This window comes from Paenibacillus sp. JSM ZJ436 (assembly GCF_044383795.1).
Lineage (GTDB): Bacteria > Bacillota > Bacilli > Paenibacillales > Paenibacillaceae > Paenibacillus_AQ > Paenibacillus_AQ algicola.
In genome coordinates this window covers 57,672-113,524 of sequence record NZ_JBISEO010000010.1, presented here as the reverse complement: position 1 = coordinate 113,524, position 55,853 = coordinate 57,672, and the positions used below count along the sequence as shown (strand labels likewise).

The following is a 55,853-nucleotide window of genomic DNA, read 5'->3' as shown; positions in this document are numbered from 1 at the left end:
ATGATGCTGATATGGAGATTGCTGCGGAATGTCTGCTGGGGACGATCGAATGCCTCACCCGGGAACAGCTGCTCACGGGCAAACGTCCGCCGGAGGAGCTGGCACAGGAGGTGGTGCGGCTTTATTTACTCGGCTTGATGGCATAATGTTCTAACATTTTATACATATGGGTAATGTAAAGCCGCCTCTTCAAGCGCTGAAGAGGCGGCTTTTGATACTTTTTACACATAAAGATCGTCTACCCGTTACGGCTTGACCATCTCCGGGGTGTAATCACTGGATATATAGGTGAAGCTTGCAGCTTCCTTCATATCGGCAGGGTAAATGGCGGCCGGATCCGGCAAGGTCAGGGAATAGTGGATCTTTGCTTTGCCATCCTCGGTGAATTCAATCCGGTCAATGCGAACACCATAGCCGGGGGCTGGCAGCTCGCTGCGTGTAATGGTGACCTTGTTGACGTCGTCATTTACTTGTTCGACAGACAAATCAAGGACAGCTTCACTCTGATCCTCTTTCACTGCGGTCTGATTGGCTACAAACTCTGCAGCCTTGGATACCATAACCGCTGCCTCCAGGCGGGTAACAGGGGCATCAGGATGGAAATACCCTTTCTCATCAAGCTCGGCAATTTGGGTCAGGAGCAGAAACTGGAGCGCCAGGCGGTGCTCGGGGTCGATATTTCCTTCGTCTTTAACGTTAATATACATTTTGACGGTTGGGAAATCTCCTAAGGCTTCAATACCGCTGTGAAGCAGCTCTGCGAATTGAATACGGCTCATCGCCTTTCCCGCTTTAAAGCTGGCATCCACGGCTAGACCGTTCTCTGCTGCAATCCGGACCGAAGAGCTGTACCAAGCTTGCTCCGGGAGCGCTTTCGCCCATGCTGGCACTTCGGCGGCAGACGCCTTCAAGTTCAGTGCCTTCACGACGAGCTGTACCGCCTGCCCAGATGTCAGCTGCGCGTTTGGTGCAAATGTGTCCGATGTCATTCCTGAAATCACACCCTGCTGCTGCAGGCGTTCAACCCGGTCGGCCTCCTCACCCTTAGGCAGATCGGAAAAAGCAAAAGCGGACGTTCCGGTCACAAGCAGTGATGCGGCAGCTATGCTGATCATGGATTTTTTGAATTTCATCATTTCTAACACCTCCTGTATACATTGACGAACGCTTCATCGTGAGAGTTGCAGGATACGAGACAAAAATGATAAAAATTTCTTATTTGAGAGCCTCCAGCGATGGGGCGGATTCAATGGGCGGCTGTTTCCCGCGCTGCAGCTCGCGGAGCGACAGGCCGAAATCCATCTGCAGATGCGGATAATCGGGAAAGCTGGCCCAGTCGCCTCCCCACTGAAATCCAAGGTCCTTGGCGATCGCAACGACCTCCATCCAGTCGGACTTCCCGTTTCGGTTCCCGTCATACTCCAGATCCCAAATGACCTGTCCCTCATTATTCCAAAGGGCAAAGTCAATAGCCAGACCGTAATTGTGCATGGATTGGCCTCCCCGGGCTTGGGTAACGATATCTCCGGGAGCTGATCTTCCCTGCTCGTAGAGCCGATCCTGCTCCTCATGAGAGCGGTAGCCGTCGGTCACAATAATCTTGATGCCAAGCTCGCGGGTCTTGGCGACAAGCCGGTTTTTTTGAGCCAATACGACGGGGTGCAGCTCTGTGATCGGGGCGGCGGGCGTTGTATTCTCCTCGGGGAGGAGATGAAAGGGCTGATCCTGTACCTGTATATATATAATAACCAGCAGGATGGCGGCGATGATCCATCGGGTGGGACTTTTACGTTTGGGTTTTACTTGTGCGGTAGCCATAGCTTGGGTGGTTAACCTGCCTTCCCTGAAACAAAATCAACAGTTTATGAGCTTGTCCTTCTATTATAGCGGGTCACGGGGATGGGCATCTACTCGGCTAAAGGCTGGTTTTAACGAAGGAAGGCAAGGGGGAGAGCAGGTATAATAATGGACCGAGCTTCGCAAGCTATATGAAAAACAGGAGGCAGAGCATGGACAGAGCGCCTGCATTATGTCATCAGATTGGTATGCTGACAGGGGCCTTAAGCGGCCTGCAGCATTCAGGTTTAGGAGATTCCGGAGAACTGAAAGGGCTCATGCAGCAGATAGAGCAGCTTCATGGACGACTGCAGGAGCTGCAGCTGGAGGAGAGGGCAGCAGGCTCCAGTGAAAGCATGGGGACGCGGCAGGAGCTGGTCCAGTGCCGGGTGGAGCTTTCCCGGTGCATGGAGCTGTTGACACAGCAGCAGGACCAGGCAGCCGAGCAGTATCGCCGGGTGCTGGGAGACGGCAAACCGGCCTTTGAGCAGCTAAGTCATGAAGAGCAGATGCGGGAGGCGCCGGAAGCGGCCGCGCTGCGTCAGCAGTATCAGGAATTAAAACAGGTGGGCAGGCAGGTTCAGCGGCTGAACGAAGGCTTGATGGATGCCGGTTACAGACTGGATCGAGCGTATGAGGCGACAAGCAGCAGCGGAGCAGCAGAGGTGGTGGATGCTGGCGGTGATGTTGAGATACCGCCGTTTAGCTGACAGCTGGTGCGGCGTAGGGGTAGAGCAAAGAGCAGGTGATCCAGAGGATCACCTGCTCTTTGCTTGCGCCCGGTGCGCGGGCGTGCCACGAACACGAAATTTCGCGTTGGATGGGCGCGCCAGGCGCAAACATGCGCCACGAACACGAAATTTCGCGTTGGATGGGCGCGCTTGGCGCAAACATGCGCCACGAACACGAAATTTCGGCGTTGGATGGGCGCGCTTGGCGCAAACGAGCGCCACGAACACGAAATTTCGCGTTGGATCGGCGCGCTTGGCGCAAACGCGCCACGAACGTGAAATTTCGCGTTGGATGGGCGCGCCAGGCGCGAACATGCGCCACGAACGTGAAATTTCACGTTGGATGTGCGCGCCAGGCGCAAACATGCGCCACGAACACGAAATTTCGCGTTGGATGGGCGCGCCTAGCGCAAACATGCGCCACGAACACGAAATTTCGGCGTTGGATCGGCGCGCTTGGCGCAAACGAGCGCCACGAACACGAAATTTCGCGTTGGATCGGCGCGCTTGGCGCAAACGCGCCACGAACACGAAATTTCGCGTTGGATCGGTGCGCCAGGCGCGAACGAGCGCCACGAACACGAAATTTCGCGTTGGATGGGCGCGCTTGGCGCAAACATGCGCCACGAACACGAAATTTCGCGTTCGTTAGCCTCGCGCTCCCTACCGTGGCCCTAGCTTCCGGCTGCTTCCGTGCGGCGGCGCGACAAAGCCTCTTCCAGCCGGCGCATGGCTTCCTGTAATGTAGCAGAAGTGCAAGCGACGTTCATTCGCATGAAACCGTCGCCTACTGTTCCGAAGGAAGCGCCGTTATTCAGGCCCAGCTTCGCGTCCTCTACGAGGAACTTGGACAGCTCCTTATCGGGAAGTCCCAATGCTCTGAAGTCGAGCCACAGCAGGTAGGTAGCTTCCGGCAGCCATACTTTGACCTCTGGTGTATGCTCAGCGATATAGTCGCGTACATATTCCATGTTACCCCGAACGTAAGTTAGTAGCGCGTCAAGCCACTCCCCGCCTTCACGATAGGCAGCTTCTGTAGCGGCGGCACCCAGAGGAGTGATTGCGCCCATAGCGAAGGTTTCGAGCGTCTTGGCAAATTTGCGCTTCAGAGAATCGTTAGGGATGATCAAATTAGCTGTATTAAGTCCTGCGATATTAAAGGTTTTGCTCGGTGCTGTGCAGATGATTGAGCGCTGGGCTGCATCCTCAGACAACGCAGCAAACGGCGTATGCGCTCCGGGCTCAAACACAAGGTCCGCATGGATTTCATCGGAAACAACGAGCACATCATGCTGCTGACACAGCTCAGCGATTCGGCTCAGCTCTTCACGTTTCCATACCCGACCTACCGGGTTATGAGGACTGCACAGAATAATCATCTTTGTTCGTTCTGCGGCAAGACAGCGCTCCAAATCCTCGAAATCAATATCGTAGCGTCCATCCTCATCCTGTACCAGCACGTTCTCGATAAGCTCCCGGCCCTGGTCCTTCACCACGCGATAAAAAGGAGGGTATACCGGGGTCTGGATGACGACGCCATCGCCTGGCTCCGTCAGGCTGCTGACAAGCATGCTCAGTGCTGGGACGACGCCGGGGCAGAATTGGATCCATTCCGGCTTAATCGACCATTGGTGACGGGATTTCATCCAGCCGCAGACGGCCTCCAGATAGTTCTGACTTGGTAGTGTGTAACCGAACACACCATGGTCCACACGGTCGTGCATCGCCTGGATGACGGCCGGAGGTGCTGCAAAGTCCATGTCGGCTACCCATAGCGGCAAGGCATCGGTAACACCAAAAATCGTATGGACGTGATCCCACTTCAGGGACGAAGTTTCTGTGCGGTCAATATTCAAATCAAAGTTCATAACTATCTCCTCCAAGATCGTCTTTATCTAATGTCTGTCAGTTTGAGAGAGACTTCTCATAGTTCGAAATCAGAAACCTAAGCAGCAACCCAAGTCGCAACCCAACAACCCACAAAAAATAAACTAATCTACAGCAGCACGCCCATGCTCATGCCCTATGCTGCTAAGATCCGGGATAAAGGAATCAGGGCGGTCAGGGTCAAGACGCTCAGCAGCGTCGAGAACAGAACCGTCTGAGCCGTAAAATCCGGCTCGTTCTGGTATTCTTCGGCCAAAATGGACGCATTTACGCCGACCGGCATTCCGGAGGCGAGAATAAGCGCTTGGGCCGGAATACCTTTCAGCCCAAGAGACAGTACGATGAGGATGCCAATGACAGGAGCGGCGAGCAGCCGGATGGCTACACTGAAATAAATTTCCTTGCGGTGCAGCCGCAGCGGATATTTAATCATCTGCGCTCCCAGCGTTAAGAGCGCAATTGCGACCAGAGACTGATCGGCATAGATCAGGGGCCGGGCCAGAAACTCCGGCAGCGGAATAGAACCGATCTGGAACACCAGACCGGCAACGAGCGCATAGGGTACAGGCAGCTTCAAGAATCCGATCAGAGCCTGCCGGTATAGCCCTTGAGTCTTCGCTCCCTGAATCGAGAATACACCGTATGTAAAGGTCAGCAGCGCTTGCATCGTCATAATAAGAGCCTGCAGTGACCCCGCCAGCGCATCTCCTTTAAAGGCAAGCTCGTTCACCGGAAGTCCGTAATTGCCTGAATTGTCCAAGATCAGTGCATTCGTAAATGCAGCCCGCATGCCGCGCGTAAATTTCAGCCGGGCAGAGCAGAGTCTTCCGATGAGATAAAGCGCGGTAACATATATGGAATAGTATAGCACGATGGTGCCAAACAGCTCGGCGGACATTTCTGATTCATACATACTCATGAACACCACGGCCGGAGTAATATAATAGAAATTGATCTTGGCCAAGGTGTACAGGTCAAGCTGGAAAGCCCGCTGCATCAATACCCCCGCGCCGATGAGGATAAAGATAGGCAGCACTACTTCTAGCAGGATGCCGATAATCATGACGGTATATTCATCTTCTTTCCGAAAAATGCATTTGACAGTCATTATACCACGGCATCGACTTCTGTCACGCAAAAAAGCCGAGGTCCCTGGCGCATCACAGAATGGACCGGAACGTTCAGATCACGGTACATCCTGCTGCCCAAAAGAGCTCCTCGGCCTTCATTGCTAAATCGTTCACGCTGGGGTTATTGAGGGTTCGTCGTCCAGATTCCGGCCGTTTTGACAAACACGCGGGCAGGCAGCTTCAGGGCTGCCAAAGCCAGGGCCGCAACATCCTCCGGCTGCATCATCCGGTCCTCATCACCGATTTTCAGCCCGGCATGAACAGCAAGCTCGGTATTTACCGTGCTTGGCGTCAGCGCCGTCACCCGGATGTTATGCTTGCGAACCTCCTGCAGCACAGCCTCGGTCAGGCCCATTACGGCAAATTTAGAGGCATTATAAGCCGACCCGGTGGCGAATCCGCGTTCACCTGCAGTGGAAGAAATATTAATGACATCGCCAGAGCCGCGTTCCATCATGCTAGGCAGCACCGTGCGGAGCATATGGTAGGTTCCCATCAGATTGACATCAATGATTTTTTTCCATTCCTCGGTTTGCATCTCCAGCAGATTGCCAAATTGGGCAATCCCGGCGTTATTAATCAGGATGTCAATGGCACCCAGCTCCTGACTAATGACAGCAAATGCCGCCTCCACTTCACTCTGCAGCGAGATGTCTGCGGCAGCGCCGATCGCTTTAACCCCGTATTGCTCTGTAATCAATTTGCTGAGCGACTGCAAATCCTCGGCGGTTCGGGCAATCAGCCCCACATGTACCCCTTCACTGGCCAGAGCGATCGCCATAGCGCGCCCGATGCCCTTGCCGGCGCCAGTAATAATAGCGGTCTTATTCTTCAAGCTCATCTGATCCACTCCCGATTGTTTATAGTATTAGCTGTCTATATAAGTATACCCCGTGGAAGGGGTGCTGATTGGAGATTAGTATCTGCAGCGCAATTACTGCTTGTCCGGCTCCGGGTACTCCTCACCCAACGTATCTACAGTAACATTTTTCATCACCGGCGGGTCAACTACCGTTTCTCCCTTGGTTTGCAGATTGGCAATCTCATCAACGACGTCCAGCCCTTCAATAACCTTCCCAAAAGCGGCATAACTGCCGTCCAAAAAATCAGAATCCGCGTGCATGATGAAAAACTGCGATCCCGCAGAGTTCGGATCTTGTGCCCGGGCCATAGATAATACACCCTCCGTATGCAGCAGATCGTTCTGGAAGCCGTTGGCCGTAAACTCTCCTTTGATGCCGTAGCCCGGTCCGCCGGTTCCGTTCCCGCTTGGGTCACCGCCTTGAATCATGAAGCCGGGAACGGCGCGGTGAAAGCCAAGACCATTGTAAAAGCCGCTATCAACAAGTGAAATAAAGTTATTCACTGTGTTCGGGGCGACTTCAGGGTACAGCTCGGCCTTGATGATGCCTCCGTTCTCCATCTCGATCGTGACGACCGGGTGGCTGGCGTCCGGATTCGGAACATTAAGCTCGGTTTCCGGCTCCGCTGGAGCTTCCTGAGTCGAGCTTCCATTGCTGGTGTTATTACTGGTCGTTCCACTGTCTGCATTCTCCCGGGACTGATCATTTCCGCAAGCGCCCAGCAGCAGCATGACGGTGAGCAGCAGAGCCCAGAGCGTCATCGTTTTAGTTCGGTTTTTCATGACAATCAATATCCTCCTTGACAATAGTCTAGCCTGAGTTTATCACAAGCGGAAGATGCCCCGCATCTGTTGGCCAGATTCGGGGCATCCTTGATCGTCATGCGAACGGATTTATTCCGCTCCATCCTCACCGTCGTCATGCTGCGGGGTTTCTTTATGGTTTCGGGTGCCGTCAGGAAATTCGTGTTCCAGGCCTTCGGGCAGTGTGCTGCCATCCGGGTAGGAGTCTTTCGCAAACAGGCCGGATTCCTTATTAATGTCCCGCTCGTTCACTAATGAATGCTCTAATCTGTCCTTACCCTTATCGCTGGAATTGCTGGAATTCATATCAAGCCCTCCTTATCATCCAAGTCATATACGGTTAAAAATCCTCCGGCAGCTTGCGCACCTCATCGCCGTCCACGCCGCCTGCACCGTTCAGCAGATCGATTCCGTGCTGATCCTGATCCGCAGGAAAGGCAGGGTCAACCGGGCTGTCCGCCTGCAGGGTGTCGGCATCCGGCACGTCCTCCAGCGGCCCGTCTTCAGCGTCGCTGCCTGCAGCGTCTTCGGTCATGTCAGCCTCCATAAAAGCATTTTCCTCTGGCGCTTCCTGGCTATAAGCCGGATTGTACTGTGGAACACTATGCAGATACGTACTATTGGCGTCCTCACCTAGAGGCTCGTCATATTGCCGCGGGGTCTCTCCCGCATATCGCGATTCCTCCGAAGGGGAATCGTTCTCCGGCTCTGCCCCGGACACTCTCCAGGCTTCCATCGCGCTTGCATCCGGGTTCAGCTGGCGTCCATGATTCCCGTCTGCCGGGCCGGCCTCATCCTGGCTGAAGCCGCTGTGATCGGCCTCCTCACTGCTCAGGCTCTGGCTCGTGGTAGTCTGCATATTGCGCGTTTCATCCTCCGGGATATCGGTCATCGGGTCCAGCGGATCCATGCTCTCGTATTGTAAACGGACTACATCTGAAAATGAGTTGCGGTTCAATTCATTACGCATAATATTCATCTCCTTATCAGGATACATAGTCAGTGCTTCGTTTCTGTATACGGAAATTACCCGCTGATGGAAGATTGAATCCTGCAGGGCAGGCTTTCCCCGCTTTCGCTCCTAGTGTGCCCTTATGAGGGTGCAGCAATTACTCCGCCACCTTTTTTCTCACAAAGCGGCTGCAGTCACCATCGGCCTTTTGGTGCATCAGCGCAAAACAAAAGCGGTGATTCAACAGGACATGATCCCCTGAATCTACCGCTTAAATGATGAGCTTAACGCGTCAGCGTCTTGCCAGACAAAATAATGGAACGCTCCACCAGCACATCCATGGCATCTATGGCACATTCCCGGTAAAAATCCGTGAGCGTAATACAGGACAGCTCTGTACATGCAAGAATTACGGCGCGGCACTGCTGCTCGTAAACAAGGGTATGGATGAGTGCTTCCAGCTTGGCTGGGCTTACATCTTTGTTTCCCTTAACGTCATCATAAATAATTTCCATGGCCAGCTGCTGCAGCTCTTCCTTCGGCTCATGAAGCTCCAGACTGTATTTCTCCGCGCTAAGGCGGTATATTCCACTGGATATCGTGCCATTGGTCGCCAGAATGCCGACTTTGCTGCCTGCCCCGAACCGCTGCTGCACCTGCTTCATCGTCTCGTCAACCATATGAATGAGCGGGATCGAGGTCATCCTCTGCATATCCTCAAAGAAATAATGGGAGGTGTTGCATGGAATCGCAATATGATGGACTCCTGCCATTTCCAGCAGCCTGAGATCACCGGAAATCGCCTCCAGGAAATCCTCCTTGTTGCCTTTCTGAATGACCTGGGTTCGGTCCGGAAGTCCGGTATGGTTTAGAATGACCATATCGATATGCTCTTGATCGTTGCTCGCTGCGGTATGCTCAATCACCTTTTCGAAAAAAACCGAGGTCGCTTGAGGACCCATGCCGCCGATCACGCCCAGTTTTTTATTGTCCATGGTTCAACAGCTGCCTCTTTTTAAAATCATTCACAATCTGTGCCTCGTGAAAAGGAATTTCAGTCGTACCAATAATCTGGGAGGTTTCGTGGCCTTTTCCGGTAATCAGCACAATATCGTCTTTTTCAGCTAAGGCAAGCGCATATTCAATCGCTTCTTTGCGGTCCACAATCCCTTTAAAAGAGCCGTGATGCTCCTGCATCGCAGCAGCTATGTCTGCAATAATGGCATCCGGATCCTGATCCTTCGGATTATCGGAGGTAATGACCGAGAAATCCGCATGCTGTGCAGCGACTCGTCCCATTGCGCGGCGTTTGTCCAGCCCCAGCTTTCCGGGTGCGGCATAAACACCAAAGACGAGGATAATGCGGCTCTTGGCATAGGGGCGAAGCGTGGAGAGCACCTTTTCCAGGCTATCTTCAGTATGAGCGAAATCCACAATCACGGTGTTATGGTCATCCCGGTAGACGACCTCCATGCGGCCCTTAATGCCTTCTACGGCCTGAATTCCCGCCTTGGCCGTTTCCAGTGGGATTCCGCTGGCATACGCCCACGCCAGGGCCGCAAGGCTGTTCAGCACATAAATGCTGCCCGGCAGGCGGACCTCCAGCTCAATGGAGCCGGCAGGGGTGTGCGCAGTAAAGCGCGTGGCGTCAATCGCATAGGAAATATTGCTGGCGTAAATATCAGCGTCCTGCTCCAGGCCATAGGTCAGCAGGGCTGCAGGCCGAGAGCGCAGTCTCTGGATCAAAAGGGCGCCGTATGGATCATCCGCATTAATAATATTGCAGCGGGAGGTCATGTCGAACAGCATGGCCTTCGCTTCGAAATATTCCTCCATACTGCGGTGAAGCTCCAGATGATCCGGCGTCAAATTGGTAAATATGCCGGTGTGAAACGAGCTGTAAGCTACCCGTTTCAGGCTCAGGGCGTGGGAGGATACCTCCATGACACAGGTATCAATGCCGCGCTGGGCCATCTCCGCAAAGGATTGCTGCAAATAAAGTGCCTCAGGGGTCGTATTCTTGTTCTTTCGCAGCTCCTCACCGATCAGCGTTCCGATCGTCCCGATGATGCCGGAGGATTGACCGGCTTGATCCAGAATGGATTTGATAAAATAGCTGATCGAGGTTTTGCCATTTGTGCCGGTAATTCCTACCATATTGAGCTTCTCGGTCGGCCGGCCGTAGAAGTTGGCGGAGATTCGCGCCAGCGCATCCCGCGTATCCTGTACCTGCAGCAGCGTGAGGGTGGACGGCGCGGAGAGCGGGAGCTCCACAGGCTGCTCGGCCACAATGACGGCAGCGCCTTGAGCGATCGCTGCTGGAATATATCGGTGTCCATCGACAGTAAATCCGGATATAGCCACAAAGATGGCGCCCGGCATCACTTCACGTGAGTCAAAGGCGACGCTGCTGACTTCCTGGTTCAAGTCGCCCTGGATCCGCTCAAAAGCCAAGTCCTGAAGGACGGAGGATAGTATCAAGGCATACAGCCCCTTTCTATATATGTAGTTCCACACAGCCAGTCTGTGCATATGGATTTCATATCTCATTTGGGTATATAGACCCTTTCCGGCTGGAGGAATCAAGTAGTACTCTCAAATCTCATTCATCTATTCATCAGAGGTTCATATAATAGCGGCAATCAGGTCATCAAATAATAATAATACTTCTTGTCCCTGCGGAATACAAATCTATTTGCGGCAGCGTCAGGGCGTGGGAGGAGCCTGTGCGTTTTTGTGCTTCTAACAGAAAAAATGCGAGCTTTCATTTCATTTCATGATATATTGATAGAGACGTTGCGAATCATGTCGATTGCTGTATTTTATCGCTGCTACATATATATAGAGAAGGACTGAGGTGTCGCAAAAAGATGGCCGTGCCCCTGAAAGACCTGAGCGACTTCGTAATGGGGAGCTCGTTTGCTTTTATTGCACTTGTGATGCTGTTTTGCCTGCTGTTTCTGCCAAGGCATACCCGGACGAGCTGGCTTGCATTGACCCTGGTGGTCGGCTCCTGCGGTGTGCTGCTCATGACGTATTCACCATTCTTATACACCTATTATGAATCGTATTCCTGGTTGTGGGTGACGGCTTTCGATGCGGCACTGTTTACGCTGCTGCCTTCCATGACCTTTTATTTCGTAAAAATATACGGTCCCGGTCCATACCGGCTTACCAGCCGCCTGCTCATGTTCCAGACACTATATTCCTTGCTGTGCGCGGTTTTTTTGATGATCATGACGCTTTCCGGTACTGATTATGATGGAATCTACTACTTTTTTACCGTCTATCTGCTGGGCATGATGATGATCCTCCAGGTGCTGTACCTGGTGGGACTAAGCATTTTATCTGCCATCCGCAAGAATAAGGACGCCTACATTTTCTCCGCGGGCTTTATGCTGCTCGCCGGAGGAGCGCTTACGGATCTGCTGCTGTTTTATGCTTTTGGCCGCGGTCATCAATTTGTGTACTGGAAGTGGGGCATTCTTGCGTTTATCCTGTCGCTGATGATTATGCTTGGCCGTAAATTTATTCGTGGACATGATCAGGTGGTGCAGTATTCCAAGGAGCTGGAAATGTTCAACAATGAGCTGCAGCGATCGGAGAAGATGGAGATTATAAGCGAGCTCGCGGCTTCCGTCGCGCATGAGGTCAGAAATCCGTTGCAGGTGACACGAGGCTTTATGCAGCTTCTCGCCGAGAAATCGGAAGAAGGGCAAAAAGAGTATCTGAACCTGGCTCTGAAGGAGCTGGACCGGGCTTCAGGAATTATTACCGATTTCCTTACCTTTGCCAAGCCTGAGCTGGAGCAGGTGACCGTGCTGAATCTGGCAGAGGAGCTGCGCCATGTTACGGGAATCCTGAATCCGCTCGCTAATTTGAGCGGGGGCGTCATTCAACTGGAGGTCTCCAAGGGAGTATACATTGCCGGTAATGCCTCCAAGCTGAAGCAGGCGGTCATCAATCTCGTGAAGAACAGTATTGAGGCTCTGGAGGGAGAAGGCGTGATCAAGATCCGGGTGTTTAAGGATAAGGAGCATGCGGTCATCTCCATCCGGGACAATGGGGTCGGCATGGATATGCAGGAGTTATCCCGCCTTGGCGAGCCGTATTTCTCTAACAAGACCAAAGGGACCGGGCTGGGACTTATGGTGACCTTCCGCATTATTGAAGCGATGCAAGGGAAAATCCATTTTACCAGCCATAAAGGCATCGGGACGGAAGCGGTTATTCAAATTCCTCTGGCTTCTCCATAAATGATTGGAATAATAAACATTTATTATCAGATTTGGCTTAAGAAGCAGGGATAGAGAGCAAGTCCATCGAATGTATAACCATCGGAATGGATAGACATACACCCCAGATTATTCCTTTGGTTGAGGTGGGTTAATGAAATCGATTAGAGCTGTAATTGTTCTCCTGTTTCTTCTCATAATGGGAACGGTGGCTGGCGCAGGGATTGCCCAGAGTCATGCTTCGACACAAGTAAACGTGTCTTCCTGGAGCATCTCGTGGACCACTTCTGACGGCACTCCTCCGTCCAGACCGCCGGCAGACCTCCCTGAGGAGGCATGGAGACCTTACGGCTTGACTTCGCCTGAATCCTCACAGCTGAACGCTGTCTGGATCCGGCTTCAGGTTCCAGAGCTGAAAGGGAGCTCCCAGGGCATTCTGCTGGAGAATCTTCAGGGCAAGCGAATGACCATTTTTGCAGCTAATCATATCATTTACAAAGCGAACTATAACTATCAGCTCAATCAAATCCTCTTTCCGCTGCAATCTGCATTGTCCGGTCAATATATGTATATGTGGCTGGAAACCGACAACCCCAACCTCCGCCTGGAGGAGCGTGTGCAGTTCGGAGATTTTCAGCATTTGTTCAACGAGTTTCTGAGGAGTAGTCTGGACGACATTATTCTTGGCAGCACGCTGCTCTTTATGTCCGCCATTATGCTCGTCTGGAGCTTTTTTACGAATCGGCGTTACAGGCTTCACGTGCTGTCCCTCGCTCTAGTCATTCTTTCCGCCGGGGTGCTGGTTTTTACGTACTCTCCCTTCCTTTACACCGTGTTTGAGCATAAAGAAGAGCTCTTTACCCGCCTTTATGATCTGGCTTTGCTAGTTCTGCTGCCTTCCTTCAGCTTGTTTTTCGAGACGGTGTTCGGCTCGGGCTACCGTGGATGGCTGCGGACCATGCGCCGGCTGCAAACAGGCTATTCCTTGTTCTGTCTGCTGTTTATGTCCCTCAATATGCTCTCTCAAGGCCGGTACGATGAGTGGTATTATGTCCTGACTGCCAAAGCGCTCGGCATGATGATGATGGTTCAGCTCGCCGTGCTGGTGTTCAGCTCTATTATGTTTGCGGTGCGGGGAAGCCGGGAAGCGGTCATTTTCAGTGTGGGGCTGTGTCTGTTTGCCGGCATCAGCCTGGGAGAGCTGTTTCGCTTTTATATGAGTGGCGGCGAATATACACTGATGTATTGGAAGTGGGGGGCCGCGGGATTTGTGGTCGTGCTGATCATGATCCTGGGCAGGATTTTTACGCAGAACCATGAGCAGGTTATTCAGTATTCCAGAGAGCTCAAGATGTTCAATCAGGAGCTGCAGCGTTCGGAGAAAATGGAGATTATTAGTGAGCTGGCCGCATCGGTAGCCCATGAGGTCCGGAACCCGCTTCAAGTAACAAGAGGCTTTCTGCAGCTAATCAGCGGTAAATCACGGCCGGAGGAGCGGGAGTATTTGAATCTGGCTCTGGTGGAGCTGGACCGGGCTTCCGGAATTATTACGGACTTTCTGACCTTTGCCAAGCCCGAAAGCGGCCGGACCTCGGTTCTCCGTGTACTGGATGAGTTCACCCATATTGAGGGCATTCTGACCCCGCTGGCCCATCTGCATGGCAGCAAAATTACCGTGGACATTCCAACCGATCTGTGGATTCGGGGGAATTCCTCTAAATTCAAGCAGGCACTGATCAACATTGTAAAGAATAGCATTGAGGCGATCCAGGAGGAAGGAATGATTCATATTCAGGCCTATCGCCGGAATCAGGTCATATATATTCTCATTCGTGATAATGGGGAGGGGATGAAGGAGGAGGAGCTGGTCCGGCTGGGCGAGCCGTATTTCTCTAATAAGAGCAAGGGTACCGGGCTTGGGCTCATGGTCACCTTCCGGATTATTGAAGCGATGGAAGGACAAATTCAATATAGCAGCAAAAAAGGAGTGGGAACCGAAGCCTTGATTACTCTTCCTGCCGCGGTTAGCTAGTTCGCGGCAGGAAGAGGGCTTGTCCCACTCCTTCTTATGTTGTATGTAATTCACACTGGATGTCATGGTGTTGCTTCAGACTCATGTGCGGGAAGTAAATGTTACCACATTGCCTTTTCTTTGGCTTCCGACTTGATCACTCCGGAAGGATTCGGCGGGATCACCAGGTAGAACTCGTTACAGTTCTCTTCCACGGTTTTTACCTGAATGTGGTCGGGAATCCAGACACCAAGCGCTTCCTTGATCGCGGATCTCGGATCTGCCAGCAGCTTCGCCTTAAAGCTTGGATCCTCCCATGCTTTCTGGATCAATTGTGTTTGAAAGATGGCTTCTGTCGTCATTACGAATCACCCTTTCAAAATGGTTATTTATTACTTCAATAGAATAACATGGTATTAATATAAAATCTATTACTTTTTGGATAAAGTAGATAAAATAAAATTCAGACCTCCATGCTGCAGCAGCTGCCGACCGGATTCGATGTTTTCCGACTCCTCATGAAGCTGCTGGACCAGCGTGCTGTGGAAATCAATCAGATGTGGAAGGGTGGAAGGGATATCCTGCAGGCGCTGATGATTGGCGATCGCAATGTCCGTATAGAGGGTTAGAGCCTGCTGATGATAGACAGCCTGCTGCACTTCGGTGTGTCCTAGAGCGGATTCTGGCGGCAGCTGCCGCTCGGAGCGGATCAGGGAGAGCAGGCAATTATAGCTGCCATCGGCCAGATCCTGTTCCCAGTCAGCCCAGTCATCCATCATCTGCAGTGTGACCAGAACGACATCCAGAATGTCAGAGGTTTCCGGGATCTGTTCCTCCTGACCGGCCAGCAGCAGTACAGCTGTACTGCCCAGCTTAACAGGAGACGCTTTCTTGGCAATATGCAGCGGATTGATGTGAAATTCCCGGCCCTCCTGTTCAAATCCAACCCCTTCACACCATTCTCGAAGGTAGAGATCAAAGTAGCTCCAGAAGGGGCTCTCTGCCGGAAACAGGCCGCGGTACAATCTCATGAACTCATTGTAGAACAGATTGGCGAGCAGCAGCTGGGTACGAAAGCTTACAGGAGGAGCGGACTCGGCAGAGCTGTCCATAATATCATCCTGAATGAAGAAATAAAGCATGCCGAAAATGTTGGCTGAGGATAAAGTGCGGTACAGGGATGGGGTAAGCCTGGTAGAGTCTTGAAGCCAGAAGGGGAGCAGATAACAAATGTAATTCTTGGCGCTTTCCTGTTCAAACACGTTGAATTTGCTCAAATAATGGAGGCCTGTCTCATGGAGTGGAAAAGGAAACTGGGATATAGTCTTCTCACATGCTGCAAACACTTCCGTCAGGCCCTTTTCATAGGTTTCCAGCCATTTCATAGCGTCACCAACTTTACCTGAAATAAGAAGCTCAGCGATTGTCTACGAAGTGTTTTTACATACTTTTGATCATATCATATATCCCTTTAAAGTTAAATATTTACATTGAAGGTCTTTGTTTGATCTTCTTGTCCCGCGTTTATAAAAGAGATATGCAGCACTAAAATAATGCACCACAAATCAGGAGGTAATCCGATATGTCTAAAAAAATTGTTGGAGCATTTCATACAGAACAGGAAGCGACAAAAGCAATTGAGGATTTAAAGCAGCAGGGTTACAGCGCCGACGAAATTTCAGTCATTGCGAAGGATCGCGATGAGGCTCAGCATATCTCCGATGAGACGGAGACGAAGGCACCGGAAGGACTTGCATCCGGCGCAGCAACGGGCGGTGTCGTCGGAGGTGTAACGGGATTGCTGGCAGGGCTGGGTGCGTTAGCCATTCCCGGTATCGGGCCCATCGTAGCGGCAGGGCCGATTGCAGCGACACTGACGGGCGCTGCCGTGGGCGCGGGCGCCGGCGGACTTGTAGGCGGCTTGATCGGCCTGGGTATTCCGGAAGAAGAAGCGAAGGAGTACGATGAGTTTGTAGAAGAAGGGCGAATTCTCGTCCTTGTGGATACTGACGATCATCGCTCGGATGGCGTGTATGACACCTTCCGCCGCAATAATACACTGAATGCCCATCATTATGCGGGTGTAGGCGGGCTGAATACGGGCATGGATGATCCCGAGCCTTCCCGCGATGCAAGTCTTGGACATACCGGCAGCGGTATTGTACCAGGCCGCGCAGACGCTGAAGCCTCCGCCTCTTCCGCAGCTGGGGATGGAGGAGACAGCTCACTGGGAGACTCCTCATATGGCGGTGCCGGCTCGACCCTTGATCATGACCCTGAGGTTGCTGCTGCAGCCGAGGATACGGTTCAGGATCCGAACCTGTATCAGGGACAAGGTGCAGGATATGGCGGTGCTTCGAATCCGGATCCGAATTCTGCAGAGAATATCAAGCTGGCAGAAGAAGAACAAAGAGGAGCTGCGGCGGCAGCAGATGATCTGAATAATCGCAGAGACCGCCGCTAAATATCTCCAGTTCTATGCTGAAGGCCACCCGGAGTTATACTTCCGGGTGGCCTTTTTAGGGTGTCGAAGACAAGATACGGAGCTCACCCGATCGAAAGGAGTGTCAGGTGCTAAACTTTGTGGATTCCGTCATTATTTCAGCGGCACTGCTGCTGCTGACCGGTGTGCTGACGACTAAATTTTCTTCACGCTTCGGCATGCCGGCGCTGGTCATTTTTATTGTCATCGGCATGGTCTTAAGCCGCTACATCTACTATGATGATGCGGAGATTACCCAACTGGTAGGGGTGTTTGCGTTGATCGTTATTCTGTTTCAGGGCGGGATGCAGACGGATTTCAGAGAGATTAAGCCGGTCATTGGACCGGCATTGTCTTTGGCTACACTAGGGGTGCTTCTGACTACGGTCGTCATCGGAATCAGCGCGTCCTTCATTCTGGGGCTGCCCCTTGCTGAGGGACTGCTGATCGGCGCGATTGTAGGGTCTACAGATGCGGCAGCTGTATTCTCCGTACTGGGCGGACTGAACTTGAAGCAGAGAATCAAGGCGACGCTAGAAGCCGAGTCGGGCAGCAATGACCCGATGGCGGTATTTTTGACGGTATCTCTGATTGAATGGATTCAAGGCTCAGAGGCCGGCATTCTCGGTATGGTCCTGTCCTTTATCCGGGAAATGGGTCTCGGGATGATCGTTGGAGTGCTGCTTGGCATGCTGGCTGTCTACGTGATTAACCGGATTAATTTTGACTCCTCTGGCTTATATCCTGTCATGGCGATGGGCTTTGCTGTCCTGACCTACGGGCTGGCCGAGACGGTGATGAGCAGCGGACTTCTGGCAGTATATGTGATGGCCCTCGTTGTCGGTAATACCGAGCTGACCTACCGCCGCACGATTCTTGCCTTTAATCAAGGCTTCGCCTGGATGATGCAGATTGTCATGTTCGTGCTGCTGGGCCTCCTCGTATTTCCCTATCAGCTATCGGACATTGCCTGGGAAGGGCTGCTGTTGTCCCTGCTTCTTATTGGTGTCGCCCGGCCGGTCGGAGTTATGGCCAGTCTGCTGTTTACCTCTTTTCCTTTCAGCGAGAAGCTGCTGGTAGCCTGGGCGGGACTGCGGGGTGCAGTTCCGATTGTGCTTGCTACCTATCCGATTCTGGCGGGATTTACGAATGGACAAATGTTCTTTAATGTTGTCTTCTTTGTTGTGCTCACCTCAGCCATCATTCAGGGCACAACCATTGCTCCATTAGCGAAGATGCTGCGGCTCGTCAATCCGGATCCTCTGCTGCAGTCCTCGCAGCTGGAGCTGTACGCCCTGGGCAAGGGGAAGGCTGAAATCAATCATATTCAGGTGCAGAAGCATATGAGTGTGATTGGCAAAGAGATTCAGGAGCTGGCATTGCCGGACGATATCCTGTTTACCGCGATCATTCGAGGGGATCAGATTCTGACTCCCAGGGGCAGCACCGTGATTCAGGAGGGTGACACGCTATATGTCATGTGCTCCAAAGCGAAGCGTCAGCAGATGAGAAATCTGCTCGGAGTAGGGACGTCTGCGTATAACAAACATTCATAAAAAAGTCTCCTTCATCACATCCTCATATCTAGTGCGCCGTAAAGGCTTGCGATATAGAAAAAAATCTGTTAAGATGAATATACAGATTTAGAATAAGTCTAAATTTAAATAAAGGACGGGATGAAGATGAACCCTACTCAAGAGAATCGTACGAACGCTGCATTGCAGAATCAGCTAAACACCCAGCTCGCGAACTGGAGTGTGCTTGGTGTTAAGCTGCATGCTTACCACTGGTTTGTGAAAGGGCCGCAGTTCTTTACACTGCATAAGAAGTTTGAGGAGCTGTACGGTGCGGCAGCTGGATACACGGATGAATTGGCAGAACGGCTGCTGGCGATTGGCGGAACTCCTGCAGCATCCATGAGTCAGTACCTGCAGCTGGCTTCTGTCAAGGAGTACAGCGGACCAATGACGGCAGAGGAGATGACAGCAGACCTGGCATCAGATTTTCGTACTATTGCAGCCCAGCTGAGCGCGGGGATCGTTGAAGCCGGGCAGGAGGGGGACGAGCCCTCTGGTGATCTGCTGACTGGGATGAAGGCGGAAGTAGAGAAGCAGGCCTGGATGCTGGAGTCTTTCTCCGGGCGTTAATCCAATGAGGCAACTTGAGTGAAATCTGAAGCAACTCATAAAGACATGGTGGAGTCAGGGAGGTTAGCCCCGCACCGCCATGTCTTTATGTTGGTCTATTGCCGCGCACGAAAGTATTTCGGACCAGAGAAAGCTTTCCAAGGTTTAGCGATTGTCTATTTTTTCGGGATACATGTCATGATTCATCAAGCGGTGGGCAGCCATCTGCTCGAAGGAGGTACCCGGCTTTCCGTAGTTGCAGTACGGATCGATCGAAATGCCGCCTCGTGGCGTGAATTTCCCCCATACCTCAATGTAGCGGGGATCCATCAGCTTGATCAGATCATTCATGATAATGTTGACACAATCCTCATGGAAATCGCCATGGTTGCGGAAGCTGAACAGGTACAGCTTCAATGCTTTGCTCTCGACCATTTTGATGTCCGGAATATAGCTGATATATAGGGTTGCGAAATCCGGCTGTCCTGTAATCGGGCACAGGCTTGTAAATTCGGGACAGTTGAATTTAACCATGTAGTCCCGGTAAGGGTGCTTGTTCTCGAAGGTTTCCAGGATACCGGGATCGTACTCAAAGGTATACCGAGTTCCCTGATTGCCCAGAAGCGTCAAGTCTTCCATTTCATTATGCTGTCTTCCAGCCATGTTCATTCTACCTCTTTCTATCCCATAGATGTGATTTATACGCCGCGTTTGTTGCTCCATACCAGCGTGTGCAGCTGGGGAAGCACGCGTACATCATTCAGCCGGTCAGAAGCCATTACGGCTTCAATCAGCTGTTCATAGCGGAGCAGTAAATCTGCGACATGCGCTGTCTGATTCGTCGTGCTGACGTCCGGATTTCCGGCCTGGATGTAAAAGGGGACATTGGGATAGCGCTCATGCACGGTTTTGGCATAAGACAAATCCCGGTCATCAAAGACGACAACCTTCAGGCTGAAGCTTCGGCCGGGCTCTCGCGCAGATAATCGGGATACAATGTCATCCAGAATATCCCAGTCGGTATCCATTCGAGAGCTGGGAGGCTTAGGAGACAGGGTGATCTCGTCGATGTCAGATAGCCATGGCTGCCAGCGCGAGCCTTGCGTCTCCAAAGCGACGGTAATGCCGCGGCTGTGCAGGAGATCCACCAGGGAACCGAGCTGCGGCAGCAGTGCGGGATTGCCGCCGGAGATGGTCACATGATCGAACCGTTCTCCGCCAAGACGGTAGAGCTCTTCCCAAATATCCTCGGGCGACAACAAGGTAATGCTGTCCTTGGCAGAGCCGTCCCACGTGAAGGCGGAGTCACACCAGGAGCAGCGATAATCGCAGCCTGCGGTGCGGACAAACATCGTTTTGCGGCCGATCACCATGCCTTCGCCCTGCACGGTAGGTCCGAACACCTCCAGAACGGGCACCGGACGGACGACAGCTTCCGAAGAAGTCTGGTTCTTATAGGCTTCCAGCATGCTACTCATCCTCCATCCACTCCCGTCTGACCTCGGCGTAGCTGGTAGGCGTCTCATACAGCCGCACGAATTCCGTGCGCATGGCCTGCTGCTGGAAGGCAGCCTGGGACGAGAGTGCAAGAGCCATCTGCTCATACAGCCAGACGACCATATTCTCTGCCGTAGTATTCATTGGCGGCAATGTTTCATTCAAATATTGATGGTCCAAGTATGGCTCTATCTTCGTCTTCCATATATCCTTGATCTGACCGAAATCAACGGTGATTCCGACTTGATCCGGTGTACCGGAGATGCCGAATACGACTTTGTACGTGTGGCCGTGCAAATTTTTGCACTTGCCTTCATAGGCGTGGAGATGATGGGCGGCATCAAAGGTGAATTCCTTGGATACCAGAACGCGCTTCTGGTGATAGCGAAGCTGTCCGGCACCAATGTCCTCGCCATATTTCTGCAGCTGCTCTACAATCCGAAAGGTTCCGGGCTGATGCTTCATGACGTCACCCCCTGATTTCCAGGGTCTCTGCGGCTCAAATACTGCTCCAGGCCGGCGCGGCGGAGCTTGCAGGCCGGACACTCTCCGCAGCCATCACCGATGATGCCGTTGTAGCAGGTCAGGGTGTTATTGCGGATATATTCCAGCACGTTCATCTCATCTGCGAGTCCCCAGGTGTCGGCCTTATCCAGCCACATGAGCGGAGTATGAATGACAAAGGGGTAATCCATGGCCAGATTGAGCGTTACATTCAGCGACTTAATGAAGCTGTCTCTGCAGTCGGGATAACCGCTAAAGTCCGTTTCGCATACGCCGGTGACCAGGTGCCGGGCACCGTTCTGTTTGGCCAGCACAGCGGCAAAGCTCAGAAACAGGTGGTTCCGGCCGTCCACAAACGTAGTCGGCAGTCCATTGTCGCCTTCCTCAATCGGGATCTCGCTCCGGGTCAGCGCATTGGGAGCCAGCTGGTTCAGTAGGCTCATATCAAGCACCGTGTGCTTCACATTCTGCTCTTGGGCGATGCTTTGTGCACATTCAATCTCATCACGGTGTCGCTGCCCGTAATCAAACGTGACCGCTTCTACCTCTGCAAATTGCTGCTTGGCCCAGAACAGGCAGGTCGTGCTATCCTGTCCGCCGCTGAACACGACGAACGCTTTCTCTTGCTTTAACATAAAAAAACCTCTCATTCTTCTAGGTTAGCTCCGGCTTGAGCACCAGGGCGGGACGGAAGAAAGAGAAGTTCTTGAACTGTAGCCATTAAAAAACAAGCCTTTCCATGCAGTGGAAAAAAAGGCTATATAGTTTTTTATAGAGGGAGTTCGCGAACCTCTCCCATGCCAGGGCATGGACTGTCTTCAATTAGGTGCAAGGTTATACCTTTATAATCGCAGCCTTGCTCGTGGTATTATAGCAGATCTCGCCTATTTGATAAATACCCCGCCGAATGGAATGACTTCCCTTAAAAATCTCCGGATGACGCTCTCGTCATTCATCTCTTCAGCCAGGCGGCTGTTCTGCCTCCCGGCCTGAAACAGGACATATCCTTCCCCGGTCAGCTTCCAGTGATAATTCATATGCTGGCTGGCGAGATGGTTGCCATAGACGGTCAGGTCTAGCTGTGCATTCTCGGGGTAGGCAATCATGCTGCCGGCATCGACATAAATCGGCTCTGTCGGATGCAGCTTGACCTGGCAGACAGGGCCCTGTGTCAGAATCCCGATGCTTCCTTCCCCGCTGAACTTCATCTTAATGGCATCCCGGGTGACGAACATATTCTTGATCTTCAGGAAGCGGGACTGCATGCTGACGCCTTGCGTGTAAAAAAATACATGGCGAAAATCATACAGCATATCCTCCTGATCCTGCAGAGGGATCTCCCTCATTCCGATGCCTGCCGGAAGTGCGGCTGTGAACTGACAGGGGCCGCTCATGTCGGCCCGCAGCAGCTTTTTCTTGCGGTAGATGCCCTTTACATTCATGAGGCGGTCATGGCGTCCGTGGGAGGGTCCGCGGTAAGCGATGATCTGCTCCGGGTGCAAAATATGAACCAGATCGCCCTCCTGTAGTGAAAAGGTAACGGCTTGTCCGGCTCCGCCTCCGGGGGTTTCCTCCAAACGGATCTTCACGCCTGTTCCTCCTTTATGCTCTGCGGTTCGTCCGGCGCATGCCGTATCTGAGCGCCCGGGTCAGAATGAAGTAGCCGGCCAGCAGGCCTGCCGCGGTGTAGGCTGTCGTGCGGATTCGAGCAGCAGACTGCTGCCGGGCTTCTTCGGCCCGCTGTCTGGAGTCCTCAGCCTGTTGAAGCTGCTGGACCATCAGGCTGAGCTGCCGGTTCTGCTCGGCGAGCGCTTCGTTCTGCTGGCGATACAGCTCCGCGTCGGCGCGCACCTGATCGAGCTCTTCAAGCGACTGCTGATAGCTGCTCTTCAGCTCGTCAATTTCGCCGGGCAGCTCGGTGAACTGCTGTATATTATGATAGGCATCTGTGAAAAAATTGGCGCTTGCACGCTCGACAGCTCCCGGGAGCCATGTGCCTGCGGCCAGCAGGAGTGGGAGCGCCAGGGTCAGCTTCTGTAACAGGGGCTTATCCATGGGATCACCGCCTTCATTCAAGTAGATAGCCACATTATACCTTTAAAATGCGCGACAAGTTTCTACAATATATTAACCGATTCTATAGCAGAGCACCATCACAGCAACCTGTTTCGGTGTTTGCTCCCAGGGGTATGTATATTAGGTGCAAGCCAGCAAGGCCCTTTGAAGAAAGCAGATAATCTATTCAAATATACAGAACCGTACCTATAAAGGAGAATGAGCAGGAATGAATGACAATAATGTAAAGAAAATCATGATTACCGTGAACGGAAAGCCGGTAGGCAGCGGCTTGTGGATCGACAAGACGACATATGCTCCGGTAGACAAAAGCAGCTACACCGCTGCACTGCAGCCGAAAGCTGCAATGTAACCAAGCCGTTTACAACAGAATAAGCACAATCACGGCCCGGGAGGTTCTCCCGGGCTTTTTAGTGCCTGTTTTTCACACCAAGCAAAAGCTAATCCGATCGAGTAGAGGGTGCGTATATATCTACAGCATTCTTTTTTATCGGGAGTCAACGACGGGAAGAATTCGGGAGAAATGGAACACTAGTGCAAAAAGTGGCATAGGAACAAATGTTCCGTGACAGAAAGCTGTCGATGCGTCTTGGTACAGTATTAAAAGAAGAGGAAAGAGGTGGAGAAAGTGCAGTCTGGCTTGTATACAGATTATAAATGGAGTAGAGAGCATATAGCAGCCGGCGGATTTTATCCGCTTTATTTACTGGCAGAATGGGGGCTTCAGGAGCAGCCAGGCATGAGCAGAAGCAGAGGCGCGGGCAAAGGGCTGACCAATCTTCAGCTACATATCAAGCTTGACCGCGGGGTTCAGCTCATCACAGCTTTGGGATCTCCGCTGCAATGGGTGGACCGTGATTATGCTGTGATGACGGCCGGCTCTCTTCGAAATGACTTGAAAAGGCAGGCCATCCTGCAGCTGCAGCTGGAGGGCAGGGCTTCCGGCCAGCATTCCGTGCTGCAGCTGTATTGGAGCTATCGTGATGATTATTGGGTGCAGGTGATGACGCCTGCGGTGCGCCTGCACCTGCAGTTCAGCAACCATACGTCCGTCTTGGTTCCCGCAATGGATACAAAGGTCGATAAATATCTTCGAATGCTGCAGAACCCGCTTCTTCTAGAGCGCGCGTTCAAGCTGTTCGAGCGGGGGAAAGCCCGTCAAGGCGAGGATCTGATCTGCAGGCGGGCTGATGAAATGCTGCTCTGTGCGCTTCGCTGGAACGATGCAGAGCTGCTTAAAGAAGCGGAATGGATGTATGCGCTTGCCCGGCAATGGAGCGAAACGTATGCGGTTACACTTCAGGCCTAGGGACTATAGAACGGGAAAAGTTTGCAATTAAGGGACTTTTGTATTAAAAATAGATTATATTATACAGGTAAAAAGTTCTATATAAATAGTCGGTGAAGAAGGGAAATAGTTACTAAAGGTAGAATTGACTAGAGCAAAAGACTTACTCACTAAGTCTAATTAACTAGAAAGATAGGGAGAATGGATATGACAGACCGACTGATCCGACTCATGAAAATCATTACGCTTGTCCAGGCAAGGCCGGGCATACTGGCCCGGGAGCTTGCTGAACGCTGTGGAACCAGCGAAAGAACGATCTATAGGGACATGGATGCTCTGAGTAGTATGCATATACCGATTATGCATATGGGACGGGGAAAGGGATATACCTTTATCGGGCATTTTGCGATGTATCCACTAGGCTTGACAGAGGAAGAGGCTCAGGCGCTCTTCAAGAGCCTGCCTCTGCTCGATGAGCTGAAGCCTCGGCTGCCGGAGGCTTTTGAAACCGCTTATGAGAAGGTGCTGGCTGCGGTTTATAAGCAAAGCACAGAGAAGATGGAGATCTACGGAGAACGGGATGAAGAACCGGATGCCGATCAATAGAGCTGCTGGCGCTGTGCTCTTGTCATTCCGACAGGACTGCCTGCCGGGCGGGAACAACGATAAAAGCATGGCCGCATCAGGAAAGAAAGCCTGGTGCGGCCATGCTTTTATTTATTCATCCTCTGGCCACGCCTGCTTCTGAAGCAAATAAGCGGCAAAGGCCATCGGCTTGCGGTAGGTGTCCTTCCACACCTGATCCATCCCGGCTTTTCGAAATCCGTAACGCTGATCCCTGCCGTTGCATTCTATAAAGAATAGGCGTCCGTCGGACGCGAGGCCTGCGTCAATGCCGAAATCGGCAGCGTATGGCATATGGCGCGACAGCGCTGCGGCAATCCGGAGACCGAAGTGCTCCAGCCGCTCCACCAGCTGGCAAGCGGGAATGGCAGGGAACGAATCTCTAAGCACTCCTTCTATAGGAAGCGGAATGCCCCCTTGGGCAATGTTTGAGACAAAGGTTCCTTGCGGTGTAGTTCTGGCGAACATGCCGGTGACCTCCCAGGTCCCCTGCGCCCCCCGCTGAACCGTAATCCGGATGTCATAGGGATTGCCGCCGTACTTTACCAGCGGAATGCGTTCCTGGACGAGAAAGGGCTGCCGGGAAATTCGGCGGCGCAGCAGGGCTGGAAGGCGTCCATGCCGGGTAGGTGCGCTACGCCAGGCGGCTGCAGACGGCGAGGACGTGGAATAGGTAAACCGGTCATGCTGCCGGCCGCGCTGCAGCCGCATAATGCCAAGTCCGACGCTGCCGCTGCAGGGCTTTACAATCACATCGCGGTGCTTTTTCAACATTAGCGCAATGGAGCCAAGGCGGGCAGGGGCTGTATGGGGCAGTAAGGCCAGGGTTTCCGGCTGTTCTGCCAGCATGCGATGCACAAGATCCTTTCCATAGCGATTATGGGCGTTAAAGACATAGATGCCTGAAGTGATCAAGTGCTCAATGATTTTTTTATGGGTGGGCCGCTGGAGTATAGAACGGTTGTGAATCACTTTGGGCAGCGGAACGATTGTCTGTACATAGCCTGAGCGAGCAGGCGTCCAGGCAAGCACGGTGCACGTGTCCAGCGCAATGTCCGTAATCCGGAAAAAGCACGGGATAAGACCCAGGTCTGCGGCTGCTTCTTCGTAGCAGGAAATAGATTCCGTACCTGTAGACCCTTCCGGAATTCCGAGATACGCTGAGCTGTTGAGCAGTATACCGACATATTGCGGCTTCATGGACCAGCCTCCCTCCTGATCAATTCGGTGTAATCTCCTTGTATTGTATGGGAGATAAGCCCCTTCGGGATGGACGGGTGCCGGATTTCACGGGCCTATCTTTTCACTTTGACATGCAGCAGAGCGGCACCATATGCAATAGGAAAGGAGGCTGCGGGATGAGAAAAGTCGCAGTCATTACACCGGGTTCCTTCGTCATTCCTTCAGCAAGAAGCAGCTCGGTGGAACGGGTCATTGAACAGGTGGTTCCGCTTGCCCGTCAGGAGCTGGACATCCGTATCTATGGAACCGGAGGAAGAGGGCTTCCCTTAAAAGGATACGTGCATGGAGTTCCTTGCATCCGGCTGCCGGCTACTTCCTATCATAAATCCTTGGTTCGAGGCCTGACGTCCTGGAGGCCAGAGGTAGTGGAGGTGAACAATCGCCCCTTTATACTACAGAAGCTGAAGGCCAGGCTTCCGGGTGTCAAGATGGTCCTGAACCTGCATTCCAACACCTTCATTCGTCCCCCCAGCCTGAAGCCGGGGCAGTTCGAGGCTGCACTGGGTCAAGCGGACCGCATTATCGTGAACAGCCGATATCTCAAACAGTTTATTGAAGCCGGTTTTAGGCGAATGCCGCCGGAAATTGTAGTCAATCACCTTGGCGTCAGGCCAGAGGCCTTCACGCCGCGGTTTACGCCGGCGGTTGAAGCGCTGCGAGGTCTGAAGCTGGCGCAGCGGGGCTGGGAGGGGAAGAAGATTCTTCTCTTTGTCGGGCGACTGATTCCGGAGAAGGGCGTTCATCATATTATCGAGGCCCTGCCGGGCATTATTGCGGTGCATCCGGATGTACATGTCCTGATTATCGGCAGTGCAGGCTATAGCTCCGACCGCGAAACCGCTTATGTACGGAGGCTGAAGCAGATCGCGCGGCCTGTGGCTCCCTGGATCACATTTCAGCCCTTTGTTCCGTTTCCGGCTCTGGCTCATTGGTACACCCTGGGTGACGTAATGGTGGTCCCCTCCTCTACCCGGGAAGCCTTTGGTCTGGTTAATGTGGAGGCTATGGCAACAGCTCTCCCGATTGTAGCGGCGGCGGCCGGAGGAATACCTGAGGTTGTAGAGGACGGCGTCAGCGGGCTGCTGATTCCGCCCGAGAACCTGCCCTGGGGGCTGGTAGCTCCAATCAACCGGCTTCTGGGCGATGAGTCACTGCGGGCAAGTATGGGAGCAGCGGGGCTTGCGCGTTGCCATCGCCAATTCCGCTGGGATCTGACGGCCGCACGCTGGGCGCAGCTGATGCAGCGGGTATAGAAGCCGTGTCCGCGCTGCATTGCTGACATACCATAAGATAGATGAAATGTCGCATCATAAAAAGAGGGATGTAGATGGTAAAGCGATGGAGAAGCCGCAAAGCGCCTCTGCAGCTTTGGCATAAGAAGGACGACACGGTTGCTGTTCAGAGGCCGTATGTATCGGTCATCATTCCAGCGATGAATGAGTCTGCGACCATTGCGAGAGTCATCAGGGAAGCTGCACAGGTGCACCGTGACACAGAAATCATTGTGGTTGCCAACGGCTGCAGTGATCATACGGCGAGAATCGCCCGGGCGTCAGGGGCAAGGGTGCTGACGTTTCGAACCCCGCTGGGGCATGATGTAGGGCGAAGCGTCGGTGCCGGGGCTGCGCGGGGGGAGGTCCTGTTATTTATCGATGGAGATATGGTTATTCCGTCCCAGGATCTGCGCCGTTTCGTAGAGGCTGTCACTACCGGGGTGGATGTCGCCCTGAATGACTATGAGGGTCCGGTAGAGCGGCAGCCCGTGCACCGTGTCATTCTGGCAAAGCACGTGTTGAACATTGCACTGGGGCGGCCAGAGCTTGCTGGAGCTTCTATGACGGCGGTTCCGCATGCACTTAGCCGAAAAGCACTTGAAATCATTACCGCGCCAGCCCTTTCGGTGCCTCCCCGTGCCCAGGCTGCTGCCATGATGTCCGGGCTTCAGGTGCAGCGGGTGCACCGGGTTGAGGTTGGAAGAATGAATCCTCGGCGGGTTCAGGGCCGTGATCCGCTGGAAGCGCTCGTGCTGAGTGATCATCTGGAAGCCTTACAGAGACTTCTTCGGAGCAAGGGCTGCCGGGGAGGCTTTCCAGCCTCCTTAGATGCCGCGGCTATAGAGGATAAAGCTCGTACTGAGGTGGTCACATGAACATGAAATCCAGAAGCCACAAACGTAAATCGAGGTTGAAAAGAGCTGCTGAGATGCTGCATCCTTCGAAAGGAAGAGAGGCAAGGAGGAGAAGAAGCTGTGCTCGCAGGCGGCCGCCTGGCAATGCGCTCAAGCTTCCTATAGAGCAGCGAAAGCTGCAGGAGGACCGCAGGGTCTCTGCCGTGGTGGGTGTAGGAAACGGAATGACTTATGCACCGGAAGTGGTGGAGAGCCTCCTCTCCATGTCACTGCATGAGGTCATTATTGTGCTGGACGAAAGTCAATCCCAAGCCTTCGAACACGCCCGTTCCTGTAAAGGGGCTATTGTGATTAATCAGCCGGACATCTTGTCTGCGGGGGCAGCACATGTCTTGGGTGCGGAGGTCAGCACAGGAGAGATTGTCATGTTCATGCCTGGAGATCGGATCGTGACGGAAGAGGAGCTGGCCCTTTATATAGAGGCCTGCAGCCAAGGTGCGGATGTCGTGCTTCAGGATCTTTCCGGGCGGCTTCCGGCTTTCAAGTATCAAAGCCGGGAAATGCGTGTCCGAAGCTTTCTGAATCGGATCATGGGTCGGGAGGATCTGAATGCCAGCTCGCTTACTGAGCTGCCGCACGCGCTCAGCCGGCGGGCCATTCAGTGTATGGGAAGCTTCCGTCTCGCGACCCCGGCCAAGGCGCATGGATTGGCTTTGGCCGGGGGACTGAAGATCAGGGCTGTCAGCGCTGCCCCGCTGGCACCGGAGTCCACAAAAGGATCAGAGAAGGGCATGGACATGTCTGAGTCCTCCCTTGCAGAGGAGATCCTCATCGGTGACTATCTGGAGGCGCTGGGCAGCATGATGGAAAGACTTGGTCCGTCGCTAACCCTGGCGCCGCCTTCCCGCAAAGTGCTCGCCGCCAGGAGGAACCGCCGATGAGCAGTATGACCCGCTTGACGAGCATCATTATTCCTACCTTCAATGGCCTGGAGCTGCTGCGCTCTTGTGTAGAGCATATTCGGACATATACCGACACAGCCTACGAGATCATTGTGGTTGACAATGGCTCCCGGGACGGCACCTGTGAATATTGCTTACAGGAGGGGCTCTTCCTGATCTCACTGCCGCAGAATCTGGGCTTCCCCGCCGCTTGCAATTATGGTCTGCGCGCTGCCCGGGGCGACTCGCTGCTGCTGCTCAATAACGACGTTCTTGTCTCCCCGCGCTGGCTGTCTCTGCTGACACAGGCCTTATACAGCCGGCCCGAATATGGCATCGCCGGTCCGGTCACCAATTATGCGAGCGGCATCCAGCAGGTGAAGGTGAGCTATAAGGACCGCGAGGGCTTTCTTGTGGAGGCAGAGAGCCACAACCGGAGTAATCCCGCGCGGTGGCGCGAAGTGCAGCGGATTGTCGGATTATGCTTTTTGTTCAAACGGGAGGTTGCACAGAGCATTGGCCTGCTCGATGAAGGCTTCTCACCAGGCCATTATGAAGATGACGATTACTGCTACAGAGCGCGAAAGAAGGGCTACCGCCTGATTCTGGCCGGAGATGTTCTCGTGCATCATGAGGGGAGCGCCAGCTTTCGGCGGCGTTACCCCCGGGGAATGCGGGCTTTAATTGCCCGGAACCGGAAGCGGTTTATACAAAAATGGGGCTGTGATCCCCGCACATTCATAACCTGATGGAGGCGATGGTGAAGATGAAGGGAGTGCTGCTGGCTGGCGGAAACGGCACCCGGCTTGCGCCTTTGACGAAGCTGATGAACAAGCACCTCTTGCCGGTAGGCCGGTATCCGATGATTGCCTATGGCATCGACCGACTCCGCCTTGCAGGCATTACAGAGGTACTGCTCATTACAGGCGCTAGATCACTGGGATTATACGCTGAATATTTTGAGAATGGACTCAAGCATGGAGTGCGCCTGACCTACCGAGTTCAGGAGCAGGCCGGCGGCATTGCCGAGGCGCTGGAGCTGGCAAAGGGCTTTATTTTGCCGGGGGAAAAGTTTGTGATGCTGCTGGGAGATAACCTGTTTCTGGATGATCTGCAGACCTATCTTCGAAACTTCAACAAGCAGCCGGCAGGCAGCGCACGGGTGCTGCTCAGTCCGGTAAAAGACCCGCATCGTTACGGGGTTCCTGTCTTCAACGGAGAGCAGAGCTCGAAGATTGACCGGATTGAAGAGAAGCCGCAGCAGCCGCAAAGTCAATATGCCGTGACAGGCATCTACATGTACGATGATGCGGTGTTCCAATGGATTGAACGCATCCATCCCTCGGCGCGCGGAGAGCTGGAAATTACCGATGTGAACAATCTGTATGCGGGTGAAGGCAGGCTTGAGTATGATGTGCTGACACAGTGGTGGTGTGATGCCGGCACGTTTGAATCCCTGGCGGAGGCTTCGTTGATGATGAAAAATGTGACGCTGTAAGACTGAGTTCGGAACCGGTTCTGCCCGTCGTGCATATGTTAAATGAGAAACCCGTACCGTACCGGTGCTATTGTCCATAGATGGGAGGTGCCTGCATGGAGCAGAAGATTGACGAGCTTATGAACCATCTGTCCCATTCGCAGCAGCAAATGGCGCGGATCCTGGAGGCCCAGCGCCATGCCGCCGTGCGGATGGCTCAAGTGGTACATGGTATGCCGGATGACTGGAGTGCTCGGTCTGGAGTTGCCGGAAATGAAGGGAAGCCCGGGGGCCGGGAAAGCGATGATGCCGCAGAAGGCTTTATTCAACAGATCCAGCAGGTCAATGGCAGCATTGCAGCCTATTTGAACGTGATGGCTGATTTTCAGCAGGCGGCTGCGGATCATTTGGAGATGGTCATGAAGGAGCTGCGGGGCGGGGACAGCGAGGAATAATCCAGGCAGGCCTACCAAGGCACAAGGCAGTCATGCGGAGGCGTATATGAGCAGAAATGATTCTTTGATGCGGATGCTGGATGCCGCAGTGTCCATCCAGCGGGAGACAGCGCTCATTCTGGCGGGCAAAGCGGTGGAAGCGGAGAAGGTGAAGCAGTGGGTCATTACTTATGGCGGAAATGTGGTTACCCTGCAGGAGCCGCTGGCGATCCATGAGCAGATTGTAGAGCAGATCGAGGGCCTGACGCGGATCAGCTCCGGTCTGTGCCGGAACCTAAGAGCGGTGCTGCAGGCAGGAGACGAGGATTCGGAGGCCTCTGGCTTTGAAGGCTTTGATTTCGGGGATGCAGAGAAATGAGCCGTTCAACGCGTCGGGAGCAGGAGGCCAAGGCAGAACTCGTCGCTTCAATCGCCCGCAGTCAGCATGCGCTGGCCCACATGCTGGAGCAGATTGCCGAGTCGACTTCCTTCTCCGATGTGACGGTGAAGAAGCTTGCGGAGAATATTCGCCTGCTGACCCAATATCAGGAAGTCATGTCTCAGATGCTGACAGGGATCTCCTTTAACCGGGTGAAGGAGGGCGCACCTGCTCCTGTCTGGCTGGCCAGCATTGCCGGGCGGGAAACCAGACCACATGGTAGGAGGTAACGGCATGAAGACATCCCGATCTGCGCGTCCGGGCCGGGCGAGAAAGCCGGGACGGCGAACCCCGTCCCGCCGCAGTGTACCAGGGACCTTGCGCAGTAAGAAGGTCAGACGGACCTTGGCTGTTAAAAAGTCGATCGTCCGTGCCAAGCTGCGCCGTAAGGCCCGCAGGAGGCCGGGAAGCAAGTCGGTCAAGCAGAGACTCAGCCGACTGACGTTCAACCCGACTTATGCAACCGGCTATGCCCAGGCCTATGATGAAGGCTTTAACTCCGGATTTGCCAAGGGCTATGAAGACGGGCTGAAGGTATAAAAATTGCTTTTTTTGAACGTAAAGAGCTGTGTGGAAAGTCTTCCCCGGCTCTTTTTTTGCTGCTTGCGGGCTCCGCAGAAGCGGGCATCCGCCAATTTCCGGCGGCTGTGGACATCCGTCCATGATGCATCCGTCCTGCCGGCATATAGTTTATGGAACCGTTTTGGTATAGGAATTCAATGAAGCAGGGTGAAGCGGATGAAGCAGAGACTCAAGCAAGCAGACCGGAGGAAGCAGCATTATAGGGAGGGCTTTCTGGAAGGATACCGGCTGGGCTTGTGCCGGGCGGTTACAGACCGGATTCCCGACCCGGCACCGCCTCAGCTGGATCTAAAGCTCATGTACATTCCCCAAGGCTTTGAGTCGATTGATGCCGGCATCGAAGCCGCTCTCAGCACGATGGTGAGAGAATGGATTCAGGTGAGTCCGGAGGGCATGCTGGAGGCTGCCCGCAAGGAAAGACCAGACGTCATTCTGGTCATGAACGGGCTGCATGTGTTTCCGAAGGACTGGACGATGCAGCTGGAGGAGGTCTCCTCTCTTGGCATCACAACCGCCGTGTGGTTTGTGGATGATCCTTATTTTACGGAGGAGACGTCTGTGCTGTGCCGGCACTATGATCTGGTGTTCACCCACGAGCTGAGCTGTGCCGAGCTGTATCGTTCATTAGGTGTGGAGCGGGTGCACTATATGCCGCTGGCGGTGCATCCCGGCATCTTTGCCCCGATCCCGGCAGGGGCGGATTATCAGTCTGATATTTGCTTTATCGGCAATGCCTTTCGTAACCGGGCTGCGCTGTTTGATGAGCTGGCCCCGTATTTATCCGGCAAAAAAGTCCGCATTATCGGCGGGTTCTGGGAGCGATTGACGCGTTACAAACAGCTGTCGCCCTGTATAAAAAGCGGATTCATTCCACCAGCGGAAACGGCAAAGTATTATAATGGCGCGAAAATTGTCATCAATCTTCACCGGCCTGCAGGGATCGGAGACGATAACCGGAACAGCCTGGGTCTGCCGGGCAGGTCCATTAATCCTCGGACCTTTGAGATCAGCGCTTGTGGAACACTGCAGCTCACCGATATCCGCGAGGATTTGTATCACTATTACGAGCCGGGCGTGGACATCGAGACGTTCCGCGATGCTAGAGAGCTGCAGCACAAGCTGGAGCATTATTTATCCCGGGAGCAGGAGCGGCTGGATATTGCAGTACGCGGGCTCCGGACGACCTGGTCCCGGCACACGTATAAGCACAGGCTGCCTCAGCTTCTGGAGATTCTGGCGCAGGCTGTGCAGCCATGAGTTGAAACCTTCAGGAAAGAGGGAGAGTGGTGATCATGCGTAACAAAATGCCTTCCCCGCAGCCTCCGGGAGCTCTAGCCTATCTTCAGGGCCGGGAGGCGGGGCAGCGCGAGGGCTATGAGGAAGGATATTTTCGAGGCAAGCAGCAGGCGTACACGCAGCGCAGCCACTTTACGCCGGCAATGCGGGACGTCCACGTGCTGTATGTTGCGTCCGGTAAAGGCTATCCGTATTCGCCGATCGATGAAGCAGTGTTTGCGACCCTGCAGAGCATGGTCCGGCAGGTTACCCTCTCGGATTCCAGAGCGGATGTCGCTTCCGCAGCGGCCGGATGCCTTCCGGATGTGATGATTGTGCTGGACGGGATGTTTTTACCGACGGATCAGGTAGACCAGGTTCGCAGCATGGGCATCCCTACCGCCGTATGGATGACGGATGATCCCTACTATGCAGATATGTCGGCAGGCTGGGTCATGCATTATGATTACGTTTTTACCTTAGAAAAAAATTGTGTGGCTTACTATCAAAATCTGGGCTGCCCGCGGGTTGCCTACCTTCCGTTTGCCGCTTATCCCGGTCATTACCGCCCGATTCCAAAGCCGACTGCCTTCCGCAGGCAGGTGAGCTTTATCGGGACGGCCTACCCGAAGCGGATTGAATTTTTCAGTCCGATTATGGATGAGTTGATGAAATTTGATATGCACATTAACGGGAACTGGTGGGAACGGCTTCCGGGCTACAGTCGATATGGCACAAGGATTGAAATGAATAAATGGATGGGACCGGCGGAGACCGCAGACGTCTATAACAGTGCCAAGATCGTCGTGAACCTGCATCGGGCTTTTGACGACGCTGCTATTAATCAAAATGCCAATCGCATTCCAGCGTCTTCTCCGAACCCGCGCACCTTTGAAATCGGCGCCTGTGGAACGCTTCAGCTCTGTGATGAGCGGGAGGATCTGGCCAGCTTCTACACGCCCGGCGTGGAGATGGATACCTTTCGGTCTCCGGCTGAGCTGCTGGAGAAAATCGCCTATTATGTGGCCAACGAGCCGCTTCGCAAAGAAATCGCGCTGCGGGGACTGGAGCGGACGCTGAAAGAGCATACGTACGCCCACCGGCTGGAACGGATGCTGTCGGTGATTTTTGCATAGCCGGCGACATGAAGCTGTCGCCGCCTGAAATGGTTGAATGGAGGGGAACAAGCGTCGTTACACCGCCGCTGTCCTTGTAATATATTGTACCAACTGGGTCCGGAGGAGGTGAAGTTCGCACCCTGCGCGAGTATCGCAAGCGGCAGAGTGTGATGGATGGTTATGAGCTCAAAGCCGAAGCTGCTATTGTTTTCTCACTTATCCAATCCTGACAGCATTACCGGTGCGGAAAAGCTGCTGCTGTTTTTTTGCCGGGAATTGCTGCCGTACTTTGACTGTGTGCTGGTGGCTCCGGGAGAGGGGCGTCTCACCGCCTTGGCCCGGGAGTCTGGCGTTCCTGTTAGAATCTGGCCCCTTCCACTGCTGTACAGCGTGTATACGCCTTCGCCGCAATTGAAAGAGGAGGCCCGGCGGATGAGAACAAAGCCGGTCTACCGGAGGCTGGTCCGCTGGATGGCGAAGGAAGCGCCAGATCTTATTCTGACCAATACCTGTGTTCATTACCTTCCGGCAGCTGCCGGAAAGGCACTGGGCATCCCGGTCATCTGGAAGCTGAACGAGGTGATGATGGATAACGGATTTCTGCAGGAATCGGCAGCGCTCATTGATACCTTTAGCGACTGGATTCTCGGGATCTCTCAATCCGTGGTCCAGTGCTTTAGTGAACCTGTACGAAGCTCCAAGTGCTTCGTGCTGTACCCTTCCTGGAAGGAAGAGGAGCTGCACCCTGCAGCCTGGACTGAGCTTCGGGAGCAACGGCGCGCTGCACTCGGCGTAGATGCCGGGATGCCGCTGATCGGTGTCGTCTCTTCCTTTCTCGTTCCGAATAAAGGGATCGCGGATTTCGTCGAGATGGGAATCGCTTTGAAGGAGCGTAACCCGCAAGCCAGGTTCTGGATTGTCGGCAGCGTATTGCAGGAGGAGTACTATGCTCAGCTCCAGGCCCGGATAACCGAGGCTGGCGCTGCGGAGCGTTTTCTCATCACAGGCAGTCAGGAGCAGTTAGAGCCGGTGTACAGCGCCCTCGATATTCTTGTGGTGCCAAGCCGGGTGCCGGAAGGCTTTGGACTGACTGCTCTGGAGGGTATGGTACATGGCAAGCCGGTCGTTGCTTATGCCCACGGCGGGTTAAAGGAGCTGCTGGAGGCGGCAGGGAGCCCGGCGCTGCTGGCCGAGCCGGGAAATCCCGGTGCACTGGCGGATGCGGTGCAAGGTCTGCTGGAGGATGCCGCATCGTGCCGGGCTTTAGGAGAATGCAGCCGGGGCAATGTCCTGGGTATATTCGGTCCGCAAATGTACCGCATGCGGCTGCAGGAGCTTATCAGCCGCTGGGTGCTGGAGAGACCTCTAGGCTTCCAGAAGGGGGCCGAACGAAGAAAAAGCAGCGCGCGGGCGGTGCCGGTCAAACGAGGCAGGAGCCGGAGGTCGCTTCGTGTACGTGCCAAAGCCCGTCGCCGCCGGTTGACTGCAGCCTCCAGCCGGACGCGCAGCCGGCACAAAAGCTTGCCGCGGACAGACAAGCGAAGCAGGCTAAGGCGCGGCTGAAGCCGGGCGCTGTCCATGGGTCAGCCCCGGACTACGATGATAAGGAGCACACCCGCAGATGAAAGTCTTAACGATTCTAGGAACCCGGCCTGAAATTATCCGGCTGAGCTTGATTATTCCTCTATTGGACCGTTTTGCAGAGCGTCATGTGCTCGTTCATACCGGTCAGAATTTTACCGCAGGTCTGAGCCAGGTGTTCTTCTCGGAGCTTGGTCTTCGAAATCCGGACTACGTGCTTCAGGACCGCCAGGCCTCGCTGGGAGGTCAGCTGTCTCTGATGTTCAGCCGAATGGAAGAAATTCTGGAGGCGGAGCAGCCGGACACTGTGCTGCTGCTGGGAGATACGAACAGTGCACTGTGCGCCGTTCTGGCGGAACGGATGGGGTATCCCGTTGTGCATATGGAAGCCGGGAATCGCTGCTTCGATTTGAACGTGCCGGAAGAGAAGAACCGGAAGGTTATTGATGCCGTTTCTTCTATTAATATGCCTTACACCGAGTATAGCCGAAAGCATTTGCTGCGCGAGGGTGTTCCCAGCCAGCGGATCGTCTTGACCGGCAATCCAATCTATGAAGTGATGAAGCATTACGAGAAGCAAATTCATGAGAGCCAGGTGCTGCAGAGGCTGTCCCTGACGCCAAAGCAATATTTCCTGGTCACCGTGCACCGGTCCGAAAATGTGGACCGCCCCGAGCCGCTGCGTGAAATTTTGGCCGGCTTGAACCGGGTAGCCGAGACGTACGGACAGCGGTTGATTTGCAGCCTTCATCCCCGTACAGCCTCCAGGCTGAAGGCGGCCGGCACAGTCATGCACCCGCTGGTGGAGTTTCATGAGCCGTTCGGATTTTTCGATTTTGTCCGTCTGGAGCAGGATGCCAGATGCGCGATTACCGACAGCGGCACCGTTCAGGAGGAATGCTGCATTCTGCACGTGCCTACCGTAACGGTTAGGCGGACGACAGAGCGTCCCGAGACGGTAGACTGCGGCAGCAACATCGTCTCCGGTGTAGATGCAGACCGTATCCATGATGCGGTGAAGCTGATGACAGAGCTGAAGCCGGATTGGGTTTGTCCGGAAGGGTATTTGACGGAGCATGTGTCGCACACCGTCGTAAAATATGTGGTTGGAGGGAAAGTGAATGTTTAATAATCAACGTATTCTGGTTACGGGCGGCACAGGCTCTTGGGGACATGAATTGATCAGCCAGCTGCTGCCGCAAAATCCGAAGCAGATTATCGTATTCTCCAGAAGCGAGGCGACTCAGGTCGCAATGGACCGTGAATTCGAGGATCAGCGGCTAACCTTTCGGATTGGAGATATCCGGGATAAGGAGGCGTTAAGCGCCGCCTGTCAGGGCGTCGATTATGTGTTCCATCTGGCGGCGCTCAAGCATGTGCCGGTATGTGAAGAGCACCCGTATGAGGCGCTGAAGACGAATGTGGTCGGCACGCAGCACGTGATCGAGGCCGCCATTGAGAATAAAGTGAAAAAGGTCATCTATATCTCGACAGATAAGGCCGCGAATCCTTCCAACTTCTACGGTATGACCAAGGCGATCGGCGAAAAGCTGATCGTGTATGCCAACCTGCTCAGTCCGGACACGAAATTCGTATGCGTCCGGGGCGGGAATGTGCTTGGTACGAATGGCAGTGTGGTGCATCTGTTTATTAACCAGATTAACCAGAAGGGGCAGATCCGCATTACCGATCTTGGGATGACGAGATTCTTCCTGACGCTGAAGGACGCCATCTCCCTGCTGTTCAAGGCTTCAATCGAAAGCGTTGGCGGAGAAATTTTCGTGATGATGATGCCGACGTGTAAAATTTCGGATTTAGCCGAGGTGCTGATTGAGCATTCCCAGAAGCAGGGCATCAAGCTGGTAGAGACAGGAGTGCGTCCAGGGGAGAAAATTCACGAAATACTGATGAGCGATTTCGAGAGCCTGACAACCGTAGCTTATGATGATCAGTATTTGGTCATCCTTCCGACACTGGATATTCCCGGCATTCAGTCTCATTACGCCAGCAAGCCGAAGGTTGCGTTCAAGAGCTTTAGCTCGGAATTTAATCTGATGAGCAAGCAGGAAATTCGGGACATTTTGCAGCGCGGAGGATTTTTGTCATGAAAATGCTGGTGCTGGGAGGGAATGGCATGGCTGGCCATGTGCTTGTAGATTATTTCCGCAGGCACGGCCATCATGTGTTTTACACGACACGGGACCGCAGGAGTGAGGACGGCCTGCTGCTGGATGCGGGAGATATCGGCACGGTGGAGAAGATCGTTCGCGCTGTCTCGCCGGAGGTTATCATCAATGCGGTCGGCGTACTGAACCAGTTCGCAGAGCAGGACAAAATTAACGCCTACCATATTAACGGATTTCTGCCCCACCGCCTGCGTCATATGGCAGATGCCATTTCAGCGCGCCTGATTCATATTAGCACGGATTGTGTATTCTCGGGCAGCCGGGGAGGATACCAGGAAAAGGATACCCCGGACGGTACCTCCGTCTATGCCCTGACCAAGGCGCTGGGGGAGGTCTCACATCCGGAGCACCTCACGATCCGGACCTCCATCATTGGACCGGAAATTCGCTCCGGTGGCATTGGTCTGTTCGAATGGTTTATGAGGCAGGAGGGCAAGGTTTCCGGATATCGGAACGTCTGGTGGAACGGTGTCACCACGCTGGAGCTGGCCAAAGCGATTCACCACTTCATCGGCTCGGACCTTGGAGGCTTAATCCACCTGGCTCATCCCGAGCCGCTTAGCAAGTATGAGCTGCTGCAGCTGTTTAAGGATCTATGGAACAAAGAAGATACCCTCATCGAGCCTGACGATGACATGGTGCAGGATCGAACGCTGATCTCAACTCGGGAAGACGTGGATTATTCTCTCCCCTCATATCCTGACATGCTGAGGGAGCTGCGGCAATGGCAGCAAAGGGGTTGAAGCCTGCTTTGTTGGTGACCGGAGCTGCAGGCTTTACCGGCAGGCATGCGTGTCAGCATTTCCATGACCTCGGCTGGGCCGTTACAGCGGCAGTGCGCAAGACTCCGCCGGCTTCGCTCCTTCCGGGCGTGAAGGCGGCAGAGTGTGAGCTGACTGACCGGGAGCAGGTCCGCCAGCTGATTGACAGGATCAGACCTCATTATGTTCTGCATGTAGCCGGTAGGAACGCAGTGCCGGATTCCTGGCGCGATCCGGCCGGGCATATGGAAGCTAATGTGATGGCGCCGGTATATCTCATGGAGGCGATGCGTGAATTCAGGCCGGACGGCAGGCTGCTGCTGGCGGGCTCCAGGCTGGGAGTGGATCCTGCCCAGGGAGCCCGCTCTGTGCCGCATCCTTACAGCCTTAGCAAGAGCGTAGGAAGCTGGGTCGCAGAGGCCTGGTCCGCCTTATATGATCTGCCTGTGATGATCGCTGAGCCTTCGAATCTAATCGGTCCTGGGGAATCCACAGGCTTTTGCATGCTGCTGGCAAAGCATATTGCCCGCTGCGAGCTTGGTACTATGGAAGGTAAAGCTCCGTTTACCATCTCCTCCAGAGGAGCAGTTCGTCGATTTCTGGACGTCAGAGACGCGGTTTCAGCTTATGAGAAGCTGCTGTTATCCGGTGCACCGGGAGAAGTATATCCTGTAACCGGAGAGCAGGAGTGGACTTTGGGCGAGGTTGCAGAGCGGCTGTTATGTAAAGCTCGCGGCAGCGTACCTGTGCAGTGGGGCAGTGAGACAGACAACGCCCCCGCTCCCCCCCAAAGTGAGACTGTACGCTCTCAGTCAATATCAGAGCTGGGCTGGCGTCCTGGAATTGAAATGGAGAAGAGCCTGGATGATATTTTGGCCTATGCACGAGCTGTCACGGAATCCTCGCGATAACAAGCTCGCCCCTTGCAAGGGGCAGTGTCGCATGACATTAACCATAATTGGAAGACGGCAGACTGCTGATCCCTCGGCGGTCTGTTTGCCTTTTGCCGGAGGTGCTTGCTTTTCATCCTCATGCGTCTTTGGTGCATCCAAAACCTTTCAGCATACCGCCTCGTCCCATCGGTCATCCTATACCTTGTCAGCACACCTATAACAGAGATGGAGGATGAATTGATGATGAAATCCAAAGCCCTTAGCCTGACCTTGTCGGCGGCTTTAATCACAAGCGTGGCCGGTTTGGCAGGCTGTGGCAACATGAACGACGGCAACTCCACCAAGGCGCACAATATCAGCACGAACGATAATGGACGCATCGGGGACAGCCGCATCTTGAACAATGGCCGCAACGGCATGCAGCATGACCTCTCCAACCTGAAATACAGCAAGGTGCTCTCCGAGAAGGTGTCCAAGATCAATGGTGTGGGTGACGCACGCGTATTCGTTACGAAAAATAACGCTTATGTCTCCTTATCCCTGGATGGCGAGTCCGGCATGAATGGCATGAACGGCCGCATGGGCGGCACTAGCGGCATGACAGATCGCATGGACAGCATGACAGGGCGCAGCAACACCGGAACCAACGGCCGTACAGACGGCTTGTACGGGGCATCCGGTACCGGGACTGCAGGTCTGCTGCGAGGCATGAGTGATCCGCGCGGCACGCTGGATAACAATACAGGTCTCGGGCGTAGTGCAGGATATGGCAGCTACGGCACAGGCGGTGGGAACACCATGGGCGACAACTCCGGCGACAATCATATGATGGGCAGCAACGGAGCGACAATGGGCAACCGCGGCCGCTATGGAGCCATGAATACAGACAACGATATGGGCATGGGTATGGGTGACAATCAAGTGCCGCAAAATATCCGGAGCCTGATCAACAGCACCGTTCAGAAAACGGCTCCTCAATGTGAGCAGGTATACGTATCTGACGATGCCGATTTCTTTGACCGCTCTGAAGGCTATGCCGGCAACGGAATGATGGGTAACGGAGATCAAGGAGACGGCAATGTCGTTGGCAACATGACAGAGGATTTGGGCGCGTTCATCAATCGTCTGTTCCCGATGAACATGAACGGTCGGGATAACGGTATTCTGAATAATGACGGTACCTCAAACGGCATGTATAACACAGGCAACAGCGGCACGAACCGATAAGTCCTAGCTTGTCATTATTTTCATCTCTTTATGCTTAAAAAAGCTCCTGCCGAAAGGAATCGGCAGGAGCTTTTGTGCACAGCCCTATTAATATTTGCGGCTGCCCTGAACCCATACCGCTTCCAGGTCCAGTTGGTCGTTCAGGAGCAGTACATCGGCCAGCAGCCCTTTGGCCAGGGAGCCGGTTCTATCGTCAATGCCGATGACCTTCGCGGGATTGAAGCTTGCAGCAGCCGAGGCCTGCTGAATGCTGAGGCCGACCTTTTTTACGAGATATTGGAAGCCTTGAATCATGGTCAGGGTGCTTCCGGCCAGACTGTTGCTGTTGGACTTTAAGGTAGCGATTCCCTTCTCAACAATAGTCTGCAGGCCGCCCAGCATATATTCGCCATCCGGCATACCGGCTGCAGACACGGCATCGGTCACAAGAATAAGGCCATCTGCCGGCTTCAGTCGTGCCAGAATGGAGACGGCTGCCGGATGGACGTGAATACCGTCCGCAATAATTTCAGCGCTGAGGCGATCGTCGCCGAGCAGAGCCCCGGCTGTACCCGGCTTGCGGTGATGCAGTCCGGTCATGGCATTAAAGGTGTGGACCCCGTGGGAAAGGCCGGCATCCACCGCACGCTGCACCTGCTCATACGTGGCGTCGGTGTGACCCAGCGCAGCCACAATACCGTGCTCCTTCAGCCAGGATATGGCTTCGAGGGCGCCGTCCCGCTCTGGAGCGAGGGTCATCAGCTTCACCAGCCCGGGGAAGTTCTGCTGCCATTCCTCCAGCCAGACAATGCTAGCGGGAACAATGTGCTCCGGATTTTGTGCTCCCGGCCACTGGGGACTTATGAAGGGTCCCTCCAGATGAACACCCTCCAGCCGGGCGTACGGCATCGTTGAGCTTCGATATTGCTGTATGTTTTGAAGCACAGCATCAATGGCATGTTTAGGAGCTGTCATGGTCGTGGCGAGCATGGAGGTCGTGCCCTGCGAGCAGTGGAAGGAGGTGATCGCGTTCAGGCCTTCGATATCCGCCTCCATGAAGTCTTCGCCGCTGCCGCCGTGAACGTGGATATCCACAAAGCCGGGCATAATATAGCCTCCCTTCCGCCTAATCACCTGCTCAGCCTCCTGCTCCAGAACAGAAGGCAGACCGGATGCGGGACCGGCATATACAATCTGCTCTCCTTGCATGGCGACAGCCCCGTCTGGAATCAGTCCGCCAGGAGTTATGACGCTGCCGTATAACAGCGTACTCTGTGGGGAGCGGCTCATCGGAAGAATCTCCCGGCGCCTTCGTCCAGAAGCACGACGACATTGGGATGGCACTGAAGCAAGGAAGCAGGGCAATCCGTGGTGATGGGTCCGGTCAGCGCTTGGCGGGCAATCTCCGCTTTGTCCGCTCCCCGGATCAGCAGCAGAATTTGGCGTGACTTCATAATAGTGGCTGCACCCATCGTAATGGCGTGGGTAGGAACCTCATCCAGAGAATCGAAGAATCTCGCATTCGCTACTCGTGTTTCTTCTTTCAGCGGAACGACATGAGTCCCCCCGATCAGATGATTACCCGGCTCGTTGAAGCCGATATGCCCGTTATGGCCAATGCCAAGCAGCTGCAGGTCTACAGGGCCGTTCTCCTCAAGCATCCGGTCATAGCGCAGGCATTCCTGCTCCAGGTCAGCCGCATTGCCGTTAGGGACGTGGGTCTGCTGCAGGGAGATGTCCACATGCTTGAACAGCTTCTCGTTCATAAAGGTGCGGTAGCTTTCGGAGTGCTGCTCCGGGAGACCGACATACTCATCCAGGTTGTATGTAGTGACACCGGCGAAGCTAACCAGACCCTGTCTGTGCATATCGACCAGCTTGGCGTACAGACCGACCGGGGTGCTGCCTGTTGCAAGCCCCAGCTTGGCGCGGGGGCGGCTGGTGACCAGCGCGGTAATCAAACCGGCAGCGGTTTGGACGAAGGCTTCTTCACTGTCTAGGGTGTAAATGTTCATGTCTATTCAAGACCTCCTCGGCTTTTACGGTAATTTTGTACATTCAGATAAGACTGCTCTAATCTCGGTACATAAGTAGAGAAATCGCGGCTGGCCATGCCCATAAATAAAATATCAATAATATGAAGCTGGGCAATGCGGGAGGCCATATCTCCGCGGCGCATGCCCTCCTCCAGTGAGGAGGAGTACAGGGCAATATCAGACAGTGAGGCCAGTGCACTGCTGCGGTAAGAGGTGACGCTGATCGTAAAGGCGCCGGACTTCTTGGCGCAGCTGAGTGCATCAATAGTCTCCGGCGTTTCTCCGGAATAGGAGATCGCGATGGCGACATCCTCCGGACCCAGGTTGGATGCTGAGGTGATCTGCATATGGGAATCGGCAAAGGCCGTACAGCTTTTGCCGATCCGGACGAGCTTCTGGTAGAAATCCTGGGCCACGATGGACGAGGTGGCAATGCCGTAAAGGTCAATCCGCTTAGCCTTGCACAGTGCATCCACCGCACGCTCCAGCTGTCCCAAATCCAGCAGAGAGGTCGTATCCTGAATGGACTTCAGATGATTGCTCTCCATGGCCTGCACAATGCCCGCCAGAGGGTTGCCTGCGACAATATCCTGGTACCTTGTCTGTCCGGAGCGGGAGGTGATCTCGGCATGAGCCATTTCGGACGCCAGCTTGACCTTGAAATCCGGATACCCCTTACAGTCAAAATGCTTGCAAAAGCGGGTGATCGTAGCCGGGCTGACCTCACACTGCTCGGCAAGATCCTTAATTCCCAGATGTACAATGCTTCCCGGGTTCTCCAGAATAAAATCAGCCAGCCGCCGCTCCTGCCGGGGCAGAGCGTTCTTCTCTACAGCGATAATGTGCAGAACGGGTGCCATGCGAGGCCTCCTTCTTCTTCTTCTTCTTCTTTAACGGCTTTTGCTGTGAAAATAATTATTGTGAATCTAATATAAATAAGAAAATAATTTTAATAATGTCCATGTTAGACCATTCCATGTCAGGAATCAAGGGGCAATTTCATATGTAGCTATCCCATAGCCTGCGCTCCCCGCCCAAAATGAATACCCCGGCGCACCAATGCCACCGGGTTCTCATATGATGTGTTGACTGTATCCCTTAACCTTGTTAGACCACACATACCCGGGCAAGGAGGGGTGACACCATTGAAGGGAAATGATCAACACAGCAAGTTCTTGTTAACCCACCGTGAGCGAGAAGTATTTGAGCTGCTGGTGCAGGACAAAACGACTCGCGACATCGCCGGGCAGTTGTTTATCAGCGAGAAAACGGTGCGAAACCATATTTCCAATGTTATGCAAAAGCTGAACGTCAAAGGCCGTTCGCAAGCCGTCGTTGAACTGATCAAGCTGGGAGAGCTGAAAATCTGACGTCCTGCCGCATACACACCTTTGCGCGAAAGCTCTCTTTTCCATCGGGAAAAGGGAGCTCTTTTATGTATAATGAATTTAGGCACAATAAAAAAAGTTCAGCTTCGCTGAGTGAGTCAAATGCCAAATGGGTATTTAACAAAAAAGAACTTATTGTGGGAGGGCTTGGCATGGACAAACTCCTGATCTACCTGCTTCCGATTACAGTCATTGCCGTTATTGGACTGTTCTACTTCCTTCGTAAACCTGCCCCCAGAACCAGCAGAAATGTAATCTCCCTTGAAGAGGCAAGAAAGAAACGCCAGCATAAGGCACAAGCCTGCAGCAGATGCAAACAGCGCAGCACACTCATTTTTTATGCGAATGAAGCGGGCGTTGTCCGTGGATTTTGCCGGGATTGCAAGGGAAAGGCCGAGCGTTACGAGGAGCTGTATCCGGTATAGCTCTGTTTTCGCTTGACTTTATCGGCAGGGACAAGGTAAGGTATGGGCAAATCCATTTCGCATAATAACGTTGATCAAGGATTATAAGATACAGATGACGGCGCGTCAGAGAGGAAGCCCTAGGCTGAGAGGCTTCTCGCGCACGACTGTAGTCTTCCTTCCCTTGGAGTTGTCTCTTGAGCCTAGCGGGTGAAACGGCCAATAGACCGGCCCGGCCCGTTATTGCCGATGAGAGGATCTGTTGCCTGCCTGAGCAGGACAGATCGAAACAGGGTGGTACCGCGAGCACATTCGTCCCTTCAGACGAGCGTGCTTTTTTTGCGTTATTCATCATTTAAACGATGTCCATTATTCAAAAGGAGCTGGGAGTCCATGCGTCAAAGCAAGTTATTGATGTCTACCTATTCCAACATCTTATCCCATGAGCCGGAAATCCTCCAGTACAGGAGCGGCCTGATTCAGATTAAAATCCCGCTGGATAATCCGCTGCGCTGGGTAAACAGCTATGTGCTGCAGCACGGCAGGGAGCTTGCCGTTATTGATCCCGGGCCTCGCACGGCGCGGGCAGAGCGGGAATGGGAGCTGGTATTGCAGAAGCTTGGAATGCAGGTGCAAGAGATCACCTCAATCGTGTTGACTCACCATCATCCGGATCATTACGGGCTGGCAGGCTTTTTTCAGGAGCTCAGCGGGGCTGCGGTGTGGATGTCGGAGCGTGCTCATCAGGAAGCCGAGCTCATGTGGGGCAAGCACAGCAGCATGAGTGCAGACCTGCCGGCGTTCTTTCGCATTCATGGCATGCCTGCAGCGTGGCTGGAGCAGCTGCCGGGGCATCTGGACTCCTTCCTGCCGCAGGTCAAGCCGGCTCCGCAGGCGCGCTTTCTGCAAGACGGTGATGTTGTGCCGCTTGGCGGACGTTTGTGGCAAGCGGTACAGACCCATGGACATGCGCCGGGACACTTGTCCTTCTGGCATGCAGAGAGCGGCGACCTGATTTGCGGCGATGCCGTGCTGCCGCAAATCTCGCCGAACGTCAGCCTGCTGCCGGGCAGCGACGCCCAGCCGCTGCACAGCTTCCTGGAGGGGCTGCGCCGCCTCCGGGAGCTCCCGGTCCGGACTGCGTATCCCGGACACCGAAACCCGTTCACGCATTACCGTGAACGGATTGACGCGCTCCTCGCCCATCACGAGGAGCGGCTGGACACCGCGGCCGGCCTCCTGCAGACGGCCGGCCCCCAAAGCGCCTTCGAGGTGTGCACCGCCCTCTTCGGCGGCCGGCTCGGCATCCACCAGATGCGCTTCGCCATGTGCGAAGCGCTGGCCCATCTCGCCGAGCTGTCCCGGCGCTCCCGAGCCGTGCCCCGGGAGCACCCGGAGGGATGGATTTCGTTTGCCGTGCCGGAGTAAATCACGGCTTTCCTTAAACTAATCCTCACACCCTGCTGACATAAAGGTTTATGGACAACGCATTTTCGAATATGGTAGAGATAGCCGGATTATGAGTCCGGATAAACGTTTAATGATGTGTAATGGCTGTTTCTTTCGCCGCCTGAGCCGCTTGGCTTTGTACATAAGGGCTTTCCCCGGATCTCTCCTTTGGCCGCATCTCTCAGGCATAGGCGCCAGCCGCCCAGAGTACACTCGCATTACCGGTACGGCCGCTTTCCATTCATGATGGCCGCACCCCTCATACCATACGCAAAGGAGAATCTGCCATGAAAAGAAAAGAAATGGTAGCGATGCTGCTTGCCGGAGGCCAGGGCAAACGGCTGAAAAGCCTTACCCGCAATCTGGCAAAACCGGCCGTATATTTCGGCGGGACTTACCGTATTATTGATTTTCCATTGTCCAACTGCGCAAATTCAGGCATCGACACTGTCGGGGTGCTGACACAGTATGAGCCGCTCGTGCTACACTCCTATATCGGGGTAGGCAGCGACTGGGATCTGGACCGGAAGAACGGTGGTGTTTTCGTGCTCCCTCCCTACGAACGGGAGGACGGGACAACCTGGTACCGGGGAACAGCGGATGCGATTTTTAGAAACCTGAAATTTATTGAGCAATACAATCCGGAGCATGTGCTGATTCTTTCCGGGGATCACATCTACAAGATGAACTATGACCGGATGCTTCAATACCATAAAGAAAAAAATGCCGACTGCACCATTTCCGTCGTGAATGTATCCATGGAGGAGGCGACCCGGTTCGGAATTCTGAACACCGAGGATGACCTGCGGATCTATGAATTCGAAGAGAAGCCCGCGCAGCCCAAGAGCACGCTGGCTTCCATGGGAGTCTATATTTTCCGCTGGGAAATGCTGCGTGAGTATCTGCTGATGAACGTCCGCAATCCCGATACGACTCACGATTTTGGCAAAGACATTATTCCGTTAATGCTGGAGGAGAACCGTACCCTGTATGCGTATCCGTTTGAGGGCTACTGGAAAGACGTCGGAACCGTCCAGAGCCTGTGGGAAGGTAATATGGATCTGCTCTCCGAGCATCCCAAGCTGGATCTGAACGATCCCGACTGGCGCATCTATACCCGAAACCCCAATCAGCCGGCTCAGTACATCGCTCCACTGGCCAAGGTCAGCAACTGTATGATTAATGAGGGCTGCCGGGTATACGGCGAGGTCCGCCAATCCGTGCTGTTCTACGGCGTAGAGGTTGGTGAGGGCAGCGTGATTACCGATTCGGTCATTATGCCGAAGGTGAAGATCGGGCGGAATGTCACCATCCATCGCGCCATTGTGACGGAGAACATGATCATCCCGGACGGCAGCGTCATTGGTCCGCAGGGAGAAGACGATTCCGAAATCAGGCTGATCAGCGAGGAGGAGGCGGATGTGTCGCCGGAAGCGACCGGGAGTCATTAAAGTACCCAGCGCTGATGAGCCTGCAGCATAGCTATTATAATGAGGGACGGTGTAGACGATGAAATCCATGATCGGCGTAATTAATTTGGACCACGAGCTGGATGTACTGAGTGAGCTGACCTATTTCCGCTGCGGTGCGGCCGTGCCTTTTGCCGGACGCTACCGGCTGATCGATTTTGTAATGTCGAATATGATGCACTCCGGGGTGGAGGATATCGCGCTGTTCGTGCGCCGCAAATACCGGTCCCTGCTGGATCATCTGGGAGAAGGCGGTCCCTGGGATCTGGACCGGAAGCGGGGCGGATTGTTTATTCTCCCTCCCGACTGGAACGATCCGTCAGATGTATCTATCGGAGAAATGCAGCACATTTATAATAATCTGGATTTTTTCGAGCGCGGTCCGGCACCGCATATTGTGTACTCCGGCAGTCAGCATTTAGGCAGTGTGGATTTCTGCGCCGCCTATGAATATCATATCCAGCAGGGGGCTGACGTGACTCTGATTTACAGCACTCCCGAGGAGCTGCTCCCCGAGCACCGCCCTTGTGTTCGCCTGGACGTTGCAGAGGATGGACGGGTCACGGATATTCATCATGAGCAGGACAACCGGAACATTTATATGGAAATGTTTATTATGGAAAAAAATCTGTTTCTGCAGCTCGTCAACCAGTGCATTGCCCACCAGGAAAGCCATGTCTTCAGGGATGCCATCCAGAAGAATCGGCATAAGCTCAAGATTGCCGCTTATCAGCATACCGGCTATCATGCGGTCATTAACTCACTGGAAAGCTATTACCGCAACAGTCTGGAGCTGCTTAATCCGGATACCTTCCACGCTCTGTTTGATCCGCAGCCGGTGCTGACCAAGATCAAGTATGAGGTTCCGGCCAAATATCTGGAGGGAGCGCAGGTTAACCATTCTCTGGTGGCAAATGGCTGTCAGATTGATGGCCAGGTGGAGAACAGCATTCTGTTCCGCGGCGTGAAGGTCAAGGAAGGGGCGCGCATCCATAACTCGATCATTATGCAGAAATGCGTCATTGAAGAGGGCGTGGTGCTGGAGAATGTCATACTGGACAAAGACGTCAGAATTACCGCAGGAATCAAGCTGCAGGGAGATGTACGCAAGCCGTACGTCGTTGCCAAGGATACGGTGATCTAAATTTTTACTATGGTCAGGAGGCTTCATCTTTTGTTTAACAATAAAGAATTGTTCAAGGCGTCGTTTCAGGAGCAGCTCGTTAGTCGGCTCGGCAAGAGTATGGAAGAAGCAACAGCCGGCGATGTGTACAAAATTTTAGGATCCTTAATCCGTGAAAATATTGGCCGGGATTGGGCGGAAAGCAACCGGATCGCGAAGGTACAGGAAGAGAAGCAGGTATACTACTTCTCCATGGAGTTTCTGATCGGGCGCCTGCTCGGCAACAATCTGCTGAATATCGGCATGTTGGAGACCGTCCGGGACGGCTTGAAGGAGCTCGGCTGGGATCTTGATGAGATCGAGTCCCAGGAGCCGGATGCAGGGCTTGGCAACGGCGGCTTAGGCCGCCTGGCCGCCTGCTTTCTGGATTCTCTTGCCTCGCTCCAATATGCCGGACACGGCTGCGGCATCCGCTATAAATACGGTCTGTTTGAACAAAAGATTATCGACGGCCATCAGGTGGAGCTGCCGGATGACTGGCTTCAGCGGGGCAATGTGTGGGAAGAGCGCCGTCCCGACAAGAAGGTAGAGGTCCGTTTCTGGGGCCGTGTCGAGATGAGTGAGCGGGACGGACGCACGGTGTTTGAGACTACCGGGTACGAGAAGGTATGGGCCGTTCCTTATGATGTGCCGGTCATTGGCCATGGCGAAGGCAGAGTGAACACGCTGCGTCTGTGGAGTGCGGAATCCGCCGTAGATCCTATCAAGATGGCGCAGGATGGCCAAAACAGCTATTATTCCTTCTTGAATTACAGCCGTTCCGTGCAGTCAATCTCGGAATTTCTGTATCCCGATGACTCCGGCTATGAAGGCAAGCTGCTCCGGCTCAAGCAGCAGTACTTCCTGTGCTCCGCCGGCTTGCAAAGCCTGCTTCGAACCTTTGAGAAGCTGAAGCTTCCTTACACGGAGCTGCCGGAGAAGGTATCTGTGCATATTAATGATACGCACCCCACTCTGGTAATTCCGGAGCTGATGCGGATTCTGATGGATGAGCAGGGCTTTGGCTGGGACGAAGCGTGGGACATTACCGTTCAGACCGTATCCTATACGAATCATACACTGCTCAGCGAAGCGCTGGAAAAGTGGCCTGAGAATATGATTCGGGAGCTGCTGCCACGCATCTATATGATTATTGAGGAAATGAACAAACGTTTCTGCGGCCAGCTGCTGGAGGAGGGACGGTCTCAGGAGTTTGTGTCCCAGGTGGCCATTCTGGAGAGCGGCCAGGTCAAAATGGCGCATCTTGCCATAGCAGGCAGCAACAGCATTAATGGCGTAGCCGGTCTGCATACCGAGCTGCTGAAAACCGATGTCATGCAGCCCTTCTATGAGCTGTATCCGGATCGGTTCAATAATAAAACGAACGGCATAACACATCGCCGCTGGCTCATGCATGCCAATCCGAAGCTCAGCAGCCTGATTAGCGAAGCCATCGGCAGCGGCTGGACCACCTCTCCTCTGCAGCTGAAGGAGCTTGCGAAGTTCAAGGATGACCGGCACATACAGGATGTCCTGATGGGCATCAAGCTGGACAACAAGCGGCGCCTGGCAGCGTATATCCAAGACAAGCAGGGAGTTATGGTGGATCCGGAGTCTATTTTTGACGTTCAGGTAAAACGATTGCATGGCTACAAGCGGCAGCTGATGAACATTTTGCATGTGATCCACCTGTATCACGAAATCAAGGATCAGCCGAATGTCGAGCGTGTCCCAAGAACCTTCATCTTCGGCGCTAAAGCCGCGCCGGGCTACTACTTGGCGAAGAGCATTATCAAGCTGATCAATGTGGCCGCGGATGTCATTAACCGGGATCCTCAGGTGTCACAGCAGCTGAAGGTGGTCTTTCTGGAGAACTACTCGGTATCTCTGGCAGAGAAGATTATTCCGGCGGCTAACGTCAGTGAACAAATCTCGACAGCGGGGAAGGAAGCGTCCGGTACCGGAAATATGAAGTTTATGATGAACGGGGCGCTGACCATTGGCACGCTGGACGGCGCGAATGTGGAAATGTTCGACCTGCTTGGCGAGGAGAATATGTTCCTGTTCGGGCTCCGCTCGCAAGAAGTGCTGAACTACTATCGGCATGGAGGGTATGTCGCTCGGGAACTTTATCATCAGGATGCCCGCCTGCGGCGCGTGCTGGATTCTCTCGTGACAGAAGGGCCGTTCTGCTGCCACGAACGGGAGTTTGAAATCATTCGTCAGGCGTTGCTCGACCATAATGATGAGTTCTTCGTCCTGCGGGATTTTGATGATTATGCGGCTGCTCAGAAGCAGGTAGAGCAGGCTTACCGCGATTCCGTCTCTTGGGCAGGCAAGTCCATCGTGAACATCGCGAACAGCGGGCATTTTTCAAGTGACTGTACGATTGAGCGTTATGCTGCAGATATTTGGGATATTGCTCCCGTGCGCCGTGAGAGCTGAAGGCATCATTCATTGTTTCTAACCTAAAGGCTATGTAACCCCCAAGGGTTCAACCTCTCGATCTGAAGAGGTTGAACCCTTTTTTGATGTTATGAGCGTCCGTATACTCACTGTTACACCTTGTAAAATAAGAGATATGAGAAGGAGGATGCTTATGCATACGAACCCCTTGCTGGAGCGGCTGGACGCAATCGGGAGAGCTTTGTCGAAGAAGGAAGAAGCGCTGGCCTTGTTTGGCCTGGGCTCTGTGGGAGTGGAGACTGCACGGCTGGATGAATATTCGGATCTTGATTTTTTTGTCATTGCAAGGCCTGGACGCAAGCAGGAGCTGATTGATTCTCTGGATTGGCTTGAGGTCGTTTGTCCGCTGGCGTACCGGTTTATGAATTGTGAGATCGGCTATAAATTTTTGTTCCAGGATGGGATTTACGGAGAATTTGCCGTATTTGAGCAGGATGAGCTGGAGCGTGCACTATACACCGGGGGACGGATGATATGGAAAAGCTCGGCTCTGATTCCCGACGATCTTGCAGCAGGCCGCGGCTTAATTCCATCACGGCGAGCAATGTCTCTGGATCATGCCGTTGGTGAAGCCGTAACGAATCTGTATGTGGGCTTGGGGCGCTATTTGCGTGGAGAGAAAATGTCGGCCTTTAAATTTGTGCAGGGCTATCCTCTAGATGGCCTCATGTCCATTCTTCATCTGTTGGAGAACGAGGCGGAAGGGTTTCCGGATCCCTTCGGCCAGGAGCGCAGGCTGGAAATCCGCTTTCCGGCCTTCTCCAAGAAGCTGGGCTCCATGCTCCAGGGATATGAGAACACACCGCAATCTGCGCTGATCATTCTGGATTTCCTGGAAAGCATCTATCCCGTACATGCAAGCATGAGCGCCGAGATTCGGGCTCGGGCTGAGCAATGCCTGAAGCTTTAAAGCGTATGGAGCACAATAAAGCCGGCTGGGATTTTCCCATACCGGCTTTGCTGCAGGCTAGAGGTTATGATTCTCCTCGGTATCTCCCGTCAGCTCGATCTCCCGCTCGCCCTGCTTGCGATGCGCGATCCGGCTGCTGGCAGCCGCGGCTACGGCTCCGACAATATCATCGAGGAAGGTGTGTATCGTATGATCCGATTTATCGTTGAGCCGCTGCAGAACGCCCGGCTTCAGCTTGTCTACATAACCATAGTTGGTGAAGCCGATGCTTCCATACACATTGACGATCGAGAAGGCGAGGACCTCATCGACACCGTATAAGCTTTCGTCATTGGAGAGCATTTCCTGCAGCGGGGACATCAGCTGACCCTGCTCTGCCAGAATATCCAGCTGAATGCCGGTCAGGACGGCGTTCTGGATTTCCCGCTTGGCGAGCACGCTTTCGACGTTCTCGATGCACTCCTGCATGGTCAGGTCGGGATAATATTTCTTCTGCAGAAACATGACCAGCTCGGCGATCTCTTCCATGGTAACCCCGCGTTCATGAAGCAGGCGGGTGGTCGCTTCGGCAACCTTCTTGCTGTTCAGGCTGTAAGGAATGTTAGCTTCTGTCATACTCATCCTCCGTTCTGGTTTAAGTAGGGTTGGTATTGATTGTACTTGTCCGGCAGGTGCTTTGTCCAGAAAGGGTAAATGACGGTCATGTTTTGGAAAAGAGCTCGTATACATAGGAGTACAACCTGTACAAAATGTAGGGAGGAACTATACATGACACAGAAGCACTCCATTCGCGGACTTTCAGCCGCTGGCTTGCTGGCGGTACCTATTCTGCTGGCGGGCTGCGGTCCCTTCGGGGGGAAAGAGTCGGAGGCCGTGGATCCGCCGCCAGCGCAGCTCGAGGCCCAAATGATCGGCGCCGCGAACAGCAGCGCCAGCGTCATTCCCGTTCTGGCAGATGATGCCGTCCAGAATACAGTATACCTCTCGGACTCGAAGGGTATGCTTGCCCCCGTTACTCTTGCTTTACCCAAAGACAGTGCCAAAGACCCGATTTCCAGTGCAATCATGGTGCTGGTGAAGAACAGCCCGTACGCCGGCTACATCCCTGAAGGCTTCAGCGGTGTGCTGCCGGCAGGCACAGAAGTGACGAATGTGACTGTAGACGCAGAACGCAAGCTCGCCATGGTAGAGTTTAACGAAGCATTCAAGAAGTACGATCACAAGGAGGAACGGCGGATTCTGGAAGCCCTGACCTGGACGCTCACAGGGCAAAAGGGAGTCGAGAAGGCGGAGCTGTGGGTAGCGGGGGAGAAGCTGACCGAGATGCCGCTAAACCGCACCCCGCTGGATCGCCCATTGTCCCGCACCATGGGCATTAATCTGCAGAAAGCGGATGATACCCAGTACAGTCAGTCCTCACCGGTGACGGTGTACTTTTCTGGAGTGACGCCAGGAGGAGTACAGTATTATGTTCCGGTAACGCGCCTGGTGCCTGCCGGACAGGATGCTGTTCAGGCGGCTGTGCATGAGCTGATCCGCGGACCGCAGTTTGGTGACGGGCTCGCGATGGTGATGACGGGAGGAACGACACTGACAGGCGTAGAGCAGGGAGAAGACGGATCGCTGACCGTGGCTTTAAGCGACAGCATGTTCCAGCAGGGTGATCATATCCCGGCGGAGCTGCTGCAGGCTGTCGTCCTGACGGTGACAGAGAATGCCGGAGCCACTAAAGTAAAGATCAAAATGAATGATCTGGCTGAGGTAACTGGTACGGACAGTGTGAGCTACAGCCAGCCGGTCAGCCGTCCAGAGCATATCAACGAGATTCCAATCTGATTCCGGCAGGGTGCTTTTATGCGTCACCTTTGTTAAAATAAAGGAAGCTAACCAGTATTGCGATAAAGTAGGAGGCAAAAAGATGAGATCTAACGGACGCAAGAACGACGAGCTTCGGCCCTTGAATTTATCAACTCATGTCAATAAATATGCAGAAGGCTCCGTGTACATCGAAATGGGAGAAACCAAAGTGCTGGTCACCGCAACGGTGGACGAGAAGGTTCCTCCGTTTCTGAAAGGACAAGGAAAAGGCTGGGTCACTGCCGAGTACTCCATGCTGCCTCGGGCGACACATTCCCGTAACCAGCGTGAAGCCAACCGCGGCAAGCTCAGCGGCCGGACGATGGAAATTCAGCGGCTGATCGGTCGGGCATTGCGCTCTGTTGTGAATCTGCATGCTTTAGGCGAGCGTACCATTACGTTGGATTGTGATGTCATCCAGGCGGACGGCGGTACGCGGACTACCTCCATCACGGGCGCATTTATAGCGCTCAGCATTGCAGTCAACAAGATCGCTGAGCAGCACAAGCTGAATGTATTCCCCATTACCGACTATCTGGCCTCGGTCAGCGTCGGCATTGCAGGAGGCCGGGCGCTGCTGGATTTGAACTATGAAGAGGATTCCAAGGCGAAGGTGGATATGAACCTTGTGATGACCGGCAGCGGCAAATTCGTGGAGGTTCAGGGCACCGGGGAAGAAGCTCCGTATTCGCGCTCCGAGCTGAATGACATGCTGGAGCTGGGCGAGAAAGGAATTTCGGAGCTGATTGCCCGCCAGCGGGAAATTCTGGGGCCGATTGCAGATAAGATTGGCACAGCGGGCTCCAGAAGCGGGGTGTAAGATATGAAGCTGACCGGAAATAGTATTATTGTCGCAACGCGGAACCCGGGAAAGGTGAAGGAGTTTGCCCATGCTTTTGCGGCCTTCGGGTGGTCTGTACAGAGCATGTTTCATTATCCGGATCTGCCGGATGTCATTGAGGATGGAACGACCTTCGCCGATAATGCTATCAAGAAAGCAAAAATCATCGGAGATGCCCTGAATCTGCCTGTGCTCGCGGATGACTCGGGCTTGTGTGTGGATGCGCTGGGCGGAGATCCCGGGGTATATTCGGCACGTTATGCAGGAACCCATGGGGACGATGAAGCAAACAACCGCAAGCTGCTGACCGAGCTGGAGCGTCTGCGCACGGCAGACGATGCCGGAGAGCCTCTGCTAAGCCAAGCTCAGTTTGTATGTGTCCTGGTCCTGTATGATCCGCACAGCGGCGAGCATATAGAGACCCGAGGCACGATAGACGGCTGGATTACCGCCAAGCCTCATGGAGAGGGCGGCTTCGGCTACGATCCCCTGTTCTATCTGAAGTCGTACGGCAAGACGATGGCGGAGCTGACGCTTGCGGAGAAGCAGGAAATCAGCCACCG

59 protein-coding genes, 1 pseudogene and 1 riboswitch (2 of these 61 cut by a window edge) are annotated in these 55,853 nt (G+C 53.9%); of the genes and pseudogenes, 37 read left to right on the top strand and 23 right to left on the bottom strand.

Features of this window, described 5'->3' with window-relative positions; all coding sequences use genetic code 11:
* On the top strand, positions 1-146 hold the end of the coding sequence (locus ACH6EH_RS13955) for a TetR/AcrR family transcriptional regulator (RefSeq protein ID WP_397332760.1). 460 nt of this gene lie to the left of the window's left edge; the window shows 146 of its 606 coding nt (coding positions 461-606); the start codon falls outside the window, past its left edge; the stop codon is at positions 144-146.
* Positions 147-245: 99 nt separating this feature from the next.
* Here the strand turns inward: ACH6EH_RS13955 and ACH6EH_RS13950 are convergent, their stop codons facing one another.
* Together ACH6EH_RS13950 and ACH6EH_RS13945 are read right to left on the bottom strand one after the other, a co-directional pair.
* A complete protein-coding gene (locus ACH6EH_RS13950) occupies positions 246-1,136 on the bottom strand; it encodes an S-layer homology domain-containing protein (RefSeq protein ID WP_397332759.1) in 891 nt (296 codons plus the stop codon).
* A 79-nt stretch (positions 1,137-1,215) separates the two neighbouring features.
* Positions 1,216-1,818 carry a M15 family metallopeptidase gene (locus ACH6EH_RS13945; RefSeq protein WP_397332758.1) on the bottom strand — a complete coding sequence of 201 codons (603 nt, stop codon included), beginning with the start codon at positions 1,816-1,818 and terminating at the stop codon, positions 1,216-1,218.
* A 191-nt stretch (positions 1,819-2,009) separates the two neighbouring features.
* Between ACH6EH_RS13945 and ACH6EH_RS13940 the strand changes: the two genes are divergently transcribed.
* Positions 2,010-2,546, top strand: coding sequence for a hypothetical protein (locus tag ACH6EH_RS13940; RefSeq protein ID WP_397332757.1), 537 nt, complete (start codon positions 2,010-2,012; stop codon positions 2,544-2,546).
* Positions 2,547-3,241: 695 nt separating this feature from the next.
* On the opposite strand, the gene ACH6EH_RS13935 is transcribed toward ACH6EH_RS13940, so the two are convergent.
* From ACH6EH_RS13935 to ACH6EH_RS13900, 8 genes are all read right to left on the bottom strand, one after another.
* The gene (locus tag ACH6EH_RS13935) at positions 3,242-4,435 is read right to left on the bottom strand and encodes a MalY/PatB family protein (RefSeq protein WP_208203387.1); all 1,194 of its coding nucleotides are present in this window, start codon (positions 4,433-4,435) and stop codon (positions 3,242-3,244) included.
* Between the two features lie 155 nt (positions 4,436-4,590).
* Complete coding sequence (locus ACH6EH_RS13930) at positions 4,591-5,517, bottom strand: AEC family transporter (protein ID WP_138224926.1); 927 nt, start codon at positions 5,515-5,517, stop codon at positions 4,591-4,593.
* A gap of 188 nt (positions 5,518-5,705) precedes the next feature.
* Positions 5,706-6,425, bottom strand: coding sequence for a 3-ketoacyl-ACP reductase (locus ACH6EH_RS13925; protein WP_397332756.1), 720 nt, complete (start codon positions 6,423-6,425; stop codon positions 5,706-5,708).
* Positions 6,426-6,518: 93 nt separating this feature from the next.
* Complete coding sequence (locus tag ACH6EH_RS13920; RefSeq protein ID WP_397332755.1) at positions 6,519-7,229, bottom strand: peptidylprolyl isomerase; 711 nt, start codon at positions 7,227-7,229, stop codon at positions 6,519-6,521.
* A 111-nt stretch (positions 7,230-7,340) separates the two neighbouring features.
* Positions 7,341-7,556 carry a hypothetical protein gene (locus ACH6EH_RS13915; RefSeq protein WP_397332754.1) on the bottom strand — a complete coding sequence of 72 codons (216 nt, stop codon included), beginning with the start codon at positions 7,554-7,556 and terminating at the stop codon, positions 7,341-7,343.
* A 34-nt stretch (positions 7,557-7,590) separates the two neighbouring features.
* Positions 7,591-8,220 carry a hypothetical protein gene (locus ACH6EH_RS13910; protein ID WP_397332753.1) on the bottom strand — a complete coding sequence of 210 codons (630 nt, stop codon included), beginning with the start codon at positions 8,218-8,220 and terminating at the stop codon, positions 7,591-7,593.
* 266 nt (positions 8,221-8,486) lie between these two features.
* Positions 8,487-9,197: a cysteate racemase gene (gene cuyB, locus ACH6EH_RS13905; RefSeq protein WP_397332752.1), complete on the bottom strand. Its 711-nt coding sequence runs from the start codon at positions 9,195-9,197 to the stop codon at positions 8,487-8,489.
* A complete protein-coding gene (locus ACH6EH_RS13900; protein ID WP_397332751.1) occupies positions 9,187-10,734 on the bottom strand; it encodes a UDP-N-acetylmuramoyl-L-alanyl-D-glutamate--2,6-diaminopimelate ligase in 1,548 nt (515 codons plus the stop codon). The genes cuyB and ACH6EH_RS13900 overlap by 11 nt, the downstream gene beginning before the upstream one ends.
* A gap of 338 nt (positions 10,735-11,072) precedes the next feature.
* On the opposite strand from ACH6EH_RS13900, the gene ACH6EH_RS13895 reads away from it, so the two are divergent.
* Positions 11,073-12,458: an ATP-binding protein gene (locus tag ACH6EH_RS13895; protein ID WP_397332750.1), complete on the top strand. Its 1,386-nt coding sequence runs from the start codon at positions 11,073-11,075 to the stop codon at positions 12,456-12,458.
* A gap of 133 nt (positions 12,459-12,591) precedes the next feature.
* Positions 12,592-14,469, top strand: coding sequence for an ATP-binding protein (locus ACH6EH_RS13890; protein WP_397332749.1), 1,878 nt, complete (start codon positions 12,592-12,594; stop codon positions 14,467-14,469).
* 101 nt (positions 14,470-14,570) lie between these two features.
* On the opposite strand, the gene ACH6EH_RS13885 is transcribed toward ACH6EH_RS13890, so the two are convergent.
* Both ACH6EH_RS13885 and ACH6EH_RS13880 read right to left on the bottom strand, forming a co-directional pair.
* Entirely contained in the window at positions 14,571-14,810 is a 240-nt protein-coding gene (locus ACH6EH_RS13885; protein WP_397332748.1) for an NHLP leader peptide family RiPP precursor, read from the bottom strand.
* Between the two features lie 69 nt (positions 14,811-14,879).
* On the bottom strand, positions 14,880-15,833 hold the full coding sequence (locus ACH6EH_RS13880) for a class 1 isoprenoid biosynthesis enzyme (protein ID WP_397332747.1): 954 nt from the start codon (positions 15,831-15,833) through the stop codon (positions 14,880-14,882).
* Between the two features lie 197 nt (positions 15,834-16,030).
* On the opposite strand from ACH6EH_RS13880, the pseudogene ACH6EH_RS13875 reads away from it, so the two are divergent.
* The 3 genes and pseudogenes from ACH6EH_RS13875 to ACH6EH_RS13865 form a co-directional block, all read left to right on the top strand.
* A pseudogene (locus ACH6EH_RS13875) lies at positions 16,031-16,525 on the top strand (general stress protein); the annotation flags it as partial.
* 494 nt (positions 16,526-17,019) lie between these two features.
* Complete coding sequence (locus tag ACH6EH_RS13870) at positions 17,020-18,486, top strand: potassium/proton antiporter (RefSeq protein WP_397332746.1); 1,467 nt, start codon at positions 17,020-17,022, stop codon at positions 18,484-18,486.
* Between the two features lie 126 nt (positions 18,487-18,612).
* On the top strand, positions 18,613-19,077 hold the full coding sequence (locus tag ACH6EH_RS13865; RefSeq protein ID WP_138224952.1) for a Dps family protein: 465 nt from the start codon (positions 18,613-18,615) through the stop codon (positions 19,075-19,077).
* A gap of 144 nt (positions 19,078-19,221) precedes the next feature.
* Here the strand turns inward: ACH6EH_RS13865 and queF are convergent, their stop codons facing one another.
* From queF to ACH6EH_RS13835, 6 genes are all read right to left on the bottom strand, one after another.
* Positions 19,222-19,719, bottom strand: a complete 498-nt coding sequence (gene queF / locus ACH6EH_RS13860; protein ID WP_397332744.1) for a preQ(1) synthase — start codon at positions 19,717-19,719, stop codon at positions 19,222-19,224.
* 35 nt (positions 19,720-19,754) lie between these two features.
* Positions 19,755-20,534: a 7-carboxy-7-deazaguanine synthase QueE gene (queE, locus tag ACH6EH_RS13855; protein WP_397332743.1), complete on the bottom strand. Its 780-nt coding sequence runs from the start codon at positions 20,532-20,534 to the stop codon at positions 19,755-19,757.
* A complete protein-coding gene (gene queD / locus ACH6EH_RS13850; protein ID WP_138224958.1) occupies positions 20,527-21,018 on the bottom strand; it encodes a 6-carboxytetrahydropterin synthase QueD in 492 nt (163 codons plus the stop codon). Before queD ends, queE begins: the two co-directional genes overlap by 8 nt.
* Positions 21,015-21,692, bottom strand: coding sequence for a 7-cyano-7-deazaguanine synthase QueC (gene queC, locus ACH6EH_RS13845; RefSeq protein WP_397332741.1), 678 nt, complete (start codon positions 21,690-21,692; stop codon positions 21,015-21,017). The genes queD and queC overlap by 4 nt, the downstream gene beginning before the upstream one ends.
* A gap of 120 nt (positions 21,693-21,812) precedes the next feature.
* Positions 21,813-21,856: riboswitch (PreQ1 riboswitch) on the bottom strand.
* A gap of 85 nt (positions 21,857-21,941) precedes the next feature.
* Positions 21,942-22,646, bottom strand: a complete 705-nt coding sequence (locus ACH6EH_RS13840) for an AIM24 family protein (protein ID WP_138224962.1) — start codon at positions 22,644-22,646, stop codon at positions 21,942-21,944.
* A 13-nt stretch (positions 22,647-22,659) separates the two neighbouring features.
* On the bottom strand, positions 22,660-23,112 hold the full coding sequence (locus tag ACH6EH_RS13835) for a DUF1631 domain-containing protein (protein ID WP_138224964.1): 453 nt from the start codon (positions 23,110-23,112) through the stop codon (positions 22,660-22,662).
* A gap of 229 nt (positions 23,113-23,341) precedes the next feature.
* Between ACH6EH_RS13835 and ACH6EH_RS13830 the strand changes: the two genes are divergently transcribed.
* The 3 genes from ACH6EH_RS13830 (at position 23,342) to ACH6EH_RS13820 (ending at position 25,027) form a co-directional block, all read left to right on the top strand.
* The gene (locus ACH6EH_RS13830) at positions 23,342-23,485 is read left to right on the top strand and encodes a hypothetical protein (protein WP_175415218.1); all 144 of its coding nucleotides are present in this window, start codon (positions 23,342-23,344) and stop codon (positions 23,483-23,485) included.
* Between the two features lie 288 nt (positions 23,486-23,773).
* Complete coding sequence (locus tag ACH6EH_RS13825) at positions 23,774-24,442, top strand: hypothetical protein (RefSeq protein ID WP_397332740.1); 669 nt, start codon at positions 23,774-23,776, stop codon at positions 24,440-24,442.
* A 186-nt stretch (positions 24,443-24,628) separates the two neighbouring features.
* Positions 24,629-25,027 (top strand): helix-turn-helix transcriptional regulator, encoded by a 399-nt coding sequence (locus ACH6EH_RS13820; RefSeq protein ID WP_397332739.1) that lies wholly within the window; start codon positions 24,629-24,631, stop codon positions 25,025-25,027.
* Between the two features lie 111 nt (positions 25,028-25,138).
* Here the strand turns inward: ACH6EH_RS13820 and ACH6EH_RS13815 are convergent, their stop codons facing one another.
* The gene (locus tag ACH6EH_RS13815; RefSeq protein ID WP_397332738.1) at positions 25,139-26,245 is read right to left on the bottom strand and encodes a YheC/YheD family endospore coat-associated protein; all 1,107 of its coding nucleotides are present in this window, start codon (positions 26,243-26,245) and stop codon (positions 25,139-25,141) included.
* Between the two features lie 158 nt (positions 26,246-26,403).
* On the opposite strand from ACH6EH_RS13815, the gene ACH6EH_RS13810 reads away from it, so the two are divergent.
* The 17 genes from ACH6EH_RS13810 (at position 26,404) to ACH6EH_RS13730 (ending at position 41,329) form a co-directional block, all read left to right on the top strand.
* On the top strand, positions 26,404-27,540 hold the full coding sequence (locus ACH6EH_RS13810; protein ID WP_397332737.1) for a glycosyltransferase family 4 protein: 1,137 nt from the start codon (positions 26,404-26,406) through the stop codon (positions 27,538-27,540).
* Between the two features lie 74 nt (positions 27,541-27,614).
* On the top strand, positions 27,615-28,436 hold the full coding sequence (locus tag ACH6EH_RS13805; RefSeq protein WP_397332736.1) for a glycosyltransferase family 2 protein: 822 nt from the start codon (positions 27,615-27,617) through the stop codon (positions 28,434-28,436).
* A 2-nt stretch (positions 28,437-28,438) separates the two neighbouring features.
* Positions 28,439-29,356: a glycosyltransferase gene (locus tag ACH6EH_RS13800; RefSeq protein ID WP_397332735.1), complete on the top strand. Its 918-nt coding sequence runs from the start codon at positions 28,439-28,441 to the stop codon at positions 29,354-29,356.
* 5 nt (positions 29,357-29,361) lie between these two features.
* Positions 29,362-30,105 (top strand): glycosyltransferase family 2 protein, encoded by a 744-nt coding sequence (locus ACH6EH_RS13795; protein WP_397332793.1) that lies wholly within the window; start codon positions 29,362-29,364, stop codon positions 30,103-30,105.
* Between the two features lie 17 nt (positions 30,106-30,122).
* Entirely contained in the window at positions 30,123-30,854 is a 732-nt protein-coding gene (locus ACH6EH_RS13790; RefSeq protein WP_397332733.1) for a sugar phosphate nucleotidyltransferase, read from the top strand.
* A gap of 95 nt (positions 30,855-30,949) precedes the next feature.
* Positions 30,950-31,288 (top strand): nucleoside-diphosphate sugar epimerase, encoded by a 339-nt coding sequence (locus ACH6EH_RS13785; RefSeq protein ID WP_397332732.1) that lies wholly within the window; start codon positions 30,950-30,952, stop codon positions 31,286-31,288.
* A 46-nt stretch (positions 31,289-31,334) separates the two neighbouring features.
* A complete protein-coding gene (locus ACH6EH_RS13780; protein WP_397332731.1) occupies positions 31,335-31,646 on the top strand; it encodes an alpha-helical endospore appendage domain-containing protein in 312 nt (103 codons plus the stop codon).
* Positions 31,643-31,936 carry a hypothetical protein gene (locus ACH6EH_RS13775; RefSeq protein ID WP_397332730.1) on the top strand — a complete coding sequence of 98 codons (294 nt, stop codon included), beginning with the start codon at positions 31,643-31,645 and terminating at the stop codon, positions 31,934-31,936. Before ACH6EH_RS13780 ends, ACH6EH_RS13775 begins: the two co-directional genes overlap by 4 nt.
* A 4-nt stretch (positions 31,937-31,940) precedes the next feature.
* Positions 31,941-32,246, top strand: a complete 306-nt coding sequence (locus tag ACH6EH_RS13770; protein WP_138224984.1) for a hypothetical protein — start codon at positions 31,941-31,943, stop codon at positions 32,244-32,246.
* A gap of 198 nt (positions 32,247-32,444) precedes the next feature.
* Positions 32,445-33,545: a CgeB family protein gene (locus ACH6EH_RS13765; RefSeq protein ID WP_397332729.1), complete on the top strand. Its 1,101-nt coding sequence runs from the start codon at positions 32,445-32,447 to the stop codon at positions 33,543-33,545.
* 35 nt (positions 33,546-33,580) lie between these two features.
* On the top strand, positions 33,581-34,699 hold the full coding sequence (locus ACH6EH_RS13760; RefSeq protein ID WP_397332728.1) for a CgeB family protein: 1,119 nt from the start codon (positions 33,581-33,583) through the stop codon (positions 34,697-34,699).
* A 162-nt stretch (positions 34,700-34,861) separates the two neighbouring features.
* On the top strand, positions 34,862-36,244 hold the full coding sequence (locus ACH6EH_RS13755) for a glycosyltransferase family 4 protein (RefSeq protein WP_397332727.1): 1,383 nt from the start codon (positions 34,862-34,864) through the stop codon (positions 36,242-36,244).
* A gap of 58 nt (positions 36,245-36,302) precedes the next feature.
* Positions 36,303-37,391, top strand: coding sequence for a non-hydrolyzing UDP-N-acetylglucosamine 2-epimerase (gene wecB / locus ACH6EH_RS13750; RefSeq protein ID WP_397332726.1), 1,089 nt, complete (start codon positions 36,303-36,305; stop codon positions 37,389-37,391).
* Positions 37,384-38,370, top strand: coding sequence for a polysaccharide biosynthesis protein (locus ACH6EH_RS13745; RefSeq protein WP_138224997.1), 987 nt, complete (start codon positions 37,384-37,386; stop codon positions 38,368-38,370). The genes wecB and ACH6EH_RS13745 overlap by 8 nt, the downstream gene beginning before the upstream one ends.
* A complete protein-coding gene (locus tag ACH6EH_RS13740) occupies positions 38,367-39,191 on the top strand; it encodes an SDR family oxidoreductase (protein WP_397332725.1) in 825 nt (274 codons plus the stop codon). Before ACH6EH_RS13745 ends, ACH6EH_RS13740 begins: the two co-directional genes overlap by 4 nt.
* Entirely contained in the window at positions 39,173-40,120 is a 948-nt protein-coding gene (locus ACH6EH_RS13735; RefSeq protein ID WP_397332724.1) for an NAD-dependent epimerase/dehydratase family protein, read from the top strand. Before ACH6EH_RS13740 ends, ACH6EH_RS13735 begins: the two co-directional genes overlap by 19 nt.
* A gap of 222 nt (positions 40,121-40,342) precedes the next feature.
* Positions 40,343-41,329, top strand: coding sequence for a YhcN/YlaJ family sporulation lipoprotein (locus ACH6EH_RS13730; RefSeq protein ID WP_397332723.1), 987 nt, complete (start codon positions 40,343-40,345; stop codon positions 41,327-41,329).
* A gap of 87 nt (positions 41,330-41,416) precedes the next feature.
* Here the strand turns inward: ACH6EH_RS13730 and nagA are convergent, their stop codons facing one another.
* The 3 genes from nagA to ACH6EH_RS13715 are packed head-to-tail and all read right to left on the bottom strand — an operon-like array spanning position 41,417 to position 44,204.
* Positions 41,417-42,598, bottom strand: a complete 1,182-nt coding sequence (nagA, locus tag ACH6EH_RS13725; RefSeq protein ID WP_397332722.1) for an N-acetylglucosamine-6-phosphate deacetylase — start codon at positions 42,596-42,598, stop codon at positions 41,417-41,419.
* A complete protein-coding gene (gene nagB, locus ACH6EH_RS13720) occupies positions 42,595-43,323 on the bottom strand; it encodes a glucosamine-6-phosphate deaminase (RefSeq protein ID WP_397332721.1) in 729 nt (242 codons plus the stop codon). The genes nagA and nagB overlap by 4 nt, the downstream gene beginning before the upstream one ends.
* A gap of 2 nt (positions 43,324-43,325) precedes the next feature.
* Positions 43,326-44,204, bottom strand: coding sequence for a MurR/RpiR family transcriptional regulator (locus ACH6EH_RS13715; RefSeq protein WP_397332720.1), 879 nt, complete (start codon positions 44,202-44,204; stop codon positions 43,326-43,328).
* Positions 44,205-44,489: 285 nt separating this feature from the next.
* On the opposite strand from ACH6EH_RS13715, the gene ACH6EH_RS13710 reads away from it, so the two are divergent.
* The 7 genes from ACH6EH_RS13710 to ACH6EH_RS13680 all read left to right on the top strand — a co-directional run bounded on the left by ACH6EH_RS13710 (position 44,490) and on the right by ACH6EH_RS13680 (position 52,592).
* On the top strand, positions 44,490-44,714 hold the full coding sequence (locus tag ACH6EH_RS13710) for a helix-turn-helix domain-containing protein (RefSeq protein ID WP_208203364.1): 225 nt from the start codon (positions 44,490-44,492) through the stop codon (positions 44,712-44,714).
* 170 nt (positions 44,715-44,884) lie between these two features.
* A complete protein-coding gene (locus ACH6EH_RS13705; protein ID WP_138225030.1) occupies positions 44,885-45,157 on the top strand; it encodes a hypothetical protein in 273 nt (90 codons plus the stop codon).
* Between the two features lie 393 nt (positions 45,158-45,550).
* On the top strand, positions 45,551-46,564 hold the full coding sequence (locus ACH6EH_RS13700; protein ID WP_397332792.1) for an MBL fold metallo-hydrolase: 1,014 nt from the start codon (positions 45,551-45,553) through the stop codon (positions 46,562-46,564).
* 308 nt (positions 46,565-46,872) lie between these two features.
* Positions 46,873-48,036: a glucose-1-phosphate adenylyltransferase gene (locus tag ACH6EH_RS13695; RefSeq protein ID WP_397332719.1), complete on the top strand. Its 1,164-nt coding sequence runs from the start codon at positions 46,873-46,875 to the stop codon at positions 48,034-48,036.
* A gap of 58 nt (positions 48,037-48,094) precedes the next feature.
* Positions 48,095-49,198, top strand: coding sequence for a glucose-1-phosphate adenylyltransferase subunit GlgD (gene glgD / locus ACH6EH_RS13690; RefSeq protein WP_397332718.1), 1,104 nt, complete (start codon positions 48,095-48,097; stop codon positions 49,196-49,198).
* A gap of 30 nt (positions 49,199-49,228) precedes the next feature.
* On the top strand, positions 49,229-51,661 hold the full coding sequence (locus ACH6EH_RS13685) for a glycogen/starch/alpha-glucan phosphorylase (RefSeq protein ID WP_397332717.1): 2,433 nt from the start codon (positions 49,229-49,231) through the stop codon (positions 51,659-51,661).
* Between the two features lie 154 nt (positions 51,662-51,815).
* Positions 51,816-52,592, top strand: a complete 777-nt coding sequence (locus ACH6EH_RS13680) for a hypothetical protein (protein WP_397332716.1) — start codon at positions 51,816-51,818, stop codon at positions 52,590-52,592.
* A 57-nt stretch (positions 52,593-52,649) separates the two neighbouring features.
* Here ACH6EH_RS13680 and ACH6EH_RS13675 read toward each other — a convergent pair whose 3' ends face one another.
* Positions 52,650-53,207, bottom strand: a complete 558-nt coding sequence (locus tag ACH6EH_RS13675; RefSeq protein ID WP_175415224.1) for a phosphatidylglycerophosphatase A family protein — start codon at positions 53,205-53,207, stop codon at positions 52,650-52,652.
* A gap of 153 nt (positions 53,208-53,360) precedes the next feature.
* Between ACH6EH_RS13675 and ACH6EH_RS13670 the strand changes: the two genes are divergently transcribed.
* The 3 genes from ACH6EH_RS13670 to ACH6EH_RS13660 all read left to right on the top strand — a co-directional run.
* Positions 53,361-54,428 carry a GerMN domain-containing protein gene (locus tag ACH6EH_RS13670; RefSeq protein WP_208203359.1) on the top strand — a complete coding sequence of 356 codons (1,068 nt, stop codon included), beginning with the start codon at positions 53,361-53,363 and terminating at the stop codon, positions 54,426-54,428.
* Between the two features lie 82 nt (positions 54,429-54,510).
* On the top strand, positions 54,511-55,269 hold the full coding sequence (gene rph / locus ACH6EH_RS13665) for a ribonuclease PH (RefSeq protein ID WP_208203358.1): 759 nt from the start codon (positions 54,511-54,513) through the stop codon (positions 55,267-55,269).
* 3 nt (positions 55,270-55,272) lie between these two features.
* Positions 55,273-55,853, top strand: partial view of an XTP/dITP diphosphatase gene (locus ACH6EH_RS13660; protein WP_397332715.1) — the 5' portion only. The gene runs 52 nt beyond the window's last position; the window shows 581 of its 633 coding nt (coding positions 1-581); its start codon is at positions 55,273-55,275; its stop codon lies off the right edge, out of view.

Bases quoted from the DNA above. Each gene is read 5' to 3' on its own strand.
- ACH6EH_RS13950 (WP_397332759.1), bottom strand. From the start codon at position 1,136: ATGATGAAATTCAAAAAATCCATGATCAGCATAGCTGCCGCATCACTG.
- ACH6EH_RS13945 (WP_397332758.1), bottom strand. From the start codon at position 1,818: ATGGCTACCGCACAAGTAAAACCCAAACGTAAAAGTCCCACCCGATGG.
- ACH6EH_RS13940 (WP_397332757.1), top strand. From the start codon at position 2,010: ATGGACAGAGCGCCTGCATTATGTCATCAGATTGGTATGCTGACAGGG.
- ACH6EH_RS13935 (WP_208203387.1), bottom strand. From the start codon at position 4,435: ATGAACTTTGATTTGAATATTGACCGCACAGAAACTTCGTCCCTGAAG.
- ACH6EH_RS13930 (WP_138224926.1), bottom strand. From the start codon at position 5,517: ATGATTATCGGCATCCTGCTAGAAGTAGTGCTGCCTATCTTTATCCTC.
- ACH6EH_RS13925 (WP_397332756.1), bottom strand. From the start codon at position 6,425: ATGAGCTTGAAGAATAAGACCGCTATTATTACTGGCGCCGGCAAGGGC.
- ACH6EH_RS13920 (WP_397332755.1), bottom strand. From the start codon at position 7,229: ATGAAAAACCGAACTAAAACGATGACGCTCTGGGCTCTGCTGCTCACC.
- ACH6EH_RS13915 (WP_397332754.1), bottom strand. From the start codon at position 7,556: ATGAATTCCAGCAATTCCAGCGATAAGGGTAAGGACAGATTAGAGCAT.
- ACH6EH_RS13910 (WP_397332753.1), bottom strand. From the start codon at position 8,220: ATGCGTAATGAATTGAACCGCAACTCATTTTCAGATGTAGTCCGTTTA.
- cuyB (WP_397332752.1), bottom strand. From the start codon at position 9,197: ATGGACAATAAAAAACTGGGCGTGATCGGCGGCATGGGTCCTCAAGCG.
- ACH6EH_RS13900 (WP_397332751.1), bottom strand. From the start codon at position 10,734: ATGCACAGACTGGCTGTGTGGAACTACATATATAGAAAGGGGCTGTAT.
- ACH6EH_RS13895 (WP_397332750.1), top strand. From the start codon at position 11,073: ATGGCCGTGCCCCTGAAAGACCTGAGCGACTTCGTAATGGGGAGCTCG.
- ACH6EH_RS13890 (WP_397332749.1), top strand. From the start codon at position 12,592: ATGAAATCGATTAGAGCTGTAATTGTTCTCCTGTTTCTTCTCATAATG.
- ACH6EH_RS13885 (WP_397332748.1), bottom strand. From the start codon at position 14,810: ATGACGACAGAAGCCATCTTTCAAACACAATTGATCCAGAAAGCATGG.
- ACH6EH_RS13880 (WP_397332747.1), bottom strand. From the start codon at position 15,833: ATGAAATGGCTGGAAACCTATGAAAAGGGCCTGACGGAAGTGTTTGCA.
- ACH6EH_RS13865 (WP_138224952.1), top strand. From the start codon at position 18,613: ATGAACCCTACTCAAGAGAATCGTACGAACGCTGCATTGCAGAATCAG.
- queF (WP_397332744.1), bottom strand. From the start codon at position 19,719: ATGGCTGGAAGACAGCATAATGAAATGGAAGACTTGACGCTTCTGGGC.
- queE (WP_397332743.1), bottom strand. From the start codon at position 20,534: ATGAGTAGCATGCTGGAAGCCTATAAGAACCAGACTTCTTCGGAAGCT.
- queD (WP_138224958.1), bottom strand. From the start codon at position 21,018: ATGAAGCATCAGCCCGGAACCTTTCGGATTGTAGAGCAGCTGCAGAAA.
- queC (WP_397332741.1), bottom strand. From the start codon at position 21,692: ATGTTAAAGCAAGAGAAAGCGTTCGTCGTGTTCAGCGGCGGACAGGAT.
- ACH6EH_RS13835 (WP_138224964.1), bottom strand. From the start codon at position 23,112: ATGGATAAGCCCCTGTTACAGAAGCTGACCCTGGCGCTCCCACTCCTG.
- ACH6EH_RS13830 (WP_175415218.1), top strand. From the start codon at position 23,342: ATGAATGACAATAATGTAAAGAAAATCATGATTACCGTGAACGGAAAG.
- ACH6EH_RS13820 (WP_397332739.1), top strand. From the start codon at position 24,629: ATGACAGACCGACTGATCCGACTCATGAAAATCATTACGCTTGTCCAG.
- ACH6EH_RS13815 (WP_397332738.1), bottom strand. From the start codon at position 26,245: ATGAAGCCGCAATATGTCGGTATACTGCTCAACAGCTCAGCGTATCTC.
- ACH6EH_RS13810 (WP_397332737.1), top strand. From the start codon at position 26,404: ATGAGAAAAGTCGCAGTCATTACACCGGGTTCCTTCGTCATTCCTTCA.
- ACH6EH_RS13805 (WP_397332736.1), top strand. From the start codon at position 27,615: ATGGTAAAGCGATGGAGAAGCCGCAAAGCGCCTCTGCAGCTTTGGCAT.
- ACH6EH_RS13800 (WP_397332735.1), top strand. From the start codon at position 28,439: ATGAAATCCAGAAGCCACAAACGTAAATCGAGGTTGAAAAGAGCTGCT.
- ACH6EH_RS13795 (WP_397332793.1), top strand. From the start codon at position 29,362: ATGACCCGCTTGACGAGCATCATTATTCCTACCTTCAATGGCCTGGAG.
- ACH6EH_RS13790 (WP_397332733.1), top strand. From the start codon at position 30,123: ATGAAGGGAGTGCTGCTGGCTGGCGGAAACGGCACCCGGCTTGCGCCT.
- ACH6EH_RS13785 (WP_397332732.1), top strand. From the start codon at position 30,950: ATGGAGCAGAAGATTGACGAGCTTATGAACCATCTGTCCCATTCGCAG.
- ACH6EH_RS13780 (WP_397332731.1), top strand. From the start codon at position 31,335: ATGAGCAGAAATGATTCTTTGATGCGGATGCTGGATGCCGCAGTGTCC.
- ACH6EH_RS13775 (WP_397332730.1), top strand. From the start codon at position 31,643: ATGAGCCGTTCAACGCGTCGGGAGCAGGAGGCCAAGGCAGAACTCGTC.
- ACH6EH_RS13770 (WP_138224984.1), top strand. From the start codon at position 31,941: ATGAAGACATCCCGATCTGCGCGTCCGGGCCGGGCGAGAAAGCCGGGA.
- ACH6EH_RS13765 (WP_397332729.1), top strand. From the start codon at position 32,445: ATGAAGCAGAGACTCAAGCAAGCAGACCGGAGGAAGCAGCATTATAGG.
- ACH6EH_RS13760 (WP_397332728.1), top strand. From the start codon at position 33,581: ATGCGTAACAAAATGCCTTCCCCGCAGCCTCCGGGAGCTCTAGCCTAT.
- ACH6EH_RS13755 (WP_397332727.1), top strand. From the start codon at position 34,862: ATGAGCTCAAAGCCGAAGCTGCTATTGTTTTCTCACTTATCCAATCCT.
- wecB (WP_397332726.1), top strand. From the start codon at position 36,303: ATGAAAGTCTTAACGATTCTAGGAACCCGGCCTGAAATTATCCGGCTG.
- ACH6EH_RS13745 (WP_138224997.1), top strand. From the start codon at position 37,384: ATGTTTAATAATCAACGTATTCTGGTTACGGGCGGCACAGGCTCTTGG.
- ACH6EH_RS13740 (WP_397332725.1), top strand. From the start codon at position 38,367: ATGAAAATGCTGGTGCTGGGAGGGAATGGCATGGCTGGCCATGTGCTT.
- ACH6EH_RS13735 (WP_397332724.1), top strand. From the start codon at position 39,173: ATGGCAGCAAAGGGGTTGAAGCCTGCTTTGTTGGTGACCGGAGCTGCA.
- ACH6EH_RS13730 (WP_397332723.1), top strand. From the start codon at position 40,343: ATGATGAAATCCAAAGCCCTTAGCCTGACCTTGTCGGCGGCTTTAATC.
- nagA (WP_397332722.1), bottom strand. From the start codon at position 42,598: ATGAGCCGCTCCCCACAGAGTACGCTGTTATACGGCAGCGTCATAACT.
- nagB (WP_397332721.1), bottom strand. From the start codon at position 43,323: ATGAACATTTACACCCTAGACAGTGAAGAAGCCTTCGTCCAAACCGCT.
- ACH6EH_RS13715 (WP_397332720.1), bottom strand. From the start codon at position 44,204: ATGGCACCCGTTCTGCACATTATCGCTGTAGAGAAGAACGCTCTGCCC.
- ACH6EH_RS13705 (WP_138225030.1), top strand. From the start codon at position 44,885: ATGGACAAACTCCTGATCTACCTGCTTCCGATTACAGTCATTGCCGTT.
- ACH6EH_RS13700 (WP_397332792.1), top strand. From the start codon at position 45,551: ATGTCTACCTATTCCAACATCTTATCCCATGAGCCGGAAATCCTCCAG.
- ACH6EH_RS13695 (WP_397332719.1), top strand. From the start codon at position 46,873: ATGAAAAGAAAAGAAATGGTAGCGATGCTGCTTGCCGGAGGCCAGGGC.
- glgD (WP_397332718.1), top strand. From the start codon at position 48,095: ATGAAATCCATGATCGGCGTAATTAATTTGGACCACGAGCTGGATGTA.
- ACH6EH_RS13680 (WP_397332716.1), top strand. From the start codon at position 51,816: ATGCATACGAACCCCTTGCTGGAGCGGCTGGACGCAATCGGGAGAGCT.
- ACH6EH_RS13675 (WP_175415224.1), bottom strand. From the start codon at position 53,207: ATGACAGAAGCTAACATTCCTTACAGCCTGAACAGCAAGAAGGTTGCC.
- ACH6EH_RS13670 (WP_208203359.1), top strand. From the start codon at position 53,361: ATGACACAGAAGCACTCCATTCGCGGACTTTCAGCCGCTGGCTTGCTG.
- rph (WP_208203358.1), top strand. From the start codon at position 54,511: ATGAGATCTAACGGACGCAAGAACGACGAGCTTCGGCCCTTGAATTTA.